At 42.1% G+C, this 57671-nt stretch carries 38 protein-coding genes, 5 tRNA genes, 4 pseudogenes and 1 other annotated feature (2 of these 48 cut by a window edge); of the genes and pseudogenes, 20 read left to right on the forward strand and 27 right to left on the reverse strand.

The annotated features are described in order from the left end of the window. From epmA to C3Y93_RS05080, 5 genes and pseudogenes are all read right to left on the reverse strand, one after another. Window positions 1-88 carry the 5' end (the start) of an EF-P lysine aminoacylase EpmA gene (epmA, locus tag C3Y93_RS05060; protein WP_104852283.1) on the reverse strand. It extends 893 nt beyond the left edge of the window, so only the first 88 of its 981 coding nucleotides appear in the window; the start codon lies at window positions 86-88; its stop codon lies off the left edge, out of view. Continuing rightward, complete coding sequence (locus C3Y93_RS05065; RefSeq protein WP_104852284.1) at window positions 85-1152, reverse strand: 4-phosphoerythronate dehydrogenase; 1068 nt, start codon at window positions 1150-1152, stop codon at window positions 85-87. Before C3Y93_RS05065 ends, epmA begins: the two co-directional genes overlap by 4 nt. Window positions 1153-1356: 204 nt before the next feature. Further along, a complete protein-coding gene (gene purL / locus C3Y93_RS05070) occupies window positions 1357-5193 on the reverse strand; it encodes a phosphoribosylformylglycinamidine synthase (RefSeq protein WP_104852285.1) in 3837 nt (1278 codons plus the stop codon). A 333-nt stretch (window positions 5194-5526) separates the two neighbouring features. After that, window positions 5527-6294, reverse strand: a complete 768-nt coding sequence (locus tag C3Y93_RS05075; RefSeq protein WP_104852286.1) for an OmpA family protein — start codon at window positions 6292-6294, stop codon at window positions 5527-5529. Between the two features lie 2 nt (window positions 6295-6296). Beyond that, window positions 6297-6848 (reverse strand): annotated as a pseudogene (locus C3Y93_RS05080) (type VI secretion system-associated protein TagF); the annotation flags it as partial. Between the two features lie 59 nt (window positions 6849-6907). On the opposite strand from C3Y93_RS05080, the gene C3Y93_RS05085 reads away from it, so the two are divergent. Both C3Y93_RS05085 and C3Y93_RS14430 read left to right on the forward strand, forming a co-directional pair. Then, the gene (locus C3Y93_RS05085; RefSeq protein ID WP_004812228.1) at window positions 6908-7840 is read left to right on the forward strand and encodes an IS5-like element ISAha3 family transposase; all 933 of its coding nucleotides are present in this window, start codon (window positions 6908-6910) and stop codon (window positions 7838-7840) included. Between the two features lie 115 nt (window positions 7841-7955). Further along, window positions 7956-8080, forward strand: a pseudogene (locus tag C3Y93_RS14430) (transcriptional regulator); the annotation flags it as partial. 108 nt (window positions 8081-8188) lie between these two features. Here the strand turns inward: C3Y93_RS14430 and C3Y93_RS05090 are convergent. From C3Y93_RS05090 to C3Y93_RS05120, 6 genes and pseudogenes are all read right to left on the reverse strand, one after another. Continuing rightward, a complete protein-coding gene (locus C3Y93_RS05090; protein WP_104852287.1) occupies window positions 8189-17164 on the reverse strand; it encodes a hemagglutinin repeat-containing protein in 8976 nt (2991 codons plus the stop codon). A gap of 12 nt (window positions 17165-17176) precedes the next feature. Beyond that, window positions 17177-18886, reverse strand: coding sequence for a ShlB/FhaC/HecB family hemolysin secretion/activation protein (locus tag C3Y93_RS05095; RefSeq protein WP_158660390.1), 1710 nt, complete (start codon window positions 18884-18886; stop codon window positions 17177-17179). Between the two features lie 158 nt (window positions 18887-19044). Next, a pseudogene (locus C3Y93_RS05100) lies at window positions 19045-19179 on the reverse strand (acetyl-CoA C-acyltransferase); the annotation flags it as partial. 41 nt (window positions 19180-19220) lie between these two features. Next, window positions 19221-20440: pseudogene (locus tag C3Y93_RS05105) on the reverse strand (IS3 family transposase). Further along, window positions 20049-20165 (reverse strand) — a sequence feature (AL1L pseudoknot). (Overlaps the previous pseudogene by 117 nt.) 685 nt (window positions 20441-21125) lie before the next feature. Further along, window positions 21126-21215 (reverse strand) — tRNA-Ser (locus C3Y93_RS05115). A 129-nt stretch (window positions 21216-21344) separates the two neighbouring features. Further along, window positions 21345-23378: an NADPH-dependent 2,4-dienoyl-CoA reductase gene (locus tag C3Y93_RS05120; RefSeq protein ID WP_104852289.1), complete on the reverse strand. Its 2034-nt coding sequence runs from the start codon at window positions 23376-23378 to the stop codon at window positions 21345-21347. Window positions 23379-23738: 360 nt separating this feature from the next. Here C3Y93_RS05120 and argG point away from each other — a divergent pair, with 360 nt between their 5' ends. After that, complete coding sequence (argG, locus tag C3Y93_RS05125) at window positions 23739-25082, forward strand: argininosuccinate synthase (protein WP_104852290.1); 1344 nt, start codon at window positions 23739-23741, stop codon at window positions 25080-25082. A gap of 165 nt (window positions 25083-25247) precedes the next feature. Here the strand turns inward: argG and C3Y93_RS05130 are convergent, their stop codons facing one another. Beyond that, entirely contained in the window at window positions 25248-26555 is a 1308-nt protein-coding gene (locus tag C3Y93_RS05130; protein WP_104852291.1) for an RNA-guided endonuclease InsQ/TnpB family protein, read from the reverse strand. Window positions 26556-26614: 59 nt separating this feature from the next. Here C3Y93_RS05130 and tnpA point away from each other — a divergent pair, with 59 nt between their 5' ends. Beyond that, complete coding sequence (gene tnpA / locus C3Y93_RS05135) at window positions 26615-27013, forward strand: IS200/IS605 family transposase (RefSeq protein WP_004970281.1); 399 nt, start codon at window positions 26615-26617, stop codon at window positions 27011-27013. A gap of 67 nt (window positions 27014-27080) precedes the next feature. On the opposite strand, the gene C3Y93_RS05140 is transcribed toward tnpA, so the two are convergent. Further along, on the reverse strand, window positions 27081-28340 hold the full coding sequence (locus C3Y93_RS05140; protein WP_096902183.1) for a GGDEF domain-containing protein: 1260 nt from the start codon (window positions 28338-28340) through the stop codon (window positions 27081-27083). A gap of 197 nt (window positions 28341-28537) precedes the next feature. Here C3Y93_RS05140 and pyrC point away from each other — a divergent pair, with 197 nt between their 5' ends. The 8 genes from pyrC to C3Y93_RS05175 all read left to right on the forward strand — a co-directional run bounded on the left by pyrC (window position 28538) and on the right by C3Y93_RS05175 (window position 32943). Further along, a complete protein-coding gene (gene pyrC / locus C3Y93_RS05145) occupies window positions 28538-29572 on the forward strand; it encodes a dihydroorotase (protein WP_004972678.1) in 1035 nt (344 codons plus the stop codon). Next, window positions 29557-30219 carry a ribonuclease T gene (gene rnt, locus C3Y93_RS05150; protein WP_096902181.1) on the forward strand — a complete coding sequence of 221 codons (663 nt, stop codon included), beginning with the start codon at window positions 29557-29559 and terminating at the stop codon, window positions 30217-30219. Before pyrC ends, rnt begins: the two co-directional genes overlap by 16 nt. A 215-nt stretch (window positions 30220-30434) precedes the next feature. Further along, entirely contained in the window at window positions 30435-30593 is a 159-nt protein-coding gene (locus C3Y93_RS14350) for a hypothetical protein (protein WP_004972674.1), read from the forward strand. 149 nt (window positions 30594-30742) lie between these two features. Then, window positions 30743-30818, forward strand: a tRNA-Glu gene (locus C3Y93_RS05155). A gap of 110 nt (window positions 30819-30928) precedes the next feature. Next, window positions 30929-32347, forward strand: coding sequence for an amino acid permease (locus C3Y93_RS05160; RefSeq protein WP_026438458.1), 1419 nt, complete (start codon window positions 30929-30931; stop codon window positions 32345-32347). Between the two features lie 288 nt (window positions 32348-32635). Next, window positions 32636-32711: transfer RNA gene (locus tag C3Y93_RS05165), tRNA-Glu, on the forward strand. Window positions 32712-32736: 25 nt separating this feature from the next. Beyond that, window positions 32737-32812: transfer RNA gene (locus C3Y93_RS05170), tRNA-Glu, on the forward strand. 55 nt (window positions 32813-32867) lie between these two features. Then, window positions 32868-32943, forward strand: a tRNA-Glu gene (locus C3Y93_RS05175). Between the two features lie 156 nt (window positions 32944-33099). Here the strand turns inward: C3Y93_RS05175 and C3Y93_RS05180 are convergent. From C3Y93_RS05180 to C3Y93_RS05205, 6 genes are all read right to left on the reverse strand, one after another. After that, window positions 33100-34344, reverse strand: coding sequence for an NADH:flavin oxidoreductase/NADH oxidase family protein (locus C3Y93_RS05180; protein WP_004972669.1), 1245 nt, complete (start codon window positions 34342-34344; stop codon window positions 33100-33102). 142 nt (window positions 34345-34486) lie between these two features. Next, the gene (locus tag C3Y93_RS05185; protein ID WP_104852292.1) at window positions 34487-36088 is read right to left on the reverse strand and encodes an ABC transporter ATP-binding protein; all 1602 of its coding nucleotides are present in this window, start codon (window positions 36086-36088) and stop codon (window positions 34487-34489) included. After that, a complete protein-coding gene (locus tag C3Y93_RS05190; protein ID WP_104852293.1) occupies window positions 36066-37076 on the reverse strand; it encodes an ABC transporter permease in 1011 nt (336 codons plus the stop codon). Before C3Y93_RS05190 ends, C3Y93_RS05185 begins: the two co-directional genes overlap by 23 nt. Further along, entirely contained in the window at window positions 37076-38146 is a 1071-nt protein-coding gene (locus C3Y93_RS05195) for a microcin C ABC transporter permease YejB (protein ID WP_104852294.1), read from the reverse strand. Before C3Y93_RS05195 ends, C3Y93_RS05190 begins: the two co-directional genes overlap by 1 nt. Window positions 38147-38210: 64 nt before the next feature. After that, on the reverse strand, window positions 38211-40058 hold the full coding sequence (locus tag C3Y93_RS05200; protein WP_004972660.1) for an extracellular solute-binding protein: 1848 nt from the start codon (window positions 40056-40058) through the stop codon (window positions 38211-38213). Between the two features lie 66 nt (window positions 40059-40124). Then, window positions 40125-43394 carry a lytic transglycosylase gene (locus C3Y93_RS05205; protein ID WP_004972658.1) on the reverse strand — a complete coding sequence of 1090 codons (3270 nt, stop codon included), beginning with the start codon at window positions 43392-43394 and terminating at the stop codon, window positions 40125-40127. A gap of 212 nt (window positions 43395-43606) precedes the next feature. Here C3Y93_RS05205 and dnaQ point away from each other — a divergent pair, with 212 nt between their 5' ends. The 3 genes from dnaQ (at window position 43607) to nudC (ending at window position 47657) form a co-directional block, all read left to right on the forward strand. After that, window positions 43607-45112: a DNA polymerase III subunit epsilon gene (dnaQ, locus tag C3Y93_RS05210; RefSeq protein WP_104852295.1), complete on the forward strand. Its 1506-nt coding sequence runs from the start codon at window positions 43607-43609 to the stop codon at window positions 45110-45112. 128 nt (window positions 45113-45240) lie between these two features. Then, complete coding sequence (locus tag C3Y93_RS05215) at window positions 45241-46884, forward strand: chemotaxis protein (protein WP_096902171.1); 1644 nt, start codon at window positions 45241-45243, stop codon at window positions 46882-46884. Then, window positions 46884-47657: an NAD(+) diphosphatase gene (gene nudC / locus C3Y93_RS05220; protein WP_004972652.1), complete on the forward strand. Its 774-nt coding sequence runs from the start codon at window positions 46884-46886 to the stop codon at window positions 47655-47657. Before C3Y93_RS05215 ends, nudC begins: the two co-directional genes overlap by 1 nt. A gap of 94 nt (window positions 47658-47751) precedes the next feature. Here nudC and C3Y93_RS05225 read toward each other — a convergent pair whose 3' ends face one another. The 3 genes from C3Y93_RS05225 to C3Y93_RS05235 form a co-directional block, all read right to left on the reverse strand. Further along, the gene (locus tag C3Y93_RS05225) at window positions 47752-48639 is read right to left on the reverse strand and encodes an alpha/beta hydrolase (protein ID WP_104852296.1); all 888 of its coding nucleotides are present in this window, start codon (window positions 48637-48639) and stop codon (window positions 47752-47754) included. After that, window positions 48629-49306 (reverse strand): BON domain-containing protein, encoded by a 678-nt coding sequence (locus tag C3Y93_RS05230; protein ID WP_004972649.1) that lies wholly within the window; start codon window positions 49304-49306, stop codon window positions 48629-48631. The genes C3Y93_RS05225 and C3Y93_RS05230 overlap by 11 nt, the downstream gene beginning before the upstream one ends. Window positions 49307-49416: 110 nt before the next feature. Beyond that, entirely contained in the window at window positions 49417-49845 is a 429-nt protein-coding gene (locus C3Y93_RS05235; RefSeq protein ID WP_104852297.1) for a YraN family protein, read from the reverse strand. 203 nt (window positions 49846-50048) lie between these two features. On the opposite strand from C3Y93_RS05235, the gene rsmI reads away from it, so the two are divergent. Then, window positions 50049-50891: a 16S rRNA (cytidine(1402)-2'-O)-methyltransferase gene (rsmI, locus tag C3Y93_RS05240; protein ID WP_104852298.1), complete on the forward strand. Its 843-nt coding sequence runs from the start codon at window positions 50049-50051 to the stop codon at window positions 50889-50891. Between the two features lie 191 nt (window positions 50892-51082). Here rsmI and C3Y93_RS05245 read toward each other — a convergent pair whose 3' ends face one another. The 3 genes from C3Y93_RS05245 to ubiH form a co-directional block, all read right to left on the reverse strand. Further along, a complete protein-coding gene (locus C3Y93_RS05245) occupies window positions 51083-51331 on the reverse strand; it encodes a hypothetical protein (protein WP_004972644.1) in 249 nt (82 codons plus the stop codon). A gap of 176 nt (window positions 51332-51507) precedes the next feature. Then, window positions 51508-52758 (reverse strand): FAD-dependent monooxygenase, encoded by a 1251-nt coding sequence (locus C3Y93_RS05250; protein WP_104852299.1) that lies wholly within the window; start codon window positions 52756-52758, stop codon window positions 51508-51510. Then, window positions 52755-53963 (reverse strand): 2-octaprenyl-6-methoxyphenyl hydroxylase, encoded by a 1209-nt coding sequence (gene ubiH, locus C3Y93_RS05255; protein WP_104852300.1) that lies wholly within the window; start codon window positions 53961-53963, stop codon window positions 52755-52757. The genes C3Y93_RS05250 and ubiH overlap by 4 nt, the downstream gene beginning before the upstream one ends. 372 nt (window positions 53964-54335) lie before the next feature. On the opposite strand from ubiH, the gene C3Y93_RS05260 reads away from it, so the two are divergent. Both C3Y93_RS05260 and C3Y93_RS05265 read left to right on the forward strand, forming a co-directional pair. Then, window positions 54336-54581, forward strand: a complete 246-nt coding sequence (locus C3Y93_RS05260) for a type II toxin-antitoxin system RelB/DinJ family antitoxin (RefSeq protein WP_104852301.1) — start codon at window positions 54336-54338, stop codon at window positions 54579-54581. Next, on the forward strand, window positions 54571-54864 hold the full coding sequence (locus tag C3Y93_RS05265) for a type II toxin-antitoxin system RelE family toxin (RefSeq protein WP_004970510.1): 294 nt from the start codon (window positions 54571-54573) through the stop codon (window positions 54862-54864). The genes C3Y93_RS05260 and C3Y93_RS05265 overlap by 11 nt, the downstream gene beginning before the upstream one ends. Before the next feature lie 79 nt (window positions 54865-54943). Here C3Y93_RS05265 and pepP read toward each other — a convergent pair whose 3' ends face one another. Together pepP and C3Y93_RS05275 are read right to left on the reverse strand one after the other, a co-directional pair. Beyond that, window positions 54944-56278 (reverse strand): Xaa-Pro aminopeptidase, encoded by a 1335-nt coding sequence (gene pepP / locus C3Y93_RS05270; protein WP_104852302.1) that lies wholly within the window; start codon window positions 56276-56278, stop codon window positions 54944-54946. 93 nt (window positions 56279-56371) lie between these two features. Then, window positions 56372-57010: a UPF0149 family protein gene (locus C3Y93_RS05275; RefSeq protein ID WP_004970514.1), complete on the reverse strand. Its 639-nt coding sequence runs from the start codon at window positions 57008-57010 to the stop codon at window positions 56372-56374. A 64-nt stretch (window positions 57011-57074) separates the two neighbouring features. Here C3Y93_RS05275 and C3Y93_RS05280 point away from each other — a divergent pair, with 64 nt between their 5' ends. Both C3Y93_RS05280 and C3Y93_RS05285 read left to right on the forward strand, forming a co-directional pair. Continuing rightward, window positions 57075-57626 (forward strand): hypothetical protein, encoded by a 552-nt coding sequence (locus C3Y93_RS05280; protein ID WP_104852303.1) that lies wholly within the window; start codon window positions 57075-57077, stop codon window positions 57624-57626. Window position 57627: 1 nt separating this feature from the next. After that, window positions 57628-57671 carry the 5' end (the start) of a cell division protein ZapA gene (locus C3Y93_RS05285; protein ID WP_004970518.1) on the forward strand. It continues 241 nt past the right edge of the window, so 44 of the gene's 285 nt are visible here — the first part of the coding sequence; it begins with the start codon at window positions 57628-57630; the stop codon falls past the right edge of the window.

The following is a 57671-nucleotide window of genomic DNA, read 5'->3' on the forward strand; positions in this document are numbered from 1 at the left end:
AAAACTGGCGTATTTGTGCATACAATTGTGCACGTGCGCGCATGCTGTTTAAGTCGCAAGTTGGTTGATATTGGAGATTTGAACTCATGCTTGCGGGCCTCCGTGTGCTGCCCATTCACGACGCAGAGGATAGGTTTTTCTTAAATGATCAAAAGCCTGCTGCTCAACTTTGCCCGCTTTGACACAGGCACGTAAATTGGCATCATCCTGTGCAATATCATAAATTTGACTTAAATGTGCATGCAGACTATTTTTCAAATCTTGGGTTTTGAAATATTGCGCGCAGCTTGGCAATTGAGTTTCAAATTGTTTTGTGGCATCTAAACCAAAATTTTCACAAAAAGCCTGATAAATCATTTGTGTGCCGCGTGCCTTGCCTTCTAGGCTATACCCTGCAATATGCGGGGTTGCCAAAGCAAGCAAATCTAATAATTCTGCAGAGATTTCAGGTTCATATTCAAAAACATCTAATACCACTAAACGCTGAGTATGTTGAATATCCTGCATTAAAGCCGCTTCTTCTACCACTGGCCCACGCGCTGAATTAATCAGAATGGCTTGAGGCTTCATACATGCCAAACGCGCTGCATTAATTAAATGATGAGTAGGATGTTCACCAGTTTCTGTTAATGGCACATGAATGGAAATTGCATCTGCCTGTTGTAATAGTTCATCTAAGTCACATTGCTGCACATTGGGCAACTGCACAAATGGATCGTATGCGATGACATCCCAACCTAATAATTGTGCCATTTTGACCAAGCGCGAGCCGACATTGCCCAGTCCAATAATGCCAAGTTTAAAGTTTTGATTGGCATGTAGTAATTCAGGCTCGAGATGAAGCAATGCGGTAATCACATACTCACTCACCGCCTGCGCATTACAACCTGCCGCATTTGACCATGCAATGCCCTCCTGCTCGATGGCTGGGATATCAAGGTGGTCTGTGCCAATGGTCGCGCTGCCAATAAATTGAAGCGCGGTCTGTTGAATCAATGCTGCATTCACTTGGGTGACGGAACGAACTAGCAGCGCATCAGCATCTTGCACATCTTGATGCGTTAGACGGCGTCCAGCCTTGTGCTCTATTTCTGCCAAATCTGCAAAGAAATAATCGGTATATGCCAGATTTTCATCTGCAATGATTTTCATAACGCCATCCCATGTGTGTTTGCTTGTTTATGATAGCTTGAGTTGTCTAGGATGACTATGCTAGTTGTTATGGATGCAGAATTGTTAGACAGCAATCCAACGTTTTTTGAGAGAAGTATACAGATTTATATAAGCTCGTAAGTTGGCATAAAAAAATCAGCCACCTTCCGGTGGCTGACTGCTAAAGATTAAGCGAGTGAAAGCTTAACCAATAAATCTACGCGCATTGCGGAACATACGTAACCATGCACCATCTTCAGTCCATTCTTCAGGTTTCCAAGAATGTTGAAGCGCACGGAAATTACGTTCAGGGTGCGGCATCATAATTGTTGCACGACCATCTTTTGAAGTTACGCCTGAAATACCTTCTGGCGAACCATTCGGGTTCATTGGATAATGTTGAGTCGCATTTCCGTGGCTATCGACATAACGTAAAATCACTTGGTTACCTGCATTTAAGGCTGCCAAATTAGCTTCAGGTGCAACGACACGACCTTCGCCATGCGCCACCGCGATTGGTAAAATCGAGCCTTCCATATCTTGCAATAATACAGAATTCGATTTTTCCACGCGTACATTAACGCTACGCGCTTCAAACACTTCTGAGGTATTACGATGGAAACGTGGCCACGCTTCTGCACCTGGAATGAGTGGTGCTAATTGTGACAACATTTGACAACCGTTACAGATACCCAGTGAGAATGTTTCTTGACGGTTAAAGAATTTCTCAAACTGGTCACGTAATTTCGGGTTAAACAAGACTGACTTTGCCCAGCCACCGCCCGCACCTAAGACGTCACCGTAAGAGAAACCACCACACGCCACTAAGCCTTCAAAGTCGTCTAAATCGACACGTCCTGCAAGCAAGTCGCTCATGTGTACGTCAACGGTGTTAAAGCCGACTTTGTCAAATGCTGCCGCCATTTCTACATGACCGTTTACACCCTGTTCACGTAAAATCACCATATTAGGACGACGTGTATTGATGTACGGCGCTTCAACTGGCTCATTTAAGTCGAATGTCGGTTGAGCAATCAAACCTTTGTGGTTCTTATCTGTAATCAAGGCAAATTCTTGATCAGCAGTTTCTGAGTTGTCACGTAAACGCTGGATTTGGTGAGATACTTCACTCCAAGCCGTTTGCAAGTCAGCACGTTCAAGCACCAAGCCATTTACAGCAAGTTGATCTGTGTTATTGACTGTACCGACTACCGAAATTGCATCTTTCAGAGTAGATGCAGCAACTTCAGTAGCTAACTCAGCCCAATCTGCTTTAGAAATTTGTAGTACTGCACCAATTTCTTCCGCAAACAATGCCGCAACCGATTGATCTTCTAACGCCACACCTAAACGTGAAGCGAACATCATTTCTGTTACAGTTGCCAATAAACCACCATCACCAATGTCGTGATAAGCTTGAATCAAGCCACGGTTATTCCAGTCTTGTACCAAAGCAAAGAATGCTTTGAATTCGTCAAAGTTATCGACATCTGGTGTTACTGAACCAATAGCTTTATACACTTGCGCTAAAATTGAACCGCCTAAACGGAACTGACCTTTAGACAAGTCAATACGTACCAATACTGAATCGGTATTTTTCAATTCAGGGGTTAGTGTTTTACGTACATCGGTCACTGGTGCAAATGCAGTAATTACACCTGACATTGGTGAAGTTACAGATTTATCAACACCTTCGTCATTCCAAGTGGTACGCATAGACAATGAGTCTTTACCTACTGGAATTGCAATTCCTAGCGCAGGACACATTTCCATACCAATGGCTTTTACACCTTCAAACAAAGCTTGGTCTTCGCCTTTTTGACCTGCTGCTGCCATCCAGTTTGCAGATAATTTAATGTCGCTGATCTGGTCAATTTTGGCTGACATGATATTGGAAATAGATTCTGCCACTGCCAAACGCGCAGATGCTGCAGGGTTTAATAAAGCTACAGGTGGACGTTCACCCATCGCCATTGCTTCACCTGTAAAGCCTTGCAAGCTGGTAGTGGTTACTGCTGCATCTGCAACAGGCACCTGCCATGGGCCAACCAACTGATCACGTGCAACCATACCTGTAATTGAACGGTCACCAATCGTGATTAGGAATGATTTAGAAGCAACAGTTGGATTCTTGATGACACGGTAAATCGCATCTTTCAGATCAGTAACTTGAGCTGCATCAAAATCATCACCTTGACGCTCAATGCTTTCATAAGAACGGCTCATGCGTGGCGTACCACCTAACAAGACCTGCATTGGCATATCTACAGCTTTGTTATTGAACAGTGGATCTTCAACCGTTAAATGACGCGCTTCTGTCGCTTCACCCAATACTGCAAACGGACAACGCTCACGCGCACAGATTGATTCAAATAATTCTAAAGAACTTGGACGGATGGCCAATACATAACGCTCTTGCGCTTCGTTTGACCAAATTTCCATTGGTGACATGCCTGGTTCTAAAGATGGAATCTTACGCAAATCAAGTACAGCACCTAGTTCGTGATCATTCACCAACTCAGGCATTGCGTTCGAAATACCACCTGCACCCACGTCATGCACTGATACGATTGGGTTAGCATCTTCCAAACGCCAGCATGTATCAATCACTTCTTGGCAACGGCGTTCCATTTCTGGGTTTTCACGTTGTACTGAAGCGAAGTCAAGATTTTCACCCATGGTTCCGCTATCTACAGAAGATGCAGCGCCACCGCCTAAACCGATCAACATCGCAGGGCCGCCTAAAACGATTAATAAATCGCCTGGCTGAATTGGGTCTTTTTCGACATGGTCTGGACGAATGTTGCCGTAACCACCTGCAATCATGATTGGTTTATGGAAGCCTTTTACTTCACCATTCACGTTTTGCTCGAAAGTACGGAAGTAACCATTTAACGCAGGACGACCAAATTCGTTGTTAAACGCTGCACCGCCCAATGGGCCTTCAATCATAATTTGTAATGGCGATGCCATACGTGAAGGCTTGCCATAGTTTTCTTCCCAAGGCTGTTCAAAACCAGGAATATTTAAATTCGATACTGTAAAGCCTGTTAAACCTGCTTTTGGTTTACCACCACGACCTGTCGCGCCTTCATCACGGATTTCACCACCCGAACCTGTCGCAGCACCTGCAAATGGTGCAATTGCAGTTGGGTGGTTGTGTGTTTCCACTTTCATAAGAATGTGGGCAGCTTGGCTCTTATATTTATAAACGTAGTGACCTGTTGCAGCATCTTTTTTCGGATAGAAACGCTGCGTATCAAAACCAACAATCACCGAAGCGTTGTCTTTGTAAGCCGACAATACGTCTGTTGGTGATTCTTTATAAGTATTTTTGATCATTTGGAACAATGATAATGGCTGTACTTCGCCATCAATTGTCCATTCAGAACCAAAGATTTTGTGACGGCAGTGCTCAGAGTTGGCTTGTGCAAACATCATCAATTCGATGTCATGCGGATTACGGCCTAACTTGATAAATGCTTCAGTTAAATAGTCAATTTCTTCATCAGATAAGGCAAAACCAAACTCACTGTTGGCTTTTACCAATGCCGCTTTGCCTTCACCCAAAATATCAATGCTATTTAAAGGCTTTGGTTCAGTTTCAACAAATAACGCTGCTGCATCATCAATGTGGTTAAACACACTTTCGGTCATACGGTCATGCAATACTTGTTTTACTTCGTTTGAAACGTCTGCAATACCTTTTAAGGTAAACAAAACACCGCGTTCTAGGCGGTGTACAGGCGTATTACAGTTGGCAAAAATATCGGTTGCTTTTGATGACCAAGGAGAAATTGTGCCCACACGTGGTGTCACTAAAATTTGAACTTCATCACTTGCAGCTTGGCGTAATTCAAAAGATGCACCATCGTTTAAAAGCTGTAAAGCAGATTGCTGTTGTTGCTCGTCGAGCGCTCGGTCAAATAAATAAACCCATTGGCTATCGAAAGATTGAACAGAACTCATTGACGCTAAACGGTTTAAGAGTTGAGTTTTCTTAAAAGATGAATGTGCAGGTGCACCGGCAACGATAAACATGCTGATTTTGGCTCCACGGGCTGATCTTTTGGACCATGCCACAATGTGACTTGAAGAGAGCGCATATTCTACTGTGAAATGCCATAATCAGCTAGATGGAAAATGGTTTTCTTGGCGCGTTTCGGCAGTAAAACTTCCGAATGTTGCTTTAAAGACTCTATTTCAGATCAATGTATTCTAGATTCGCGCTTTAAATTGCACAAAGCACTCTCACTGTGCAAATTACTGAATGATTGATGCTGTTTTTATTTTCTATGCCATATCTATTTAAACGCAGATGCTCTCAAAATCAGGACATGACGCTCAACTTCCGCCTTGCTCAATATCAACTAATCAAAGCACCTCAAATTCAATACGTCGATTTTTCTTACGTCCTTGTGGCGTTGTATTGTCTGCGACAGGCTGATTAGAACCTTGACCTTCGGTGCTTAAATGCGTTGCCGTAATACCTTTATCGACCAAGTAATTTTTTACCACTTCTGCACGTGATTGGCTTAACACTATATTTTTATGCGCGTCGCCCGAACTGTCTGTATGTCCAACAATTTTCACTTTTTTGGTGCCAACTTGCTTCAATGCCACAACCATTTCATCCAGAATTTTTTGACCTGCATCAGTTAAAATCGCACTACCCGATTCAAACTCAATAATCCTGTTTTTGAGCGTAGCATCCAGCATCTTTTGTTCATACTGATTCCCTGAAAGCTGCGTGTTTAAACGATAAGGCTGCTGTACCAAAGCCTGAAAGTTTGCTGTCGTAGCTTGAATTTGATGAGCAGCACTCACCTTTCCTATCAAATCAATTTGAGTCCCTTTCACACGTAACTGCCCTTGAGAAATCTTTTTTAACTCTGCTGTAATCATACGAGTGACTGAATCATCCCAACCATTCGGTGCAGCAACTGCACGGACTTGAATTTTATCTAACACCTGCGATTCACCATACACAGCTTGCATTTTCGCCAAAATGGCTTGTTTACTTGCTTCGTTTGGCACCACACCTTCTATAACAATGGGCGCTGCATAGATCAAATGACTTTGGATTAAAAAACACAAGCCAATAAGTAGACTTACGCGAATACGTTTTTGATTATTTTTCATATTTATTTATCTAAAAAAGTTTGCCTAAACAGCTTCAAGGCTTGGTTAAGATTTAACTGCCGCTGACAAAGTAATTGTTCCAATGTTGCAAGACCTGCATTTTGTTCTAAATAAGCATCAATCCAAGTGGCTTGAATTAAAGAAACCCAATGTTCACCCTGCATATTTTGAATAAATAGATCGCGCAGCGTCATGACATCAGCCCCCTGAAAATCAATGATCAAAATGGGTGCCTCAAAATGTAGTATCCCCAGCAAAATTTCAGTATGATGCGCGCCTAAAAACCGCCCGATCATGCCCATCCAAAATGCTGCGATTTCAAAGCAATATCGCGGATGATTCAGCGGTAAAATCATCACTTTGTTTAAACGACGAGTGCCATTTTTGAGGACGGGTTGCAGTAAAAGTCCCAACCCAATCATACTCTGAGCCAAGTCATTGACACTGATTTTCATTAATTGTGCCAATGAATGCGTGCTGTGTTTTTCATAAAAGTCTTGGTATTCTTCTGCACTCAAAAGTTGAACCCTATTCGGCAATTGATTCAACAGTTCAAATGGGCTTTGTTGCACAAAGCTATTCTTGAAGGCTTCTTCAGTAATATAATTTCCAGATGAAGAAGCCTACACCTAAAATCTATCGTACAACCAATTGGTCCTCGTATAACCAAGCTTTAATCAAGCGAGGAAATATTTCAATCTGGTTTGATCCTAAGACGCAATGGTATGCACAACCACAAGGCAAGCAAGGACGAAATCAAACTTATTCCGATACAGCGATTCAATGCTGTTTAATGATCAAATCTCTATTCCGTCTTTCTTTACGTATGGTTACTGGCTTTGTTCAAAGCCTGATTAAACTCTGTGGCTTGAATTGGACAGCACCAGATTACTCCACCCTTTGTAGACGACAAAAGCATATTGATATTGCGATAAGCTATCAGAAAAGTCATGATGGGTTACACCTACTTGTCGACTCTACGGGTTTAAAGTTTTTAGGTGAAGGCGAATGGAAGCGTAAAAAACATCAGCCTGAATACCGTCGGCAATGGCGTAAACTGCATATTGGTATAGATGCTGAAACACTGCAAATACGTGCCGTTCAGCTTACTACAAATAATGTCAGTGATTCACAAGTACTAGGTGATTTACTGGATCAAATTCCACTAGATGAGCGAATAGATTCTGTCTATACCGATGGCGCGTACGACACGAAGTGCTGCAGAAAAGTGATTTCAGATCGTCAAGCACATGCAGTAATTCCACCCAGAAAGAATGCCAAGCCCTGGAAAGATTCTAAAATAAGTTCAATAGAACGAAATGAGTTACTTCAAACGGTTAAACATTTAGGTAGAACCCTATGGAAAAAATGGTCGGGTTATCACCGTCGTAGTTTGGTGGAAACCAAGATGCATTGCATCAAATTATTAGGTGATAGGCTGACGGCAAGACATTTTCAAAGTCAGGTCAATGAAATTCATGCGCGTGTGGCAGTTCTGAATAGATTTACGGAATTAGGTAGACCTCGCACCCAAGTTGTGTCTTAAATTTGAATGGATTGGGGAGAACTCAGCTTTTGAATGTTTATGCAACAAAGCCTTAATAATATAATAAGTTTCAGCATTTAAGGTCTGTTTCATAATACATACCAACTGCCCCAATACTGAGATGGAGAATGGCCGTTTTACAGGTTCATTTGACATATTTGAACGTGTGCTTGATGGCGTAGGTTTAAAATTCGAAGTGAATAAAAAAAGTTTAACTTGCCCCAATGGAATGAAATTTAAGAAATATTTACAGAATATGATGAATAAAATCGGTGACATTCATAATATCTATTCTTATAACCGATATAAAAAATGGTGCAGAAAATCTGCACCATTTAATACAAAGCTTTAAGGTGTAGTCGTAGGTCTTAACAAATCTCTGAGCTGCCCAGCTTTATTCATTACCGCATCTGCAACATTTCTATGTGTAGAGTTTTGATTGAGCTTTTCTGTGCCATGCGTGTCATTCTGCGTTAAAGTTTCAGTCGCTTGACGAACAGTCCCTCGCGTTCTTGTCCCTGAATATGCATTCCTGTTGTCTTTAATCTGACGCAGGTCACTCGAGTCGGCACTACCTTCTCCGCCTAATTCAAAGCCAGATTTGCTGTCTTTCTTGGTCGTCGATGTCACCTGAACCGCAGAAGTGTTCGTTTTATTAATCGAATTATCTTCAACCGCTTTACCATCACTGCCCACAGACTTAAATTTGACATTTTCCATGCTTAATGTCGGCTTAGATGAAGCTGCATCCCCAGAAGCCGCTGGCTGGACCGTGACAGGGGCACCTAGAAGCGCATTGTCATTCGAAGATTCTATAGCCGGTATATTCACTTCAGTTTGCTTGGCAATAATCACTGGTGCGCCATTATGGATAATGGCTTTACCATCTGCATTTCTGGCCAGTTCCGGTGCAGAAACTAACTGTGAAGCAGACGCCAGACTCACTGGGCTTGCTCCTGCCTCATTTAATGTCAGCGGTGCAGTCGCAGGCCCTGGTGCACTGACCTCAAAACGATTAGCCGTAATTTCAGAGCCGGTATAGGTTGTAGAATTTGATTTAGCAATGTCAAAATTGGCAGAAACACCGCCTGATTTATGGGTGGTATCAGTTACTGTATTGCCATCAGCTTTCGTCACTTCCCGTTTTACATTTTCCCTAGCTTTCGTACTCTTTTGCGCATTTTCAAAACCTACCCCAACACCAAAACCGGTTGAATTGCTGGTGCTGGTGCTCTCGGCAGAGGTAAATGTCGTGCTGTTCGCCTGAACAGAGACATTGTTACCCGTTAATGCCGTGCCTTCAAAATTTGCTTCGTTTGCTCTGACCGTAATATTTCCAGCTGCATTTAGGCCACCGACAACTGCCGTAGATGACTTGGCATTGCTTTTGTTTTGACCATATTCAGCGCCCAGCTCTATATCTGGCACACCTTTTAAATCCATACCCACTTTCACATTGACATCGACATTACGGCTCGTAGAACTGGATTCATGCGTGTCATGCACAGCGTTATAAGTCAGTTTAGATGCCTCTAAATTGATGTCGCCGCCAGTAGAATTAAACTGCGTGCCGTTTAGCTGTGTTTCACCGCTGGAAATTGAGGTGATATTTCCACTTGATGTAAATGACGAACTTCTTGCCTGCGTATCTTTGCTATCAACTTTCGACGACTCCATACTGTATTGCGCAGAAACACCTGCTGCCACTTTAGTACTTTTGGTACCAGATGAGGCGCTTGACTCTCTTGCACCGCTGGATTGATTACCCGTGCTAGTAGACGCTGTAGCACCTAAGCTCGCTTGCGCTGAAACATTCGCACTCGCCCCGGCCTCAGCATACAAGCCTAGTCGAGCCTCATGCGACTGGCTGCTACTGTGGAATGTCTGGCTGTCATGTACAGCTTCATCTTTAATGGTTGCTGCACTTTGATATATGCTGCCAGCATTGACTTGAGTCGCCTGGTCCAGAATTTCATTTTCAGCAATACGAACAAAACTGCCGCTCGCTTTAAAGTTATTCCCTTTATTCGTCACGGTATCATAGGACTGCTCATTGTTTTCAATGGCCGTTCTTAAACCTGCACCTGCTTCTGCAGATACGCCTGCCGATGCAGATGCGCCTGCGCTGAGCGGATTGATGTTGGTTGCATCTGCCGAAGCACCAGCCTGTGCGCCGGCTTGAGCCGAGACACTGCCGCTGAGATAAATCCCGGCCAATTTGCTTGAACTGCTACTGGTTTCGCTATAGGTATCCTGTACAGCCAGGTTTTTAATGTTTTTGGCCTCAATTCTTAAAGCTGCAGGAGCACCCGCAGGATTACCATCTTTATCCCATTGTCCAGCCTGCACATCAGCACCCTGAAAAGTTGCTGTATCTGTCACCTTGATGAGCATATCTGAACCAGATTTCAGGCTTGAATTGGTATGTGTCAAGCTGTTCATGGTTTCATTCTGATGTTCCGTCTTCGCGCCAAAGGTAACAGTCGAGTTGGCTTGCGCGCTGGCGCCTGCATTGACACCCAAGGATGCACCATTGACACCCACCTTGCCACCGGCTTGTGCTCCTGCTTGAGCACTAGCATCTCCTTCTGCAAAAATACCTACAGAAGTACGTTTCACATCACGCGAAGCATAGCTGGTATTTTTGCCAGCTTCGACCAGCAAATCTTTAGCAGAAATTGCCAGTTTACCATCCACATCAACATTTGAGCCTATGACATTCACGGTGTTGTCAGACATGATGGCTAAATTGCCTGCCGATACAATATTAGATGCAACACTGGTGCTAGAACCGCTTTTTTCTACAGTTTTCGTAGTTTCTGAAATTTTCAGTGCAGCTTCGCCTTTAGCCGATGCTGAAACACCTGCTTGCGCATTTACAGAAAGTTTGGTTTTTTTCGCGCTTGCACTGGCCTCAGCTTGGGCATTTGGTTCATCTTGCGTAGATTCACCATACATATTCTGCGTTGTATTGCCGTCGAAATTGCCTTTTTTATCTTTTTGAATATTATCCGCAGCAGCCCCATAAATTGGTTCATTATTGCTTGAACTACCTTTAGTAGACTTCAAATATGTCTGGGTCGTCGTGGTTTTCTCATGGCGTTCTTCATCTTTACCATCCAGAATATCCACACCGGCTTTTCCTCGAATTAGGCTGGTGCTGGCTTTGTCACGTATGCCAATATTTGAACCTTCAATAATCGCCTTGCCTTCCGAGTCGACAATGAGACTGCCCACGCTCAGATTACTGGCTTTATTGGTGCCTTTGAAATCTGTTGTTTCAACAGTTTCTTTACCCCAAATACCACCGCCGACACCTAAGCCTGAACGCGATGTTGAAGTTTTGGTTTCAGTTGTATCCTGATCTGCCAGCAATTTAAAGTCACCGCCAGTTTTCACATACATTAAACCACCAGCCGTAACATCACTGCCTTTAATGGTCGTATCTTTACCGCTTTCCATAACCATATTGCCGCCCGCTTCTAACACCGAGCCCATGTTAGTGACTGAACTGGTCGAACTGCGGCCATTTTTAATACTTTTTGAAGAAGCTTCGGCATCCTGAATAGACAGGATATTAATATTTTCGCCAGCCTTCAGCGCCAGTGTTTCACCAGCCTTCAGCTTGGCACCAATATTATTGATATCTTTTGCTGCGTCCATAACCAGTGCACCATCACTGACAATACCGGATACTGCACCAATTGACGTTTTACGGTCTGAATCACTACCAGAAGTTTGCACTTCGGTAATATTGTTGATTGAACCTTCTTTAGAAGTTAGGAATACATTGCCACCTTTAATCTGCGCACCAATATTGTTGATATCCTTTTTGGCATCCACAACCACAGTGCCGCCGCGAATGGCCGCATTTTTATTGTCTAAAGATTCAACATCTAAATAGGTCAGAGTTTTACCTTCAATCACTGCACCTGAAGTACTGATACTGTCCACAGTCGCCTTGCTGAGATAAACCTGCGGTACCAATACTTTTTGACCAGCGACTTCAGTTGCTACCATCCAAACGATGTCTTGTTTCAAGTTGCCGATTTGCTCTGGCGTTAAAGCTGTACCATATTTCAAACCTAAAGTAGATTTCTGGTCAGATGCCTGATCAAATAGTTTTTGCATTTGGTCGGCCATAGAGCTGTTGGCATAAAGTACGGCTGTACCTAATGATGAAATCAGCTGCTGCTGCACCAGATTCATTTCATAGCCATTATCGCCCAGGCGTTTCATCAGCTGGTCTGGATTAATGCCCAATTTTTCCTGAAGATAATCTGAACCGATGACATTTGAATTTTCCCCATATAACGGGTTCGATTCGACTAAATATTTTGAATTTGGATTTTTGGTGATGATGTACTGACCATAGTCGGAAACTGGCAATGATAAATTGACAGCAGGTGATTGAGAAATAGGATTCACAGCCTGTATACGTACATCTTCTGTATACTTTGTAGTGTCCACTTGTTTTTTAGGCGTTTCAACATCCGTTCCGTCTTGCGGCGCATCAGCATTTTCTTTTTTATCTTCCGCCGGCTTGTCTATTTGACATGTCAAACCGAGATTTTCACATAATTTCTTATCATTATTTAAAGCCAAATGATTAAGATTGCTTTCAGATTCATTGGTCAGGTTTTTTGCTTTTATAAGAACCGTGTTACCCGTAACTGTTGCCTTAGACTGCGCTGTATTACTTTGCACATTTTGAGGAACCAATGCTTTATAGCCATCAGATTTGACCTTATTCCGAATCGCATCAATTACATTTTTGACATTATAAGTAACCGTATACTTATCCCCTGATCTATCCGTCACAGTCGTGTACTTATCCATATTGGTATCACGATAAGAATAATAAATCCCTGATAGATTCTTTATTGCATCAATATAATTATTTGAGCGATTGAAATCACCATCATCATCAATATTGCTTAATTGAATTGTGCCTGGATTTTTTGAATCTAATGAAACAACTGCTCCAGCCCTGTTGCTATGATCAGTTAACAATAAATATTTTAACTCAAACAATTTGTCACGGTATAAATCAATGGATTGATTGGTAAAATTATTAGGTCCATCTATATTAACCATTCCAGCGCCATTACCCGCGGCATAAATTTTACCGCCTATGTTTTTCGAATCATCTACATAGTTAATAGTAATATTACCGTTATTTGCACCGATTTTGGCTTGGCCTATATCTCCATTTAGGTAGTTTTTGATTGTGTCATAGTTAGTTTCAGTACCGGCCTTCACATCTGTGCTCTTTTTCCAGGTCTCCGTCACTACACTGGCTTGCACACCATCATCACCGCCGCCTTTAATTGCAACTTGAGTGGTATAAATAACTGTATTGCTCGCACTATCATTAAAAGATTCATGGCCCCAGTCATTATCACTGGTTAGGTACATCTTCGGTGTGTTCCACGTTTCAGTAATATTAATTTTATCGCCATAATAGGTCCGTTCATTCAAGAACTTTCCGCTCAGCGCTAAATTAATATCGCCATTATTGACTAAAACATTATAATTATTTTCAAAATCATGTCCGTAAACTTCTATCCCATTTCCAGCCTGCAAATTGCCACCAGAAACCTGAGACTGATTACTGTTCATTTTATTATAAACATTGGTTTTCTTGCTGTTTTCATTACCCAGCACCAGATATGCAGCAGCATAAACATCACCAAAGTTGGTGATGGTATTTACATCACTGCGTTGAGTATTGATCAACAAATTATTTAAAGAAATAATGCCTGACTTTGCAGCATTGGTTAAAGCTGCCGTATCAATAAACAAGGAACCGGCAGAATGAATCAGCTTGTTATTTACCAGCTTGGTTTCGGCTGCAATTTTAGACACACCCGAGGTTTTGATCTGATTGTTATTGGTTAAGCTATTTGCATTCAGATCAGAATCATACAGGTTCACGTCTCCAGTACTGCTGTTGGTAAACTCTGCTTTGGCATTGACAGCTGCACTGTTCATCGCATTCAGCTTACCGGTATGCTGATAATTATTCGAAAAATTCAGTGTCGCAGCATCAACATTGAGCGTACCACCACTATTATCTAATTTTGTAAAGTTGATTGAGGTTTTTAGTGGTACCGAGCCATTTCCTTGAACATAAATTTCACCGGCATTTTTTGAAACTAAACCTGTCTGGTTAAAACTTGCGTTATTGCCCAAATATAAATATGCACCTGAATTGTTTATCAGGTCTGCTACCGAAATTTCAGACAGACTGTCTGAAGCGTTTAAATTCACATAAACATCACCTGAGTTATTCAAACTACTCAAGTTTTTTGCATTTAACGAGTTATAAAGATATATACCGGTATTAGATAATGCTTTCCCGGTATTGGTCAATGTTGTTTGCAAAGAAGTCTTGCCTTCAATCACTGCCGAATCTGCAGAAATTTGTCCAGCATTGACAATTTCATCTGTCTTTAACAGCAGATTATTGGTACTGATAATTCCTTTATTGCCATTTAACAGCTGCTGTGCGGTTAAATTCACGGCGCCAGCATTTTGATTATTTACCGTGTAAATATAGCCCGTGTTGTCAATCTTATCTGATACGGTTAAATCTGCTTGATTCGCTGCATAGATTTCTCCGCTATTGATGATATTACTGTCTGCTTTTTTAGCTGCATTAATTTGTAAAGTACTGCCAATAATGCTTGCACTGTTATTCACCTCAGATGCGCTGATGTTAACAGCAGAAGCATTTAATTTGCCGGCATTGCCTAGTGACTGTGTATCAATCGTCAGCTGGTTTCCAGCCGAAAGCGAACCATTATTCACTGTATTTATTTGCGCAGCGTCTAATAACAGACTGCCCATCGCAGTAACAGTACCCTGGTTATTAAAATCTGTACCGTTTATATGCAGGTTCAGGTTTTTGTTGCCGGCAAGAATTGAATTCTGAGCGTTGGTCAAGGCTGCTGTGTTTAGCTCTAAATCCTGATTGGAAATGAGTTTGCCGCTATTGTTTACGCTATCCAGCGTACTCAGTTCAAATTTGTCTGAAATCAGACTGCCTTGGTTATTTAATTTTTTCAGCTGGGCTTTGGTGAGCTGCTGTGTATTTACTGCACCTGTATTGTTTAAAGTATCTGCGGTAATGCTTAAATCGCCTACCGTGGTGACCAAAGCACCAGCCGCGATATTGAGGTTTTTCTGGGCTGAAATCGTCTGAGTTTGCGCATAAGTTTTGCCCTGCAAATCAATATCTGCATTTTTAGACTGTAATGCAATCGAACCGTTGCTTTCCAGCTGCGCCGTAGTACCTGCTTTCAGATTATTCACTGAAATTGCAGAGATTGAATTTTCTGCACCTGCATAGCCATCAAGCTGTATTGCATCTGCTGAAAGCTCAATGCTGTCCGAGCTAAACAGCTTTGCCTGGCTATCTACAGTCAGCTGCTGCACTGCATTTGCATTCAGTTTAGCTCCAGCCTGTACTGCGCCAGTTAAATTTATAGCATTTGCATTCAGCAGCAAATTATTTTGTGCATAGACAGCACCAGCCTGCTGCAGGGAATTTAAAGCGGTTAGGGTTAAATTGCCCGCTTCCCATAAACCTTTTAAGTTTAGGTCTTTGGCATTTACCGTATTTAAATTCTGAACAGAAACAAGGGTATTATTACCGCTGTTCAAGGTCCCGCTAATATTTAAATTGGCTGCTGAACTATATAGCTGGCCCAAAAGGTCAGCATTAGATGCTGTAATAGCTGTATTGTTTTGACTGACGATCAGACCATTTTCATCTAGAGTGAACTGCTGAACCTGAATATCGGTATTTGCAGCCGAGGTTTGTGCACTAAAGGACAACTGATTAGCTTTCAGATCTAAAGCATTACCGGCTTTCAGTTTGCCACCAGCCAGTTCCATATTGCTATTGGCAGTATTTAAAACGATATTATTTTGGACTTCTGCATCTGTATTTTTAAATTTTAAGTCTTGCGCGGTTTGAATATTTAAATTTTGAGCCGACTTCAGCTGTGAATCCTGCGCGGTGAATGCATTGGATTTCATTTGCAAGTCAGCTGCATCAATAGCTGTATTTTGCAACGCAATATCTGCATTGGCATTTAATTTCAACGCATCTTTGGCCTGAATTTTGGCACTATTAGCGTTAAATGCCTGACTTTGAAGATCAAGCGTGCTGCCAGCATATAGCGTACCACCTGCAACATCCACATTGAACTTTTGCGCATTCACATCACCAATTGCAATGCTGTTTGCTGTTAATCCGCCTTGAATATTTAATTTTTGCTGCTGTGCAGAGCTGTTCTGTATATCAATTGCCTGTTTGGCATTAATTTTATTATTCAGCTGAATATCACCGGCGGCACTCAAGGTGAAGTCTGCAGCGCTGGCAGCCGCATCACCCGCCATACGCACGCCAACACCCTGTTCAGTAGAAATCAGGCTAATGCGATTTGCATAAAGACCTCCCAACAGGGTTGAATCAATAGCATATTGCCCAGCAGCATCTGTACCTGCAATCGCTGTGGCTTTACCGGTAGCATAGTCATAAGCATTTGCCCCGGTCACCGCTTCCAGTTGTTGTGCATTGACTTGTCCATCAATATTTAGGTTTCTGGACAGCAAACGAAGTAGGCCAGTGCTGTTGGCATTCAAACCATTATCTGCAATAGAAATATTGCCTTGTGTAATGTTAAAACCGGTAATTTTTCCGTCAGGGCTAAACTTTGGGGTGCCTGTAGTTAATGTCGCTCTGTCTGTATTAATAAAACCGCAGCCAGAACAGGTTATCCCGTATGGGTTCGCCAAGATCACATCCGCTTTGGCGCCAGCAACTTCTATATAACCATTTAATGCAGAACGGTTTGCGCCTGTGACTTCGTTCAAAATCACTTTGGCGCTGGTATTTAAATTGGCATTGGTCATGATTTTGCCAGCCAGTTCAGTCATGACTGACAGCTGGGTTGCTGATTGCGCAGCGTTATTTAAGACCTGACCAGTTTTATCTACGTTATAGTTTAGGTAGCGGTTATGCGAAATTCCGGCCGCATTGGCTGTCGCGATATCAATAATTTGCACACCGTTATTGGCATTGCGAACTTGCGTATTGGTATCACCTACAATCACTTCTGCCAAGCTTGACTGTACAAACAGCATGGCAGCCAGCGGTGTTAGTACCGCAAGAAAATGTGTTGTTCGTTCAGTCCCATTTTCAGCACCCGATTTGCTGCCTGCCGTTTTTTTGCCTTTTGAACTTACATTTTCAGCTACAACATCAAACGCATTTTTTGTTTTATTCCAAATTGTTTTATAAATATGGTTCATTTCCACATCTCCTTAAAATGTGAATGTGGTTGAAAAGAAGAAGTCCGTATCTGGTTTTTTCATAAAGTTTGGCTTCAAGACTGGCTGCGTAACAATCAGCTCAAGCGCAACATTTTTGAAATTAAACGCAGTACCTGCACTTACACCCGCCAGTTCCCCAACTTGGCTGGAATTTTCTTTGTTTTCCACTTTTCCGTAATCGAAACCGACATAATGGCGCGCAATCAGCGGACCATTGCTTAAGCTATAGACCTTGTTCAAATTCAGATCGTTTTTAAATGAGTAGCCGCTGTCACCGCTGAGTGAGCTTTGGTTAAAGCCGCGGACACTGTACAGGCTGCCAATGGAATATTGCTCTGAGCCATATAGCGTATCCAATGCATATTGGCCGGAAAAATTAGAAGAAAAACTGAAATTTTGCCCTAAAGCCTGAAATGGCTTGAAATAACTTAAACCGTAAGTCAATTTTTCAAATTGCGCTTTTGGCATTTCAGCAGGCAAATCTGCTGCATCTTCTAGTGCATTAAACAGTTTTAAACCGCGGCTGTAGCCGGCATTGGCATTGACTACACCAGTCAAAAGCATGTCGCTGTAACTTAAACCGATATCCAGTACCGACAGTTTTCGGCTACTGACATCCAACTTAATGTCTTCTAAAAATGCAGCCGTATCTTTATGGGTCAGACCAATATTTGCTCGCAGCTGGTTGTTGAATCCCCTATAAAGCAAACTATCTAAACGTACTGTATAGGTATTGGTCTCACCGCTTGAATGCAGCTGGTTAAACTGAGTCTGTAATGTTGAGTCATATTCCGAACGCGAAGCATTCAGACTTAAGGTTTGATAACCTAATGGCACGGCATAAAAAACACTGCTGGAAAATGAATCCTGACGATTGTTATTAAATGGCAAAGAACGGTTATAAGAAAGATTCAGTAAATCATTCAAGCCAAAAATATTGTCTATGCCTACGCCCAAAGCCGCCTGATTGCGTCCGGTTGAATCCTGCCCTTTGTTGTCATAACTAAAATAGCCGTTCCAGCGTTTTGAAGGTTCATTGTCAAATACCACAATACTTTCACCGGTTTTCTCACCTGGATAAATATTCATGGTGGCATTGTTGGATTGAAGCTTGTTAATTTGATCCAGTGCCTGTTCTAAATCTCTTAAATTTAGCGGCTTGCCTTCAGCCCCAATAATGGCTGTTTTTAATGACATGGTACCTTTAGCGCGTTCAGTCAGCTGTAACTGGCTTAATTTTCCTTCCTCAACACGCAGCTTAAGTGTCCCTGCTTTCAGGTCCTGTTCAGGCAGATAAAAACGTGCAGCTGCATAACCTTTGCTTAAATATAGCGCGGTCAATTTCCCCATAATTTCTTCAATGCGTTGTGCATCTATGCAGCTATTTTCATAGGGCTGTGTGACTTTGCGGATTTCACGCTGCGCAATTACGGCAGCTCCCTCTACATGAATTGCGGTAATATTTAAACATGGCCCTTTTTCTATGTTTTTAGACTCGGGCGGTGCAATTTCAATACGTGAAGGCGGTTTGGCAGATTGAAGCAGCTGTTCCTGCTCATAACGCAAGCGGTCTTGCTGATTCTGTTGGATCCGTTCATTTTCTTTATTAGCAAGCTCTATTTCAGGTGTGGCTGCGTAAGCCCCTTGCATAATCCCAAGAATAAGGGCACTAAGAAGTAATGGTTGTGAATAAAAATTCATTGCTGTCCCCAATTTGAACAATGATGGCTTCATTCATGATCTGAATTTTTCCATCAAATTATTGAGAGGACATTAACTGTAAATGCTTTATCTTTATATCACTGCAAATGGGTATATTTCAGGAAAACCCGATTAGCTGACAAAAGGGTAGGCATATTCTCTAATTGATTCAAAGCCGTAGTCACCAATCGAGCACCTGATGCGCCAAGCGGATGCCCCAAAGCAATCGCCCCACCATTAGGATTCACCCTTGGATCGAGATCTTTTAGCCCCAAATCCCGAGTACAAGCCAGAGTGAACCGTACCGGGTTTGTCGGAGACTTTTTTATTTAAGTTAGGCCACCTGACCTAACGGGTTAATCTTAAAATAGTACATTGCTTCAAACTCAAAAGGCGATACATAACCCAGTGCACTGTGTACACGCTTTTTATTGAACCAATCTACCCAGTTTAGTGTCGCAAGCTGTACATCTGCTAAACCTTGCCAATCTGCTTTTAAATATTCAATCATCTCTGTTTTGTATAAACCATTTACCGTTTCAGCCAAAGCATTATCATACGAATCACCAGTCGTGCCGACTGACGCTCGTAAATTTGCTGCTTCTAGACGATTGGTGTAGCAAATAGAGAGGTATTGCACACCTCTGTCTGGATGATGAATTACATTCTTTGGCATACCTCGATCATGCAATGCTTGCTCCAGTGCATCAAGTACCATATCTGTATTCATCCGTGTTGATACTTTCCATCCAACAATTGCTCACGAGAACACATCAATAATAAAGGCGGTGTAGACCCAGCCATAATTGGTTTGAATATAAGTAAAGTCACTGACCCATAATTGGTCAGATCGATCAGCACTAAAATTCCGTTTCACTAAATCATCTGCTCGTTTTTGATCATCTCGGCTGCGGGTAGTTTGTTCGTTCTTACCACGCCAAACACCTTGTATACCTAGCTTTTTCATTAATCGAGCAACAGTACAACGTGCGATAACATAACCTTCACGTTTCAATTGTTGCCAGACCTTACGCACACCATATCCACCTGAACTTTCTTTCCAAATTCGTTTAATTTGTTCAGCATGATGCTCATCATGTAGATCTCGTTTCGCTCGATGTTCTGGATTGTCAGCGAGATCTAAAGTTCGGTAATAGGTTGAAGCTGCGATCGGTAAAATCCTACAAATCGCATCAACACCATATAAGTCTTTATTGTTATGGATGAAATCCAACATTATTTGTGTGGGCGGTCGAGCTCCGCCTAGGCGAAAAAAGCGGCTGCTTTACGTAGAATTTCATTGGCACGCTTTAATTCTTTAATTTCACGTTCCATTTGCTTCATTTTTTCTTGATCAGATATCTGTTGTACTTTAATAGGATTTTGCTGATCTAAATGCTTTTTATGCCAAGCACGAAGTGTTTCAGGAGTACAACCAATCTTAGGCGCAATTGCTGTGATTGCAGCCCAAGTAGAAGGATAATCTTTTTCGGATTCAATCAATAATTGAACCGCTCTTTCTCTAATTTCGAGGGTATATTTTAATTTTGTCATCGGGACACTACGCTTCGCTACGTCTTGCGAAGCAATGCTTCTCATCTCAGAATATTGACTCTCCGACAAACACGGTATGGTTCAGTGATCGACACAGCAATGCACACAATACACAGCATCAGGTCACATTACCCCTGTGGTGTAGATCGGGCACAAACATAAAAAAAGAGAAATATAAAAGACGGTTTTGATGTAAGCGCATGGCGTACTCCTTGTGTGAAAGAGTTTTACCAGAATCACTGTCAATTGATGGTGGCAGAACGAGAAAGGGTTGACAGACTGACACTCAAGAATCAGCACGTCAGAAGACGCCCCCCTCCCGTTCCGCCGCAGAGGGGGTACGTAGGGATACCCACCAAAAAGTTAGACTTTTTAGTGTACTTAGGTAAATGGGTCTGCTAAAACCCGCTGACGATGTAAGTCAGCAGGTTAAGGATAATCTGCGCAATTTAGAGCGTCAAGCAAGCTAAGTAAATAGGGAGTGAAAATATTTATAATTAAAAAATGTTTGAATAAGAATATAGTTGGATTTAAATACAGCTTATTAAATTATATTCCTTAATCTTCCAAATACTACCAAAAGAAATCAATCCAATCCAAAATTTGATGAGGGGTGGGGTAAGTTGAAGGGTAAAACTACAGACAAAAATAAGCCCTTGTAAAAACAAGGGCTTATCTTAAAATTTGGCGGAAGCGGTGAGATTCGAACTCACGGAGGACTCACACCCTCGTCGGTTTTCAAGACCGGTGCATTAAACCGCTCTGCCACGCTTCCATGTGCGCAATCATACGAAGCTTTTGATTTGATGACAAGTAAAAAATAACACCCAGCCATTCAAATGAATATTGTTTCACCAAATTATCTGTATGTTTCATCAAAACAACAGCATAGCACCTAAACTTTTTAAAGTTGTGCAGCCAACGCTGCCCCTTCACGAATAGCACGTTTTGCATCCAACTCTGCAGCAAGTTTAGCACCGCCAATAATGTGATAGTTTGCCAAGGTGTTTTCATCTGCCGCAGGCATTAAGTCTTTTACAGATTCTTGCCCTGCACAGACGACAATGCTATCTACACGCAACAGTTGCGATTGCCCAGCCATTTCAATCCACAAACCTTCGTTACTAATGGCTTTATACTGCACCCCACGCAACATACGCACTGCATGTTTTTTCAATTGCGCACGATGCACCCAACCTGATGTTTTGCCCAACCCCACACCTAATGCTGTAGTTTTACGCTGCAATAAGTAAATTTCACGAATAGGTGGATGTACTTCTGCAGCCAACATCCCGCCTTCGGTCACATAGTTAGGATTTGGATCTACTCCCCACTCACGCTGCCAATCTGCTAATGGTTGCGGTTGTGGCTGATTTTCAGGTTTTAATAAAAACTCGGATACATCAAAACCAATACCGCCCGCACCAATGACAGCAACTTTTTGACCAACCGGTGCGCCACGCAATACTTCAGCATAAGACAATACTTGTGGTGCATCGCTCCCTTCAATTTTTAAGGCGCGTGGTACCACACCTGTTGCAATTACAACTTCATCAAAACCTTCACGTTCTAGTTGTTCACGATTCACTTTGGTATTTAAACGTAAATCAACCCCAGTTTTTTCAATTTGTACTTTAAAGTAGCGAATGGTTTCGTGAAATTCTTCTTTCCCTGGCACAACTTTCGCCAAGTTGAATTGTCCGCCCACTTCATTGCTTGCTTCAAACAAAGTCACTTGATGCCCACGGCTAGCAGCAACTGTAGCTGCAGACATTCCCGCAACACCACCACCGACTACTGCAATACGTTTTGGCTGTTTGGTTTTTTCATAGACCAATTCAGTTTCATAAGCTGCACGTGGATTGACGAGACAGGTCGCACGTTGATTTTTAAAAGTATGATCCAAACACGCTTGGTTACAAGCAATACAGGTATTAATTTCATTGACACGATTGGTTGCAGTTTTATTGACCCAAAACGCATCTGCCAATAATGGGCGTGCCATTTGAATCATATCCGCCTTACCTGCTGCCAAAATTTCTTCTGCTGTATCAGGCATATTAATACGGTTAGAGGCAATCACAGGAATTTCAACATGCTTTTTCACCTCGGCTGTGTAATCCACAAAAGCAGCACGCGGTACAGATGTCACAATAGTTGGAATACGTGCTTCATGCCAGCCAATACCGGTATTGAGCAAGTTCACCCCTGCCTGCTCTAACGCTTGGGCAACTGTAATCACTTCCTGCATGGTGTTACCATCATGTACTAAATCAAGCATCGACAAACGGAAGCAGATAATAAACTTCTCACCAACTTCGGCACGAATGGCTTTTACCACTTCTAAAGCAAAACGCATACGGTTTTCAATCGAACCGCCCCACTGATCTTCACGCTGATTGACATGACGGCTTAAAAACTGATTCAGCAAATAGCCTTCAGAGCCCATAATTTCTACACCATCATAGCCCGCCATTTTGGCTAAATTGGCAGTTTTGGCGTAGTCCTGAATGGTATTTAAAATTTGTCTTTCACTCATTTTACGGGGTTTAAATGGTGAAATTGGTGACTTGATTGGACTTGCAGAAACCACAAAGGGTTGGTAGCCGTAGCGCCCTGCATGCAGAATTTGCATTAAAATTTTGGCACCGTGCTTATGTACCGCGTGTGTCACTAGTCGATGCGGTGCAACATCACCCAGGGTATTCATGGTGCCACCTGCAGGCAATAACCAGCCTTGACGGTTAGGTGAAATACCCCCTGTGATAATCAAGCCCACACCACCTTTGGCACGTTCACCAAAATAAGCTGCAAGCTTTGGATAATTATAAAAGCGATCTTCCAAGCCCGTGTGCATCGAACCCATCACGACACGGTTTTTGATGGTGGTAAATCCTAAATGTAATGGTTTTAGAATATTTGCATAGCGAGTTGTCATGATGAATCCTTATATAATTAGCTTTGCAACTTGTTGCATGAATACTTTAACTGATTTTTATAAACTGTTTATGACTCTAAAGTTCGACTGTGTGGCGCAAACGTCAATCTACCGCTTTCCTTGATCTCAAACTGTTAAAAATAGAGCATTTTAATGATGCCCAAAAAATATCTGTTTTGATTATCATCTTCTATCCTCAGTTTGCCATTTCTAAATGAAAATTTAAGCGAGAACCTGATTTTTTTATCAAATGCGCTTTTTAAACGAAAACAAGCATTTTAAAGAGTGCTATAATTTGCAGTTTAGAATTCTCCTTGGCCACCAAATGTGGTGCCTATTTTAAAAAAGTTAGGACTAGCAATGACTGATAATGCAACTATCTTGCAGAATGTACCAGTAGGCAAAAAAGTCGGTATCGCCTTTTCTGGTGGTCTAGATACTTCAGCTGCTTTATTGTGGATGAAGCAAAAAGGCGCTGAACCGTATGCGTATACCGCAAACTTGGGTCAGCCAGATGAAGATGACTATGATGCCATTCCAAAGAAAGCAGAAGAATACGGTGCAGTAAAAGCACGCTTGGTTGACTGTCGTTTACAGTTAGCTTTAGAAGGTATTGCTGCAATTCAATGTGGTGCATTCCATATCAGCACAGGCGGCATGCCTTACTTTAACACTACACCGCTTGGTCGTGCAGTTACGGGCACCATGTTGGTTACCGCTATGAAAGAAGATGACGTCAACATTTGGGGTGACGGCTCAACTTATAAAGGTAACGATATTGAGCGTTTCTACCGTTATGGTTTATTGACCAATCCAGCGCTTAAAATTTATAAGCCTTGGTTAGACCAAACCTTTATTGATGAGTTAGGTGGTCGTGCGGAAATGTCACAATTTCTTATCGACAATGGCTTTGACTATAAAATGTCAAAAGAAAAAGCCTATTCAACTGACTCAAACATGCTAGGTGCAACACACGAAGCCAAAGACCTTGAATATCTTGATGCTGGCATCAAAATTGTTGATCCAATCATGGGCGTAGCGTTCTGGAAAGATGACGTTGAAGTTAAAGCAGAAGAAGTGTCTGTGACCTTTGAAGAAGGTATGCCTGTAGCATTAAACGGTCAGCACATTGAAAACCCAGTTGAGTTAATTCTTGAAGCCAACCGTATTGGTGGTCGTCATGGTCTGGGTATGTCTGACCAAATCGAAAACCGTATTATCGAAGCGAAATCTCGTGGTATTTATGAAGCACCGGGCATGGCATTATTGCACATTGCTTATGAGCGTTTAGTGACTGGTATTCATAACGAAGATACGATTGAACAATACCGCATTAACGGTTTACGTTTAGGTCGTTTATTGTACCAAGGTCGCTGGTTCGACTCTCAAGCACTGATGCTACGTGAAACTGCACAACGCTGGGTAGCAAAAGCGATTACAGGTACTGTGACTTTAGAATTACGTCGTGGTAATGACTACACCATCATGAACACTGAATCTCCAAACCTCACTTATGAAGCTGAGCGTTTAACGATGGAAAAAGGTGATTCAATGTTTACGCCAATGGATCGTATTGGTCAGTTAACTATGCGTAACCTAGACATTACCGATACACGCGCTAAATTGGGTCTTTATACCAATTCTGGCTTATTGTCGATTGGTTCAGGTTCTGCAGTGCCACAATTGAAAGACAAAAACAAATAATCACTTGGTGATGATTTTGTGAAATCGAAAGCCGCTCAAATTGAGCGGCTTTTTTATGTTTGTTTAAACATGAGGACTAAACAATTCATACTAAATGAAAGCTGCATTGACATACTCCCACCACTTTCGTTTTCACTCAAGTGGGGGATTCTAAAAGCAAAGCTCTTAGGCGACTTCCTCACGGATTTCGCTTGCTTTCTGCTTCTTAGGGCGACCTTTACCGCATCCACCCTCCACAGACAAAACGGCATGTCCTGCCGACAATATATTACGAGATGCGTTTAAATCCGCATTCGCAACATAACCGCATCCGACACACTCAAATTTAGCTTGAGTTTGTCGGTTTTCTTTTGCTACATGACCACATTCACAGCAGGTTTGACTTGTGTACTTCGGATCAACTTTTACAAGTAATCCACCTTGCCATTGTTGCTTATATTCCAACATACTAACGAGCATGCCCCAACCTTGATCTAGGATTGATTTGTTTAAGCCTGACTTAGCTTTTACATTCTTTCCTTGATTTTCGATTGTGCCACTTGCTGACTTCGACATATTTGCTACTTTTAAATCCTCAACAGCAATCATTGCGTGGTTTTTGCTGAGCGTTGTAGTGATTTTTTGCAAGTAGTCATGACGAATATTGGCAATGTGATGATGTAGTTTATTGATTTTAAAATTCAGTTTTTTCCAATTTTGACTAAATTTAACTTTCTTTCTCTGCTTCCGTTGAAGTCTAGCTAATTTAATCTGATTGGTTTTAAAGCTATTGATCGGGTCAAAGACCTGACCATTTGAGGTAGTGATTAATTTCTTAACACCAAGATCAACACCAATCGCTGATTTTGATGGGTGGATCGGCATTTCAGTAAGTTCTGTTTCAGTACAGAATGAAACGTACCAACGTCCTGACACCTTACTGATCGTCACATTTTTTATTGTGCCTAGAATCTCTTGCGACTTCCTGAATTTAATAACACCTACGCCATTAGGGAGTTTGAGTTTATTTCCTTTAACCCAACAGTATTTATCGAATTGTACAAGGCGAATGGAATCATAACCGTCTGATTTTTTCTTAAATCTAGGCATAAGTGGGCGCAACTGAACCTCAGTACCATCAGCCAATTTAAAAAATTTAGGTTTCTTAGGTTTGCGCTTTTTTTCTTTTAGTCGAGCATGTTCTTTAGGGTTGAAAAACTTCCCCCATGCTGATGCAAGATCACGAACTTTTTGTTGAAGTGACACAGCATTTGAATTTCCATCTAAAAAGCTAAACTGAGGATTCTTTTTCAGTGCTGTTATCTTTTTTACTAGATTCACCGCATTAATGTGTTTATTTTGAGCAAACATTTCAAATGAAATTGCTAATATTTGATTCCAAACAAAGCGTGCAGAGCCAACGAGATTATTTAAAATAACCTCTTGCTCGACATTAGGCTCAAGCCTAAATTTATGCGCTTTGTTGATTTTCATTAGTGAGTGTGTATCTGTTAATATGGTGCTGATTCTAACATTTTAGGTATATTTTTTCAATGAGTGAGATATATAAAAACCGACATTCAGCCTTTAATCTTCATGTTCATTTAGTTTTTATAACGAAATATCGAAAAAAAATACTAGGTGAGTTGCATCATAAATATTTCAATGAGTGTGCAACTGAAATATGTAAAGATTTTGATGCTGAATTAAAGGAATGTAATGGTGAATCCGACCATGTTCACATGCTTATTCAGTATCCACCAACGGTACAGTTAAGCAAATTGGTTAATAATTTAAAGTCTGTAACAAGTAGAAGAATGCGAAATGAGTTTTTAGACTTGAGAGGGAATTATACAAAACCTGTTTTATGGTCAAGATCATATTTTGCAGGGTCTTGTGGTGGTGCGCCTTTGGAAATAATCAAACAATATATTCAGAATCAACAAGGTTGAAATTTGTGAAATTCACCTCCACCCTGACTGACGGGTGGAGTCCTCTTTCACTTGGAGATAGAAAAATTTACAGCACTTCTTCCACCTGCAAAGTGTGGTAATAAATTTGATTACGTCCCAACTGTTTCGCACGGTACAAGGCTTGGTCTGCACGTTGTAAGAAATCGCTTTTAAAAATGTCCGCCTCACCTTTATAGACGGTAAAGCCCAAACTGATGGTGACATTACTGTCAACCAAAGATTGACTATGTGGAATCGCTAAACGCTCAACCGCTTTAAAAATATTGGAGGCCACAGCATACGCACCATGCGCATCGGTTTCTGGCAATAACACCACAAATTCTTCACCACCATAACGCGCAACAAAATCCATGTGACGAATTGAGTCTTTAATGGATTTGGCAATCGCTGAAATGACTTCATCTCCCTTTTGATGCCCATAATGATCGTTATATTTTTTAAAAAAATCGACATCGATGAAGAGTAAAGACAATGGCACTTCATCATGCCGTGCCTGTTCGAAATAGCTGTCCAGCATTTCATCAAAAGTACGTCTGTTGGATACTTTAGTCAGCGCGTCATGCTGACTTAAATGCAACAATTCTTCAGCATGAATACGGTTAATTTTTTCACTAAGTCGGGCTTGGTGCATGACCAAAAAAATCATCCGCTCACGGGTACACAGCATTTTACTGATTAAAAAACCCACTACCGTACTGCCAACCAACACCCGCCCCATCACCATCACATCAATTGGAATATACAAGGTTAATAGCATAATCATGGCAACCACAGCCGCCATTAACCCAGTCAGCAGCATGTGAAACGGCTTCACCCCCGTCAGTACAAAACCCATAATATAAATCATGCTGATGATCATCATGGCTTGGTGTCTAAACACTTCGGTATGCACCGTCATGGTCAGCCAGGTCATCGACACAATGGCCCAAAAAATCATAGCCATGGCGGCATAGGCATAATACGGGCGCAAAATTTTATAATGGGCAAAAAAGAACAGGGTCAGTAAGCAAAACGCGCCATTGACCAAGCCTAGTAAAGAGTGGATAAAATCGTGTTTAAAAAAATTACGATCAATAATCCAATAATCCCCAGTAATCATCAGCACGGTGATAATAAAGTAGATGAGTACGCCCGACCAAAAATATTGGTTAATGTTGTGCCGAGCTTGTTCAAGATGCTGTTGCCAAAACTCAACTTCCAGTTGTTTCGGAAAAACCTGCCCCGCACGTTTACGTTGACGTTTAATCAACTCTTCATTTTTTTCTTTGTCGTACTGTAGCTTGGCTAACTTATATTTGTATTCCATGGATGCTTTAAATTCCATTTAATCACGATTGTTGCACAGCAAAACTGTAACAACCTGAATATAATTTTTTTAGTGGTTTAAAAATAACACAATGTCGAAACAATTAATTCAGGCATTTCTATTTTTTATGGCTTTCGACGTTACCATTTTAACATTTATAGATTATCATCTGTTTTATTTTTCAGACTGGCAGCGCCTTGAATACGATTACTCTTATCCAGCCAGATGACTGGCATGCTCATTTACGTGATGGTTTAGCACTACAACGTACTGTTCCCGATCTTGCCAAGCAATTTTCACGCGCAATTTGTATGCCTAACCTTGTTCCACCAGTAAAAACGGTAGAAGAAGCGGAAGCGTATCGTGAACGCATCATGGCACACGTCCCTGAAGGTGTAAATTTTGATCCGCGTATGGTGTTGTATTTTACCGATCAAACCTCTCCCGAAGAAGTCAAGAAAATTAAAGCCTCTGCGCATGTGAATGCCATTAAACTTTACCCTGCTGGCGCGACCACCAATTCAGACAATGGGGTGAGCGACATTCGTAAAGTATATGCGGTGATTGAGCAACTTGAAGAACAACAAGTGCCATTATTACTGCACGGCGAAGTCACGCACAATCATGTCGATATTTTTGACCGTGAAAAACGTTTCTTAGATGAAGTGCTTTCACCATTATTACAACAATTTCCAAACTTAAAATTGGTGCTTGAACACATTACGACCTCTGAAGCAGCGCAATTTGTTTTAGAACAAGGCCGTAATGTCGCAGCAACCATTACCCCACAACATTTATTATTTAACCGTAATGATATGTTAGTAGGTGGCGTAAAACCGCATTTCTATTGTTTGCCTATTTTAAAGCGTCAAACCCATCAACAAACCTTATTAGAAGTCGCAACTAGCGGAAATCCTAAATTTTTCTTAGGGACAGATAGCGCACCGCACTCAAAAAATGCCAAAGAAAATGCATGTGGCTGTGCAGGCTGCTATAGTGCGCCTACGGCAATTGAGCTTTATGCACAAGCTTTTGATCAAGTTGGACGTATTGACCGCTTAGAAGGCTTTGCAAGCTTCTTTGGTGCAGATTTTTATGGTTTGCCGCGTAATACCAACACCATTACTTTGGTGAAAGAAGAGCAAATCATTCCAACCAGTTTAGACTACTTGGATGGTGAACAAATTATTCCGTTATATGCGGGTAAAACCATTCAATGGAGAAAAGTGTGACAGATACAACTTTGCCCGTGATGGGGCAACGTTTTCGTGGTTTTTTGCCTGTGGTGGTCGATGTGGAAACCGCAGGCTTTAATGCCCAAACCGATGCTTTGTTGGAAATTGCTGCCATTCCAATTATTTATGATGCGGATGGCAAATTTGTACCAGGTGAAGCGTATCATGCGCATATCAACCCGTTTGAAGGGGCAAATTTAGACCGTCGTTCGTTGGACTTTATTGGGATTGATCCTTTCAATCCTATGCGTATGGCTATGGCTGAAGATGAAAAAACCGCATTAAAACGGATTTTCAAATCAGTCAATGAAGTGCGTCGCCAACAGAATTGTACCCATGCCATTTTGGTCGGTCACAATGCGCATTTCGATTTAGGCTTTGTACAAGCAGCCATTGCCCGCACAGGCACGAAAAACCAAAACCCATTCCACAGCTTTTCAGTGTTTGATACAGTGACTTTAAGTGCGGTGATGTTTGGTCAAACGGTGCTGGCAAAATCATGCATTCAGGCAGGTATTGAGTTTGATGGCAAAGAAGCTCATTCAGCTTTATACGATACGCAAAAAACTGCAGAGCTGTTTTGTTTTATTCTAAATAAACTTGCGCCGCACATGGTAGAGAACTTACTCAACACAGATCAATAATACGATTTGTACTCGAACATTGAGATGTTTACAGGATGACAGACTGCGTTTGTCGTCCTGTTTTCTTTTTAGTGTTGTGGTTTTGATTCGTGCTTTTCAACCACAAGACTGAGCATCAAAATGATTTTTACTGCGAATCAGCTTTTATGCATGCAGTCTTTTGAGCTGGCTTTGGTTATAATGGCAATATTCCAATTTGTGTTATTGATTCTGCCATGTTGAAAAAAATTGTCTTGGTTTTGGTCATTCTCGCGCCTTCTGCGTTGTATCTTTATATTGTGAATCGTGAGCCTGCTCAACCTAAACCAAGCACTCAACCCGCAGCCACACAAACAACAACCACTGAAAAGCAATATCAAACCCCTGATCATTAAAATGATGCACCGTATTCAAATTTACATGCACTGATTTATTTTTAAAGATGTATTATTTTTTAAGCAAATAACAAATAGTGCGGCAGTTTTTTTAGATTCAGGTTTGACACTGTCGCTAAAAATTCATAATATACGCATCACCTCGCAACGTCCCTATCGTCTAGAGGCCTAGGACATCGCCCTTTCACGGCGGTAACCGGGGTTCGAATCCCCGTAGGGACGCCATTTATCGTGCTATACGATCATTTCTAATCCAAATTTATTATTTCAAGATTGCAGATTTGTAGTTTTTCTCTACAATACTTCGCTTCATTTCATTTTTTCTCCTATCACTTATGCCGTCATCGAATCATCAAAATGATGCTGTGCATCAAGGCAATACTATGCCTTTAAAACGTGCGATGAGCACTCGACATTTGGTTATGATTTCACTGGGCGGTGCTATTGGCACAGGTCTATTTTTAGGCTCAGGTGAAGTCATTGCACAAACAGGCCCCGTTGGCGCCATCATCGCTTATATTTTTGGTGGTTTAATTGCCTATATGGTGATGCTGTGTTTGGGCGAGCTTGCCGTACACATGCCTGTTTCAGGTTCATTTGGGGCATACGCCAAACAATATATTGGACCTGGCACGGGCTATACCATCACTTGGTTATATTGGCTCACGTGGTCGGTCACTTTAGGCACAGAATTTACCGCCGCTGCGTTGCTAATGCAGGAATGGTTCCCGCATATTTCCATGTGGATTTGGACACTGATTTTTGGTGGCGTTGTATTTGGTTTGAATATGATTTCCACGCGCTTGTTTGCAGAATCTGAGTTTTGGCTATCTTTGGTCAAAGTCGTGACTGTCATTGCCTTTATCGTTTTGGGTTTAATGGCAATTTTAGGTGCTGTGTCTTATCAAGGTTATACCTCTGCACCTTTATTTAGCAATTTAACCGCACAAGGTTGGTTTCCTGAAGGGCTATTCCCTATTTTTGCCACCATGTTAATTGTTAATTTCGCCTTTTCAGGTACAGAGTTGATTGGTGTTGCCGCAGGTGAAACCAAAGACCCTGCCAAAAACGTGCCTAAAGCAATCAATACCGCAATTTTCCGTCTGTTGATTTTCTTTGTAGGTACCATTGTGGTGATTAGTGCCTTGCTACCACATCAGGCTGCAGGTTTGGCTGCAGAAGGTGTAAGCAGCAGTCCTTTTGTAACGGTGTTTAATCAGATTGGTATTCCTTATGCGGAAGATATTATTCGTTTTGTGATTATCACAGCGTTACTCTCTGCAGCGAACTCAGGTTTATTTGCAGCTTCACGAATGATGTGGTCGCTCTCACACCAAAAGCAATTACCACAGATTTTTTCTAAGGTGAATGCGCGTGGTATTCCTTATATTGCAGTCATGGTCACCATGCTCGGTGCAATGCCAGGTTTATTGTCTGAACAATTTGCGCCTGAAACCATCTTTAAAAACCTCTTGGGTGTGGCTGCATTTACCATGGTCGTGGTCTGGATGAGCATTTGTTTAAGCCAGTTTAACTTCCGTCGCCAATGGTATAAACAAGGTAAAACCGTGCAGGACTTAGGTTTTGCTGCACCGCTATTTCCAATAGTGCCTATTTTAGGTTTTGTGTTCTGTTTTATTACTTGCTTAAGTATGGTGTTTGACCCTGAAATGCTGGCAGGTTTTATTGGCTGTATGATTTTTATTGTGTTGTGCTATCTCAGTTATTACATGATTTATCACAAAAAATCATAATGCTTTTTTAGCGATGATGTAAAACAATAGGGGCGATCTTCGGATTGCCTTGTTTTTTGAGTTGTGTTGATTAGCAATGAATACTGCAAAATACAAAGAAAATCATGCTGCTCTAATAAATGTGTCCATTTAAAAATAACTTGAAAAGCATGATTTTTACCGCTTCAAACGTATCACGACAGCAGAATAGTTTTAATTTTATTCAGTTGAACATTTTTTTCAGAATTATTGCAGAAAAGCGTTTGACACCCCCCCTTATACGCCCTATTATACGCCCACCTCTGAAACGTCCCTATCGTCTAGAGGCCTAGGACATCGCCCTTTCACGGCGGTAACCGGGGTTCGAATCCCCGTAGGGACGCCAATTTCAGAAGTAGATATTTTTTTAAGTCCCTATCGTCTAGAGGCCTAGGACATCGCCCTTTCACGGCGGTAACCGGGGTTCGAATCCCCGTAGGGACGCCATATTCTCAACAACTGCATTGGTTGTTACATGGTTTAAAAATATAAACTTCTATTTGTCCCTATCGTCTAGAGGCCTAGGACATCGCCCTTTCACGGCGGTAACCGGGGTTCGAATCCCCGTAGGGACGCCATATTCGAGATGTTTACATCTCAACAAAAAGCCCAATCAATATGACTTGGGCTTTTTGCTATCTAACGCATTAGTTTTATATTTCAATCTGTGCGGACTGATTCAAAAACCATAGTTTAAGCTTTGAATCCGTCCACTGAGGTTTGAAAAATACGAATCAAGCTGATTTACGTGAGTTGACCTGTCCTTTAATCACCGCAGTTAAATTGCCTTTTAAATATTTGAAAAAGACTTTTAAAGGCGAGAGTTTCGGGTTTGGACGCTTGCCTTGTGCAATTGCTTTGAACTGCGCGGCATACCAAATAATTTCCATAATTGCCATTTTATCAATCATCGGGATACCAGTTTTAATTTTATCGACCCCGTAACGTACATCTTGACCCGCCAACAAACGGTTGGCTAAATCGGTTTCTACCGCAAATGGTCGGGCGATCCCAATAAAGTCACATGCACCACTGTCCAAAGCAGCATTCATGGCAACTACCGTTCTAAAACCACCTGTCACCATTAAGTGGCATTTCACCTGACTGCGAATCAATTCCGCAAAAGATAAAAAATAGGCTTCACGGGCAATGGTACTTGGTTTACGTTTATCAGCTTTAGAGCCTGCCATCGCGGGTGCTTCATAAGTACCACCTGAAATTTCAATCATATCTATACCTGCTTCATCCATGGCTTTAAACACGCTAATCACTTCTTCTTCAGTGATGCCGCCACGTTGAAAATCTGCAGAGTTTAGTTTGACTGATACAATAAAATTGTCTGAGGTCGCTGCACGTACCGCTTGATAAATTTGCATCAAAAAGCGCATACGGTTTTCAATATTGCCGCCCCATTGGTCTTGGCGTTTATTGGTCAGTGGCGATAAAAACTGGCTGATCAAATAGCCATGCGCACCATGCAGTTGAATCCCTTCAAAGCCCGCTTGCTCACAAATCTGTGCAGCTTTGGCAAAACGCTGAATAATATCGAGGATTTCATCTTCATGTAGTTCACGTGGTGTACCAAAACTCAAAGCTAAACTTGGACTAAAAGGCACTGCCGAAGGTGCAACCGTTTCTTTATTCAAACCTTTCGGACATTGCCGCCCAGGATGTGACAACTGTACCAATTGCACCATGCCATAACGTTTACCAACTTCTGCCCACTGTTTGAGCTTTTCTATATCTCGGTCTGATTCAATTCCCACAACACCCGGTTCATTTTTGGCACGTAAATCGACCATTACGTTGCCAGTGATGGCACAGCCCAAACCACCTTTTGCCCATGCTTCATATAGACCTAAATGCAGGCTATTCGGCTGCCCTGCCGTGTTGGCAAGCGCCTCACTCATCGCGCCTTTAATGATGCGATTTTTAAACATGGTATTACGAATCTGAATTGTTTCGGCAAGATGGCTCATACACTGTTCCGTATTGTGTTTTATTGGTCTTTTTTACTCTAAAGATTTTTCGGAACAGGTCAATGCCATTTTGACAAATCTTATTGTCAAAATGGTAAAACAAGTCAGCCAGCCGAAATAGCTGTTTAAAAATATTGAAGGTTTAATACTCACTGGCAGCAATCAATTGACGGGTATATTCTGTTTGCGGATGGCTAAATAACTGTACAGTATCTTGAAATTCCATAACTTTCGCTTGATGCAGCACCAACACTTTTTGACACAGTGCTTTCACCACTTGCAAATCGTGGCTAATAAACAAATAGCTCATCTGTTCTTGCTGCTGCAAACGGCGTAACAGCTGCACGACAGCACGTTGCGTGGTACGGTCTAAGGCAGAAGTCGGCTCATCCATAATTAACAGTTTAGGACGCAGCACCAACGCGCGTGCTAATGCAATCCGTTGACGTTGCCCACCCGACAATTCATGCGGATAGCGTTGTTTAAAACTCACAGGCAATTCCACTTTGCTTAGAGCTTCATCAATGCGCTGGATGATTTCAGGCTTGGACAATTGTTGCAATGCCAAACCCTCACCAATGGTTTGCTCCACATTTAAACGTGGATTTAAGCTGCTAAACGGGTCTTGAAATACAATTTGAAACTGCTGACGTAAGGGACGCAATTGGCGTTCATTCAGTTGATTCAGATCTTGCCCAAGTAGTTCAATTTTTCCCTCACTTTCAATCAATCGTGCAATTGCAAGTGCCAATGAACTTTTACCCGAACCACTTTCACCGACAATACCAATCGATTGACCTTGCGGAAGTTCGAAGCTTAACGGTTCAACCGCAACCACATAATCTTTAACCCGATTCAGCAAGCCTTGTTTAATCGGGAATTTCACAGCAACCTGATCTAACGCCAAAACAGTCGGCAACTCATCAATTTGCAAAGCTTCGCCAAAATCATGGTTTAACAAATTTTGAGTATAGGCTTGCTGCGGTCTATTAAAAATATCTGCCACACTGCCCTGTTCTTCGACCCGTCCATGATTCATGACAATGACCTGATCTGCATATTGTTTGACCAAGTTCAAATCGTGGCTGATCAAAATCATGGCCATATTATGACGCACTTGCAGGCTTTTTAATAAATCCAAAATCTGCGCCTGCAAAGTGACATCTAAAGCAGTGGTTGGTTCATCGGCAATTAAAATATCGGGATCAAGTGCCAACGCCATTGCGATCATCACTCGCTGACGTTGCCCCCCAGATAATTCATGTGGGTAACGCTTTAGTTTTTCTTCAGGCTGAGGAATGCCAACATCCTCAAGTAATTGCAATACCCGAGCACGCGTTTTTTCCTTGCTCCAACCTTGGAGCAACAAACTTTCACCAATAATTTTTTCCACGCGATGCAACGGATTTAAAGCCGTCATCGGTTCCTGAAAAATCATGGCAATTTTTTGACCACGAACTTGCCGCAATTGTTGCGGTTTAAGGCGAAGTAAATCCTGTTCTGCAAAGATTGCCTGACCTTGCACCTGTAAATGTTCGGGCAATAAACCTAGCAACGCCAAACTGCTAATAGATTTTCCAGAACCACTTTCACCGACTAACGCAATAGTTTCGCCTGCATGCAGCTCAAAGTTTAAATCGTGCAGCAAAACCTGTTCCTGCTGCCGAATATGCAGATGACTGACTGTTAGCAATACTGCAGGCTGTGACGCATTTGAAGGTTTAACGTCTTGGATCGAATGCATCACGGGTCGCTTCTCCAATATAAATCAACAAGGACAGCACAATCGCTAAGGTAAAAAAGCCTGACAACGCTAACCACGGTGCATTTAAATTATTTTTGCCTTGTAACAGCAACTCACCTAAAGATGCTGCATCGGGCGGTAAGCCATAACCTAAAAAATCCAGTGCAGTTAAAGCTGTAATATTGGCGGTTAGCATAAATGGCAACTGCGACAAACTCGAACTCATGGCATTGGGTAAAATATGCCGAAACATAATGGTACGATCGGTTACGCCTAAACTTCGCGCTGCACGGACATAGTCAAAATTTCGGGCGCGTAAAAATTCTGCTCGAACCAAGCCGACCAGTGTCGTCCAGCCAAATAACAGCATAATCACAAATAGCCAATACACACTTGGGGTAAACATGCTGACCAAAATCATCACCATGAACAGCATCGGTAAACCGCCCCACACCTCTAAAACGCGCTGACCAATTAAATCGACCCAGCCGCCATAGTAGCCCTGAATTGCCCCGACCAAAATACCCAAAGCTGCCGATGCAAAAGTCAATGCAAAGCCAAATAACAGCGATACACGCAAGCCATATAAAATTCGCGCCAACACATCGCGCCCTTGGTCATCTGTACCTAGCCAATTTTGTGCAGTTGGTGCAGAAGGTACAGGAACGGCCAAATCTAAATTCGGGGTCTGGTAAGAAAACTCAATGAGCGGCCAAACTGCCCATCCTCGGTCTGCAATCAGTTGTTGCACCACTGGGTCTTTATAATCTGCTTCGGTTTCAAATACACCGCCAAAGGTCGTTTCAGGATAAGCCTTTAACACTGGCAGATATAAAGATTGCTCATATTTGACCAATAACGGTTTGTCATTGGCAATCAATTCTGCAGCCAAGGACAATACAAAAATAATGATAAAGACAATGAAACAACCAAAACCCAATTTATTCTGTTTAAAACGCTGCACACGTGCCTGCATGATCGGTGACATTATTTTGCCCCTCGCGATTCAAAACTAATACGTGGGTCAATCACCTGATATAACACATCGCTGATTAAGCGTAGAATTAAGCCCAATAAGGTAAAAATAAACAAAGTGCCAAAAATTACAGGATAATCACGCTGTACAATCGCCTCAAAACCAAGCAGGCCTAATCCATCTAAATTAAAAATAATTTCGATGAATAAATTCCCAACAAAGAAAATACTCACCAACGCTTCGGGTAAACCTGCAATCACAATCAGCATGGCATTACGAAACACATGCCAATATAACACACGCGATTCAGTAAGACCTTTAGAACGTGCCGCCAACACATATTGTTTGTTTAATTCTTCCATAAATGAATATTTGGTCAGATAGGTCAGCCCTGCAAAACCACCAATCACCATCGCCAATAAAGGCAAAGTCATGTGCCAAAAATAATCGGTGATTTTTCCCCACAGACTCAATTGAGCAAAGTTTTCAGACACCAAACCCTGTAAAGGAAACCACTGAAAATATGAACCGCCTGCAAAAAATACAATCAGTAAAATAGCAAAGGCAAACGCAGGAATGGCATAGCCAATCGCCAACAAAATAGAAGTGGCTTTATCAAACAACAAGCCATGCTGACGGGCTTTTTTAATGCCTAAAGGAATAGAAATTAAATAAATCAGCAAGGTGCTCCATAAACCTAAAGATAGCGATACAGGTAATTTTTCCCATAACAATTGGGTCACAGGTTTATCTTTAAAAAAGCTGGTGCCAAAATCGAACTGCACATAGCTGGTGAGCATTTGCCAAAAGCGTTCATGTGCAGGTTTATCGAATCCATATTGCGCTTCGATTTTTGCGACCATTTCATCACTTAAACCTTTAGCACCTTGATAATTGCTGCTATTGGAGGTTGCAGCAGTTTCACCGCCTGTCGCCCCCATGCCCTGAAAGGCTTCGGCTTGCTGAATCGCCTGTTCGACTGGACCGCCCGGTGCAATTTGAATCACCACAAAGTTAATCAATAAAATGAAAAACAAGGTTGGAATAATCAGGAGCAATCTTTTGAGTATGTATGTGCCCATGTACTTACCTTTTGGCAATGTTCTGGTTTATCGCAAACACTGTCATGCTTGAGTTTTAAAATCGTTATTGTTGACGTAAATAATGTGCAACTTTCTTGGCTTGGGCAGCATCACTCCACCAATAATCAATTCCTGCCGATAGTTTAGGTTTGATGGCGGGCTGACGATACATATTCCAATAGGCATACCAGTTTTCACCTTTGCCATAGGTTGGAATTTGATAATACCCCGCACGCAATAAACGATCCAAAACTTTGGTACGCACAATCAATTGTTCACGATTAGGCGCACGAATCAACTGTTGTACCACTTCATCAATTACTGGGTTTTTAATGCCTGCGTAATTATAGTTTCCTGGTTGATCTGCGGCAGCACTACTCCAAAGCTGTGCTTGCTCATTGCCTGGACTTAAAGATTGCGGCATGACACTGGTGGTCATATCAAAATCGGCACGGCGCATGCGTTCAATATATTGCGGCACATCGACATGCCGAATATTTACCGTAACGCCCAGACGTTTCATATTGCGCACAAAAGGCACTAATGTGCGTTGCAAACCATCCTGATGAATTAAAAATTCAATTTGAATGGCTTTGCCTTTGGCATCGACCAATTTACCTTGCTGAAAACGATAACCCGCTTTCAAAAGCAATTCACGGGCTTTAAGCAAGCCGTTACGGTTAAAGCCACTGGCATCAGTCACAGGATACTGCCAATTTTGCAATACGCCTTGGCGTTGAATAGGATGCAGCTTGGCCAAATAGGGTTTTAAAACAGACAATTCTGCGGCTGAAGGTGTGCCTTTGGCTTCTAATTCACTGTTAGAAAAATAACTTTGCAAACGGCGATATTGCCCATAAAACAAGGCTTTGTTTTGCCATTCAAAATCATAAGCGTAGGTTAAAGCCTGCCTAAAACGAATATCCTGAAACGCATGTCTGCGGGTATTAAAAACAAAACTTTGGGTCGGAATTGGGTTTTGGTGCTGAAATTTATGCTTGACCACCATGCCCGCATTCACAGCAGGAAAACGATATTCAGTGACCCATTTTCGTGCGGTATATTCTTCATGCAACGTGTATTGCCCCGACTTAAACCCTTCGAAGGCAATATCCAGATTGCGATAATAAACATACTTCAGGCGGTCAAAATTATAGCGCCCTTTATTTACGGGTAAATCTTTGCCCCAATAATTTGGATTACGCTTATAAGTAATGCTGCGCCCTGCATCAATCCGCTCAATAAGATACGGCCCTGAACCTAAAATCGGTTCTAGTGTGATGCGGGTAAAGTCACGCTTTTGCCAGTCTTTTTTAGAATAGATTGGCATTTGCGACAAAATCAGCGGCATTTCTGCATTGTTAGTGGATTTAAAACTGACTTTAACCTGATGCTTAGACAAGACCGTGGTTTTATCTAAATCGGATAAATACATTTGCAAACCTGGATTAGACTTGGTCTGAAAAGCATCAAAACTGAATTTCACATCATCTGCTGTAACTGGGCTGCCATCACTAAATTTAGCTTTAGGATTTAAATGAAAAATGACAAATGCAGTTTGCTTGGGGTCATAGCTGACTTTTTCTGCCAATAAGGGATACATCACCCCCGGCTCATCTAAAGAACTGCTCATGAGTGAATCGAATATAAAACTCACCCCATCGGTTGAGCTGCCCTTGCCATTCATGTCATTTAAATTATCAAAAGTGCCATTACTGGCACGAATTAAATCGCCACCTTTGGGCGCTTGCGGGTTGGCATAAGGCATAGCCGAGCGCCCCACATACTGAGGCTGGCTATGTACGGCAATATAGGGCGTGGTTTGTAACGCAGCCCATCCAAACTGCGGCAAGACCACACAACCTAAAATACAGCCCAGATATTGATGTGTCTTTTTTATGGCAAATGACATGCACACAGCTCCTTGTGCAGTATTCCTGAGGATGCCGTCAAAACATGACATCCTCAGGATTAAACTTTACAGATTCGGGACTTTAATCACATCGCCAATACGCAATTGAGTATTTGGCTGCATATCATTTAAATCTGCCAATGCTTTGGTGTCGATGCCATAACGACTGGATAAGCCAATCAGCGTATCCCCACGTTTCACTTTATATTCAGTTACGGTTTTGGGAACTTGAATATTTTGTCCAATGCGTAAACCTGAACGTGGCGTTAAGTTATTTAAACTCGCCAATTCTGCAACCGACACACCCACACGGCTGGCAATCGAATTTAAAGACTCACCACTTTTAACGGTATAAGTTTCGGTGGCTTTACTACTGCTGCTTTTCGCAGCACTTACGACCTCTGTTTTTACTTCATTTTTTGCAGCGCTGGCATCGACTTTTAAGCGTTGTCCAATGCGGACATTGGCAGTACGTGAAAGGTCATTCAGCTCTGCCAAATAATTCAATTGCAATTTATATTGGCGCGCAATACTGCTTAAAGTTTCCCCTGCTTTGACCACGTGAATATCATTGGTGGTTTCAGCCACCGCTTCAACTTGGGCTTTTTTCTCAGGAACATCACCCGTGAGTTTAAGAATTTGTCCTGCTCTTAAACCACTGTTACGGCTTAGATTGTTTAAGTCTGCAATATAGTCTTGGCTGAGATTATATTTTGTCGAAATCGCCGATAAGGTATCGCCACGTTGTACCGTATAACGCTCAGGCACATTGACACCTGCAGGCACTTTGAGGGTTTGACCAATGCGCACACCGCTTTGCGTGCTTATATTATTTAAACTGGCGAGCTCTGCCAAAGAAATTTTGGCTTGGTTGGCAATGCTCGATAAAGTATCACCACGCTGTACTTGGTAGTTTTCAGTCGGATAGTTTGGCTCTGCTGCTTTTGTTTCTGACTTACTGGCTTCAGCTTTGCTCGCTTCCGTTTTTTGTGCAGTCACTTCATTTACAGGCACATTAATGCGTTGCCCAACCAATAAGCTACTGTTCGCGTTTAAACCTGGAGTTAAATCAGCCAATTCCTGATTTGACAAGGCATAACGGTCTGCAATCAGTTTTAAGTATTCGCCACGCTTCACTACGTAAGTTTTGGTTGCGATTTTTGCAGCCTGTTCTGCGGCTTTTTTGTCGGCTTCTGCTTTGGCTTTAGATGCAGCCGTTTCTTTTAAACTTAGACGCTGCCCTACAAATAAGCCACTGGTGGTACTTAAGTTATTAAAATCTGCCAATTGTTTTACAGTTAAACCAAACTGACTGGCGACACCTGTTAAGGTATCATTGGCTTGCACCACGTATTGCTCAGGCATGGTTTTTGGCTTAGCAGGCTCTGCCTGTACTTGTGGCTTGGCGTCGTATAAATAAATACTGGTGCCCACATACAAAGTTGCATCTGGAGCAATTTGGTTCCACTTGGCAATATCACGCCAGTTCAAGCCATTTTTCATGGCAATACTGGCCAAGGTGTCCCCCGCTAACACGGTGTACGTGGTACGTTTGCCTTTTGGTGGTACGACCACCACTTCAGACTCCGTACGCACATAATTCTTACCTTGGTTACGCTTTGCTTCTTCTGAATCTAAGCGCGTATTTTCTGCCACACTTTTCGGGTAAGCAAAACCTTTGGTTAATTCTTTACCTTGCTGCTCTGCAACAGATAGACTGGTCTGAATAGCGGTCAGCTTAATTTTTCCATCGTATGGATCAACAATTTCAGTGCCTTGAGGCGCAATTTGTTTTAACTCAGCCACAAGTTGTTCTTGTTCTGCTTTAGAAGCCACAGGCTGCAACACTTCTTCTACAGTTTTATTGCTACCTTCTGCCTGCACTGCTGCAAGAATTTGCTCACGCTCAGTATTGGAAATTGGTGGTTCAATCCGCACAGGCTGAATATTGGCAGCAGGTGTAACAGCAACAGGAATACGCGGCGCACTTGGAATATCGCTACCCGCAGCAAATGCTGCCAAAGCGTCCGAACCTTGTGGCGTACGTGACAAACGTGTAGGCGTAGTCGTTGCTGGTTTTGAAACACTGGCTGTAGTCGATGCTGTGCTTGGTGTAGTGGTAGTTGTGACTGCCGTAGAGGCAGCAGGCTTGCCTGTAGTCGTTCTGGTTGTTGTACTGGTCGTTAACGCAGGTGGCTCAGATTTAGATGGTGTAATGGTCACACCAGAAGATGAAAACGATGGTGTGTTGCTGCTATTGCTTGCCCATAAACCGCCACCACCTTGTAGTTTTTTCAATCGTGCATCGACTGTTGGGCTTAAATCTGCAGGAATCAAAATACGCATTGGACTTTGGGTGTCAATCCGATCCCCACGATGTCCAGGGTTAAGCGAATACAGTTCGGCACGGCTGAGACCGGTAATATTGGCCACATCATTTAAATTCACCGCGCCCACATTAATTTCACGGAAGTGTGGACGGTTGGCAATTGGGGGTAAAGACACGCCATAAGCATGCGGGCTTTTAATAATTTGTGCTACCGCCAAGAAACGCGGCACATAGTTCATGGTTTCTTGCGGCAGTTTTAAAGACCAATAATCGGTTGGTAAACCTGCAGCTTTATTGCGGTTAATGGCTTGTTGAATACGACCCGGGCCTGCGTTATAAGCCGCCAATGCCAATTCCCAAGAACCAAACTGATTATACAAACTGCCCAAAAACTCATAGGCAGCACGAGTCGACTCCACGACATCTCGGCGACCATCGTACATCGAAGTTTGTTTTAAGCCGTAAATACGCCCTGTACTTGGAATGAACTGCCATAAACCTGCGGCAGCTGCGCTACTGGTTGCTGCAGGGTCATAGGAACTTTCAATCACAGGTAACAACGCCAATTCAGTTGGCATACCACGACGTTCAGCTTCTTTAACCGTGTGATACAAATAACGTGACGCACGCGCACTTAAACGATCCAAATACGGTTGACGTGAAATAAACCAGCCTCGCTGCGCTTCAATACGTGGGTTCCAATGGTTTAAATCCATTTTGAAACCAACGGTCATACGCTTCCAGACATCACCGTGTTTTAAAATTAATAAACGGTCACCTTCTACCGCGCGCATATCGGTTGCAGAGAGTAAATCTTCCAGACCATCTAAAGTACTGGCATCTAAATAACCCGAACCGACCTGACTTGAAGTGAGTGGCTTGCTCGCACCCTGCGTCGAGCTACAGCCCGTCATCAAGCCAAGGGCAGCCAATGCTGAACCTAAAACTGTAATTTTTAAAAATGAAGGTAAAGTCGGCTGCCACATGCGCGTGGTTGGTTTATACATAAAAAAATCCAAACAACTCGTATATAAATTATTTTTTAGACTTGCCATTGTAGTAGAGCTAGACAACGACACAAGGCATTAATTTAGCGCGTTTCGTCTATAAATGTTACAAGAAATTAAAAAATAGACAGGATTTACACGTCTAAACCGAATTTGCGATATACAATAGCTTTTCATTTTGATTTATTTTGCACAACCTGCGGATCTGATTTATGTCTCAAACAATCACTTTATATGTTGATGGTGCTTGTCGTGGTAATCCTGGCTTGGGTGGCTGGGGTGCGTATATTGTTACTGAACAAGAAGAACATAAATTATATGGTGGCGAAGCTCAAACCACCAATAACCGTATGGAATTGACTGCAGCGATTGAAGGCATTTTATTTTGCCCAATGGATGCCAAGCTGATTATTTGGACTGACTCCAATTACGTCAAACAAGGCATTACCGAGTGGATTCACGGCTGGAAAAAGAAAAACTGGAAAGATGTCAAAAACCCTGACCTTTGGCAAAAATTAGATGCCACCTGTCAAGGTCGTGAAATTGAATGGCACTGGATTAAAGGTCACGCAGGACATGCAGGTAATGAAATGGCAGATCAACTCGCCAATGTGGGTGCAGATCAAGTCAGCAAAATGTTAAAAACCGCAGACTCAAACCCAACCCTCAATGCAACCTTAATCACATCGGCAGTAGACATAGCAGAACATGATAAAAAAAAAGCGGAATCTGACTGGTTGCTCGATGACCCGTTTGGTTTTGATTTAATGGGCGATGATGCCGAGGTTGAAACAGAAGATATGCAAAATACGCTTCAGGAAGCTCATCAGGCAACCGACACGGAACTCGAAATCAGCGCATCTGTTCATGTCATTGAAGCAGAAACCAACGTGCCTGCAACTGAATCAACCATTACAGATGAAACTGAAACAGAAAAAACCAATCCATCAGCTCGCGTTGACGCAGTGAACACAACTCAATTGCATCCGCATATTGTGGTCACCCCTGCCACAATGGAGCTACACGGCCCGCGCCAACTGATTCTGGATACCGAAACCACAGGTTTTTACTATCAAGATGGTGACCGAATTATTGAAGTGGGTGCGCTGGAAATGATTAACCGTAAACTCACGGGCAGTTCCATCCACATTTATATTCAGCCTGAAAAACTGGTCGGTGAATCAGAAAACATTCACGGTATTTCAGATGAGTTCTTAAAAGACAAACCCAAGTTTGCCGAAATTGCCGATGTGCTGTATCAATATCTTAAAGGTGCAGAAATTATTGCGCATAACGCCACCTTCGATATGAACTTCTTAGATATGGAGTTCAGTCGTGCGGGGTTGGGCAATTTGTCCGAAGTATGCGAAGTGACCGACTCACTGCTCATGGCAAAAAGTAAGCATCCTGGGCAAAAAAACTCACTCGATGCGCTCGTCAGACGCTATGAAATTCCTGCGCGTGACCGTACGTTCCACGGCGCATTACTAGATGCTGAAATTCTAGCCGATGTTTACTTGGCAATGACTGGCGGACAAGTCGCCTTTGATATGGATGCTCTGTCTGCAAGCGAAGAACAGCAACGTCAAAGTGATCGTTTAAGCATTGATATTGATCTTGCTGTGATTCTGCCATCAGAAGAAGAATTGGCTGCACATGAGAATTGGGTCAAACAATTTGAAGAAAAACACGGTAAACCTTGCTTTTTTGCCAAATAAAATCTACGAGTTTTGTAATTTTATGTATTTAAAGATTTGCCAGTTCAGTTATAGTTAAAGCAAATAGGACTTTGTGTATTTTGCAAAGAACCAACAAACAGATAAAACACTAGGAAAGGTGCAGATCCATGTCTTACCAAACCTCTATACATTTTGATCCAACTGCCTTACTGATAATAAAAAATGAGGTTGATAATTCTATCAAACTGGTTGAATCCGCAGTAAGCACCTTAGCAGAAGATCAAACTTTGCCTTTTGGGATTGATGATGCACTGAATCAGTTTGAACAGTGTGCTCAGGTTTTAGCCTTAATTGATATGGAAAGCTTGGCAAAAATTGCGCAATACTCAGCAGAGCTGATGCGTAAAATTATGGGGAATCCAAGCAATATCAACACGCTGGAAGTCATTGCACTTAGCGAAGGCACCACCATGCTCAAGCGTTATATTGAGTTTATTTGCCTACGTGAAGTTAAAATTCCACAATTCCTACTCGACACTTTAAACCGTTTAGAATTGGCATTGGGTAAACCATTGACTCAGGAAGGTCAGCATATTGAAACTTTATTGGACTGCATCACTCCAAGTTTCCAATTGCCGCAAGTGCCTTCTTTAGAAAAGTCGGCTTATGTACATCGCTTATATAAACTGTCATTACATAAGCTGCTCAAGCAAGAAGAATCTGCCATGGATCTTCAAGCGATTAAACTGGTAGGAACGTATTTGGCAGGTTTGGCAGAACAACATCCGAGTCAGCAATATTGGGGCTTAGTACACGTTGCCTTTAACCATATTGATAACTTGTTGTTGAATGAGCCACGTTTGCGTACTTTTATTAGTATTGAGCACAATATGCGTCAATACTTTGCTACGCCAGAAAGCTTTACCGCCAGCTTGTCTGATCTTGCGAATGTGTTGAGCCTGTGTATTAGTCAAGAAGATGAAATTTCTCAACATATTCGCAGTCAAATGAATATTGGTGAAGACTTACTCACCGACATGCAGCTCCAAGTATTCAGCCGTCATTTATATGGTCCAGATTTTGACACCATGCATACCATTAGCGATTTGGTCACCACAGAAATGACACAAATTCGCAATGATATTGAATACAACTATCAAAACATGAGTCCTGAAAAAACGCTGGAATTACAAGGCAAATTAACAGAGTTAGCAAACTTGTTTAAAGTCTTGAACTTAAATGAAGCGCATTTGGACTTACAACGCCAAGCTGAATCATTAAGCCGTCCTGAATTACTCAAAGATGAAAACTTTGCCCAGCAATTAATGAACGTGATTTTATCGGCCATGAACTCAATCGGTGTGCTTGAACGTCACCACACCTCTAGCCGTTTGCAGTTACGTGTGAATAACATGAACATTTCGCTAGATCGTTTAGATGAAGCACACGAAGCCTTGCTGACTGAAACCAAGTTACTGATTGACTTAATCACGCAAACACTGACACAGCACCTACAAACTCAAAGTGTTGCAGATTTAGAGCATACTTCAGCGCAAATTCGTGAAGTTGCAGGGGCAATGTTGTTCTTGAATGCTGAAAGTGGTCAAAAAGCACTGAAAGTATCTGCAGATTTTGTGCATGCACAAGTTGAAGCAGGGCAAAACTTAACAGCTGAACAGGTCAACAATATCTTAGATACGCTTGCCAGTGCAGATATGCTGATTGACAATTTAAAGAACAAACAACCTGTTCTGCAAAGCATGTTTAAGGTAGCATTGGACAGTAGTGAAAAATTGAAAACTGTAGCCTAATGACTGAACTCTCACTTGCATATATTTTTCAGCAACAACAACTTTTGGTCGATGAAAACTTCCAATTACCACGTGTGGAAAAGTTGGCAAGTGATTTAAGTTTTAGCTCGGGTGATCAAGTGATTGCCCGAGATCTACTTGAAGATGAATCTATCCCTGAAGGCTTTCAACTGGTTCCAATCCGACAACTTTTACAAGTCTGGAACACCCAACAGTTTGAACAAGCTAGCCGTGCCATTCAGTTACTCGAATGGCGTCGCAATCATAAATTCTGCAGCCATTGCGGTCATAAAACCGAAGTCCATGCGACTCAATATGCCATGGTCTGCCCTGCTTGTGGCTATCACCAATATCCGCGCGTAAATCCATGTGTCATTACCGTGATTACTCGTGGTGAAGATGAAGTCTTATTGGCGCGTAATGCACGCAATAAACTGCCCATTTACGGTTTAATCGCAGGCTTTGTTGAAGTGGGTGAAACACTCGAAGAAGCAGTACGTCGTGAAACTTTTGAAGAAGTGGGTGTGCAGCTTAAAAATATTCAGTATCTTGCCAGCCAGCCGTGGCCTTTTCCAAGTAACTTAATGATCGCCTTTAAAGCTGAATATGCAGACGGTGAAATTCAGTTACAGGAAGAAGAAATTCGTGATGCACAGTTCTTTAAGTTTGATCAACTGCCTGATATTCCATTTAAAGGCAGTATCGCCCATGCCATGATTATGCATGTGACCCAAGGCACGCCTGTGGCAGATGACACCAAAGCTTGGCTATAAGTCTAATTCGCAATCTTGCATTTAAAAAACCGTTGCACCCCATAAGCTGCAACGGTTTTTTTAATTACCATTTTCCACAGAAGATCAATCAACATCACGCATCTTTAAGTGCCTGATCTAAAGCACGCATAATTTGGCGTTTGGTCGCAAAGAAACGACTAAACAAACTCGACACCGATGCCATAACACTGACATGCCCTGTTTTTGGAATGACAATAATTTCACTATGATTGCCATATTTCTTTAATACGTGGTCGAAGTCTGTGGCATTACTTGCCCCCACAATTTGATCTTTTTCTGCCACCAATAAATAGTGTTTGACTGAATTCGGCTCCACAAAATAATACGGCATCACATCCTGATACGGCACCTCTTGATCAAAGGCATCGGCACATAGCGGATCATCCTTATAATCAAAATGATAAGGCCCTGCTAAGCCAATAATGGCACGGATGTGATCTTTACAGCTTAAAGCATAGGGCTGAGGATGGTACAACAAGGACATCACATTAAACGCCCCTGCTGAATGCCCCATCAACACCACCTGTGCCGTAGAAATACCCAGTTTGTGTTGCTGCTGAGTCAAGTAATTCAGTGCAAGGGTTAAATCATCAATATAGGTGGGAAAAATATGCTGTGGCGCGAGCTGATAGTTCATCACTGCGACATCAAAGCCTTCTTTGGCAAATGCTTCGCCCACAAAACGATAATCCTGCTTATCGCCACGTGACCATGCCCCACCATGCACAAACACCATGAGTGGACACTGCGGGCGTGGTGTTGTAGTGCGGTACAAATCCAGACGATGTCGCGCACGTAAACCATAAGCAATATTGCTTTGAACGGTATAACCCTGACGTGGGGTTAAACGGTTCAGCGCATAGCTGCCCAAACTATACAGGCGAAATTCTTCATAAATACGTTTCGCCTGTTCTAAAGTTTTATTCAGTTGTTTAAACCAGTGTTCCACATTATTGAACATGTGTCGGTTCAACCTGATCTGGGTCAATCGCGACTGGCGTTTGTGTTTCTGGAGCAACCATTGGGCTGACAAAGTTCGCATTGTTGCTCGGTTGTAGCTCAATATTATCAATCAGGGTAATAATTTTAGTGACATTGCCCACTTGTTGTAGCACTTGGTTTAAATCCTGCAATTCTGCATTGTTTAAACGTCCCATCACATACAACACACCATCTTCGGTATGAATACGCACTTTGCTGTCTGACACCACAGGTGCTTTCATAATCAAACCACGGGTATTTGCAGTAACCGTGGTGTCCTGCATAATGGTGCTATAGCTGATTTGATTACCCACTGTAATATAATTGTGGATGGTTTTTACATCACTCATGGCACGCACATTGTCTTCTGCCAACTGTTTTAAATGCGCGTCAGGCACTTGCCCTGTCAACAACACATTGCCATGAAAACTTTCTATATTGACACGTGATTGTTTAAAACGTGAATCCAGTTTATATAAATTAATTTTTGCAGTACGTTCAATAGAGTTATCTATAAACACTTGCCCAAGTGAGCGTGCACCACTTTCTGTACCCACTGGCGCAGTGCCTGTGCCACTTGAAATAAAACTTGCACAACCCGATAAACTTGCTACACACAGCAAGGTCACTGCAATACGCTTGAACACTCAGCAAGACTCCTATTATTTTCTTTCAATTCTGGCTTGTGCTGTGCATTTCATCCTTAGATTTGCACGATCAACAATACACCGACTGATGCTTTTGCTTTAAATTTCACTCAAAGATTAATCAAGTCTGCATCAAAAGTAAAAGCATTTTCAATCCATTGCAAATCATACGGGAATTTGGAAAAGTCTTGCTGTACTGTTTTTGCAAATTGCTGAGAAAAATCAAAGCAAATCACATCAAAACGACAATAATATTCTGAATAGTGTGGATATTCTGTTAAAAACTGCATGGCGGTTTTCATAATTTTACGCTGCTTAGATGCAGACACCACTTCGTAGGCTTTGCCATAGCCAGTTTGCGAACGCGCTTTAACTTCTACAAAAATCAGTTGTTCTGCTTGAATAAAAATACCATCTATTTCACCAAAAACACTGTCATAATTCTGCTCCAGCATACGCCAACCGTGTTGATGTAAATATTGCCAAGCCGTCTGCTCTGCCCATGTGCCAATGCTTTGCTGCAGTGTTTTTTGATTCATGCTATATCCAATTTTTTATTTTGTTATGGTGCGAAATCGTAGTATTCGCTGAAGTGCGATGACGCGAGTTTCACACGCCAGACTGCAATTCAGGTAGAATAAGCGCTTGGTCTGTAACTTGTATCAGACGCAAGCCAATACTGCTGTTGTTTCGTGTTCCATCATTTTTATTTTAGTTTGCTATTTCCCACGGAGAAAACTCAATGAGTGCCCAGTTATTTGTTGTTGCTACCCCAATTGGTCACTTAGATGATATGAGCTACCGTGCAATTGATGTGCTCAAATCAGTCAGCCTAATTGCTGCTGAAGATACCCGCACCTCTGCACAATTAATGAAACATTTTAATATTTCAACTCCGCTTACAGCCTGCCATGAACACAACGAAAGCAACAAGATTGATATTTTAGTCCAAAAATTACTCAATGGCGAAGATATTGCGCTCATTAGCGATGCAGGTACACCACTGATTAGCGACCCAGGTTTTAAACTGGTTCGTGCAGCACAAGCCAATGGTATTCGTGTGATTCCAGTACCCGGTGCATGTGCAGCCATTACAGCGCTAAGTGCGGTTGGTTTACCCAGTGATCGCTTTAGTTTTCAGGGATTTCTCGCGTCCAAACAGTCACAGCGATTACAGCAACTTGAAAAGCTGAAAGATGAAACCCAAACCCTGATTTTTTATGAAGCACCGCATCGAATTTTAGATTCGGTCAAAGATATGGCTGCCGTGTTTGGTGCAGACCGTCCTGTTGGCTTTGCCCGTGAAATTACCAAAACCTTTGAAACCATTAAAAAAATGACTTTGGGCGAATTGCTTGAATTTATCGCAGCAGATCATCATCAACAAAAAGGTGAAATTGTATTGGTGGTCGGTGGAGCGAGCGAAGAAAAAGACCTGGAACAAGAAAAATTAGATCAGCTATTGCAGCGTTTATTGCAAGATTTATCGGTAAAAGCAGCATCACAATTGGCGGCTGATCTAACAGGGATTAAAAAGAAAATTGCCTATCAACGTGCATTGGAATTAAGCCAAGCAGCCGAATAAGCCGATTGAACAATAACAGTGATGACGGTCATCGCGCATGAAAAAAGCATCACCCTTTATACAAGATGATGCTTTTTTATGTTGAAGGTATAAGCATTAGAGCAGTCTGCCTAGCAAGTGCTCCGCCCCAACTCACTCAACAGTTCAACGAATAAATTCAATCAACAAGTTCGGCAAGCAAATGCAACAGATTAGTCTCGTGCAGATTCATCTGGCGGTACTTCGGTAATTTTTCCGCCACGTGCCAAAAATGCAGCCACTTCATCTTCCAATGCCTGACGCTGTTTTAGTTTGGCAGTTACAGTGAGAGTTTCTGCTTCTGCAAGATCACCATCTACAGCACCTTCTTCTGATTCTGCTGCACCTTTTTCAGCCGCTTTCGCTTCATCTTCGTCTACAGTTGAATCTTCTACATCATCGTAATCGTTCATGTCCGTCATCTTAATCTCCCCACAAATGACTTCAATTTAGTCCAAGTGAAAACTGGTTATGAATTACGATGAAATTTAGCAATCTCTTGGCCTTTCGCATAGAGTCTAGATTAAAAAAAACGTATCTTTTTTAACCAAATTCGTAATCAGGTATGTATGACCGTACAAAAAACGACTGTTTTGCTTTAAACCGCGTAGCGTGTGTCTTTAAGCAGGCTTAATCCCCTGGCTTGTGACATAAAGGCATCTTTTAACGCAGGCAGCTGCTCCACCTGTTTTAAACCAAAGTTACGTGCCCACACCACAGGGAATAAAGTGGTGGTTTCCATCCAGCCAATCGCAGACATACTATGCATCATGGCATCATTTTGTCCTTTACGACGATGCTCGTAACGCTTTAAAGTTTGCTCATGCGCCCAAACACCACGTTTGAAATCATGCAACAACACATCGCACAGTACGGCTGCATCCAGACAACCAATATTCACGCCCTGCCCTGCAAGCGGATGAATTACATGCGCGGCATCACCAATAAGTGCCAAACCATCTTGCACATAACGCTGCGCTGCACGTGCTTTCAGTGGGAAAATAGCACGTGGGGTTGCCTCTAAGACTTCCCCAAGCATGTGATGACTTTCACGAGTCAAAAGTTGGGTAAAGTCGTCATCATTCAGTTTGGCATATTCTTCGGCATAGTCATCAGGCAAAGTCCAAACAATCGACTGCCAATGCCCTTCCTGCTCGGCGTGTAAACTTGCCATCGGTAAATAGGCCAAAGGACCAGTTTCTAAGAAAATTTGACGTGCAACATGCTGATGCGGCTGCGCAGTACGAATTGCACAGGTTAGACCTGCCTGACGATAATCCAACACATCAAAATCAATAAAGGCTTGTTCGCGCACAAAGGAGTTAGCACCATCTGCGCCAATGACTAGCTTAGTCTGTAATTGTGTACCATCGGCCAAATAAATGTGCCAAACGCCAACACCACGCTCTAAACGGGTCACTTTGACTTGCGTTCGATAATCTTGCACTTGTTGCAACATTTGCTGCTGAATCGCTAGATTTAAAATGCTTGGCTCGACCATTGAACCCAGAGCCTGCTCAATAGCGGGTGTACGTTCCTTACTTGCCCCAAAGTTAATTTCGCCATAGCCATTTTTATTCCAAACCTGCATGCCGCTATACGGCATATGTCGCGCCAGTTTAGACCAGACATTGACTGTTTTTAACAGGTGGATGGTGGCCTGACTTAAAGCCAATACACGCGGATTGGCAACTGCAAGGGTTTTCTCTGCATCTAAAATAGGTGCGGCATCTAAAACTGTAGCCTGCACACCCCCTTCTGCCAATAAAAGTGCAGTTAAGCCTCCCACCAAGCCGCCACCAATAATGACGACATCTAACACTTGCGTTTGTTGATTTGCTGTGATCATGCTTTTAACCCCATGGCATAATTGGCGACCAAAGGTTTAATGCCTGGAATGGTATCAAACGCGACTAAGCCTGTATTACGCATAAATTTCAGGATTGGGTTTTGATTGCTAAATCCACGTACCACGCTGTCACAGAATTTAATGACTCGCTGTTGATCTTTCAAACGCGATTGTTCATAGTCACGCAGCATTGCAGCATCGCCTAAATCTGCTGACTGTGCCGCCTGTTCGGTGAGATAACGCAATAATACGTAAGCATCTCGCATACACAAGTTAAAGCCCTGCCCTGCGACTGGGTGAATGGTATGCGCTGCATTACCCATCAGTACAACGCGACCAACCGCCTGTTTTTCTGCCAGAACTTGTGACAATGGAAAACTAAAACGACGTCCTGTTTTTTCAAACTTCCCTGCACGATCACCATAGGCTTGTTGCAAGGCATTTAAAAAGTGTTGATCATTTTCATCGCCAATCCATTCATGTTCTGTACCTTTTGGCACAGGCCACACCACAGAACGGCGATATTCACCTGGCAGGGGCAGCAACGCCAAAGGCCCTAAGTGACTAAAACGCTCAAAACCCACATGCGCATGCGGCTTGGAGGTTTGCACTGTGGTCACAATCGCTACTTGGTCATAATCATGTTCCGATGCACCAATGCCCAAGGCTTTACGGCAGAAAGAATCACGACCATCGGCAGCAATCAGTAGTTTGGCAGCAAGCTGTAATTGTTCCTGACCACGTACCGCTTCAATATAGGCAAAATCTGCATCTTGTTTAAGACTGGTGACCTGCACACCATCAATCAATTCAATCAAAGGTTGTTTACGCACTTCGGTCAGTAACACCCGACCTAACCATGCATTTTCAATCACCTGACCAAAGCTTTCGACTTTTTCTTGTTCGGCCAATAAACGTGCCTTGCCAAAACTACCTTGTTCGGTAATTTGAACTTCTAAAATAGGCGTAGCATGTTCTTGCAAGGCATCCCATAAACCTAGCTCTTGGTAAATTTGTACGCTGCGACGCGACAAGGCACTGTTACGTGCATCAAAACTGGAATGATACGGCGCAAGGTTAGCATCGTCATAATTGGGGTATTGAATCGCTTCTAGCAACTTTACTGCAATGTTTGACTTAGCCAACATCAAGGCTAAGCTTAGCCCGACCATACCACCGCCTACAATGATCACTTCTTGTTGCATGCCTTGATCCTTTTTATGAGGTATTCGACTTCAAAAGATTCAATCGAAATACGTATAATCTGTAATGGATTTTATCTTACCGCAAAGTCATTTATTTTTATAATGAATTAGTGTTGAAGCTATGGAAGATGATTAGACTTCTTGCAAATGTCCAATTCAAACTATAATTATTAGTCCCTCATCTTCTTGCTCCGAGCCATGTATGACACAAGAGAAGATAAATTCAATACTTAGTATTATTGATGGCTGATGATTGATTTTAGAATAAGCTCAACGATAAAAATGATCTCACATAATGGTTATTATACAAACTATCTTTGTAATGCATATTGCATTACAATATTTCCATACATTCAATAACTGAGAGAAGTGATGGCTACTGTTAATTTCAGGGTCGATGAAGCCCTTAAAGAAAAATCTTATTCAATCCTTAAAGAACAAGGTATCTCACCTACCGATTTCTTTACCAATATTCTTGAATATGTGGCAACGACTGGAAAGCTTCCAGTACACAAAGCGTTGCTTTCAGAAGAAGATGCTGAACTATTGGCACTTGTCCGTAAACGCATGAATGATCCTAAAGAGATGTTCGAGGAAGTCACATTAGATGACTTATAATCTTTTACGTCACAAGGACTTCACTGCAGAATGGGAAAAGCTTCCGAGTGCTATCCGCGACCAATTCAAGAAAAAATTAGCCAAAGTCATTGAGCAGCCACATATTCCAAAGAACATGCTTAAAGGTGATCTTGCTGGCTGCTATAAAATCAAATTATTAAAAGCGGGTGTCCGACTTATTTATCAGGTCAAAGATGATCAGGTCGTTATTTTGCTCATTACCGTTGGAAAGCGTGCTGATAACATTGTTTATGATGAAGCAAAAAAGCGGATCAAAGACTAAAAATTATTTACATACTCAAAATTTACACGCGCTTTCTAATAAAAAAGCTGATCACTTGACCAGCTTTGATTAGACCCAATTAAGCAGATTTAGCTTTTGCCATCAATGCTTCAATCTCTTCTACGGTTTTCACCACTTTTGAAGTCAGATTCAATGGCCCGTTCGCAGTCGCAACAATATCATCTTCAATACGGATACCTATACCACGCCATTTAGCATCTACCGTTTCATCATCGGGTGCAATGTATAGACCCGGTTCAACGGTCACCACCATACCTTCTTCATAAACACGCCAGTCTTCACCGTGTTTATAGCTGCCGACATCATGCACATCCATGCCCAACCAATGCCCTGTACCGTGCATATAAAACTGGCGATAACTTTCCGAAGCAATAATTTCTTCTAAATCGCCCTGCATAATGCCTAGATCAAGCAAACCTTGCACCAAAATACGCACCGCAACATGGTGTGGCTCTTTGTAGGAGTTACCAATTTGCACGGCTTCAATTGCTGCAATTTGCGCATCCAATACAATGTTATACAGCGCTTTTTGTTCTGGGCTGAATTGACCATTCACGGGAAAAGTACGGGTAATATCTGAAGCATAGCACTGATATTCACAGGCAGCATCAATCAGGACTAAATCGCCATCTTTAAGCACTTTGTCATTTTCGACATAATGCAAAATGCAGGCATTTTCACCACCACCGACAATACTGTTATAGGCAGGTACGCAGCCATTTTTACCAAAAATATAATTCAGTTCAGCTTCTAGCTCATATTCCATCATGCCTGCTTTTACTGTTTGCATGGCACGAGTATGTGCTTCTGCACTAATATTTGAAGCAATTTGCATCAGTTCCAATTCAGACTCAGTTTTATGCAAACGCATTTCATCCAGCAAACGATCTAACTGAACAATTTTGGCAGGTGCAGTATTGCCTTGACGATGTTGTGCATCAGCTTGTTGGTTCCATGCCGCAACACGTACATCAAATTCAGTCTGATGCCCCAAGCGATAGTACAACGTGTCTTTATTGACAATTTTGGCGATGATTTCTGCATCTAATTGCGCAATTGCAAAAGACTCATCTGCCTCAAACAGCTCAATTGCACCTTCTAAACCTGCGCGATAACCATTCCAGATTTCCATTTCACGGTTACGTTCACGGCAGAACAACGTGTAGGTATAACCTTCATCAATTGATTCATAGGTTTCAATCACCGCAACTGCTTCAGGTTCAGCAAAACCTGTTAAATAGAAAAAACTGCTGTCGGCACGATATTTATAATCTGCATCACGATTACGCATTGCCACAGGACTGGTTGCAATAATTGCGACACTATTGGGCCCCATCAGTTCTGCAAGTTGATCACGACGTTCTTTAAATTCGACTTGAGTCAGTTTTTTCATAAATACGGTCTACATATATAAAATGATGAAAATATGATTGTTGTAATGACTTAAAGCACCTTACACCGACATACTTAGGCACACAACGCCCGATTAACTCGGACGGTGTGGCGTAAACATTTCAACAACAGCACTTGCGTTTTGTGTGGTTTGTGCAGTTTGTTGACGCGACTTAGCATGTAAGTTTTGCAATAAAGAGCTTTCTTCTACTGGTACTTTTTTACGTCCTACAGATAAACTCACAGGAATTAAACGTACAAATTCATATAATTCCTGATAGCTTTCTTCGCCTTCTTCGTCATTGTCTGAATCTTCAAATTCAACCGCAGCGACATCTTGTAAATGCTCAATCAGTTCGATTTCATCTGAACGAATATGCCCAGAAGCCAAACCAAAACCAAGCACAACGCCTGCACACCAATCTGCCAAAGCTTGCACACGTTCTTGTAAAAGATGTTCATCATCTGGCAATAACGGCAGATAATCTAACTCATCTTCAGACAAAGCATGTGCGACATCTTCCGATTCATCGGTTAAAAGTGACAGTGCGGCTGGCTCTAATTCTGGCACATTGAGGGTTTCTAAAATCTGCTGCCACTCGGTTTCAGTTGGTGCATTTGTCACACAAACTATACCTGTCAGCAAGCCATGTAACTCACTTGGGCTTGAAATTTCTTCAATGTTAGAAAAATTGCGGAACCATTCCGACCAACCTGAAATATCGTCTTGCATTCGTTTATCCAATCTCTATACTTCGTATATATTACCTTTGTTTGCAATACTGTGCGACCACGATATGTTAGAAGAATTACAGCGTCTACAAGCGCATATTGGTGTTTTAAAAACACGAATTGATCATTATGAAAGTGAAAATACCGCCCTCAGCACAGCCAAGCAAACTGCTGAGGAACAGCATCATGCTCAAATTGTTCAAAGAAACGGCATCATTACTGCCAAGCAAGATGAAATTGAGAATCTGACTGAGCAATTAAGCAGCACTCAGGCGCAATTTCAGCAGTTAAACCAAGATGCGACAGCACTGGCAGACCGTTACAGTCGTTTGGAAAAAAGCTGTACTGATTTGAAAAACCGCTTTCAGGAAATTTTGGCTGAGCGCAATGAATTACGCATTCTGAAAGAAAAAATGCTGAATGATCAGCGTATGAATCAGCATGAAATTCAGACACTCAAACAAGAACGTGAAAGATTGTTACAAAAAAATGAGCATGCCAAAGCCAAAGTGGAAGCTATTATTCAGCGTCTTGCAATTTTAGGTACAGCTCAAGATCATCATGCGCAAGAAATTCAACAACTTGCCCACCCTGCCGAAGTGAGCGAGGAAGGTTAATATGTCAGTTCAAATTCCAATTGATTTACGTGTTTTAGGACATAG

The organism is Acinetobacter sp. SWBY1 (assembly GCF_002946595.1).
Lineage (GTDB): Bacteria > Pseudomonadota > Gammaproteobacteria > Pseudomonadales > Moraxellaceae > Acinetobacter > Acinetobacter towneri.

Coding starts and splice junctions, on each gene's coding strand:
- C3Y93_RS05065 (WP_104852284.1), bottom strand. CDS start 1,152: ATGAAAATCATTGCAGATGAAAATCTGGCATATACCGATTATTTCTTT.
- purL (WP_104852285.1), bottom strand. CDS start 5,193: ATGTTTATCGTTGCCGGTGCACCTGCACATTCATCTTTTAAGAAAACT.
- C3Y93_RS05075 (WP_104852286.1), bottom strand. CDS start 6,294: ATGAAAAATAATCAAAAACGTATTCGCGTAAGTCTACTTATTGGCTTG.
- C3Y93_RS05085 (WP_004812228.1), top strand. CDS start 6,908: ATGAAGAAGCCTACACCTAAAATCTATCGTACAACCAATTGGTCCTCG.
- C3Y93_RS05090 (WP_104852287.1), bottom strand. CDS start 17,164: ATGAACCATATTTATAAAACAATTTGGAATAAAACAAAAAATGCGTTT.
- C3Y93_RS05095 (WP_158660390.1), bottom strand. CDS start 18,886: ATGAATTTTTATTCACAACCATTACTTCTTAGTGCCCTTATTCTTGGG.
- C3Y93_RS05120 (WP_104852289.1), bottom strand. CDS start 23,378: ATGACAACTCGCTATGCAAATATTCTAAAACCATTACATTTAGGATTT.
- argG (WP_104852290.1), top strand. CDS start 23,739: ATGACTGATAATGCAACTATCTTGCAGAATGTACCAGTAGGCAAAAAA.
- C3Y93_RS05130 (WP_104852291.1), bottom strand. CDS start 26,555: ATGAAAATCAACAAAGCGCATAAATTTAGGCTTGAGCCTAATGTCGAG.
- tnpA (WP_004970281.1), top strand. CDS start 26,615: ATGAGTGAGATATATAAAAACCGACATTCAGCCTTTAATCTTCATGTT.
- C3Y93_RS05140 (WP_096902183.1), bottom strand. CDS start 28,340: ATGGAATACAAATATAAGTTAGCCAAGCTACAGTACGACAAAGAAAAA.
- rnt (WP_096902181.1), top strand. CDS start 29,557: ATGGAGAAAAGTGTGACAGATACAACTTTGCCCGTGATGGGGCAACGT.
- C3Y93_RS14350 (WP_004972674.1), top strand. CDS start 30,435: ATGTTGAAAAAAATTGTCTTGGTTTTGGTCATTCTCGCGCCTTCTGCG.
- C3Y93_RS05160 (WP_026438458.1), top strand. CDS start 30,929: ATGCCGTCATCGAATCATCAAAATGATGCTGTGCATCAAGGCAATACT.
- C3Y93_RS05180 (WP_004972669.1), bottom strand. CDS start 34,344: ATGAGCCATCTTGCCGAAACAATTCAGATTCGTAATACCATGTTTAAA.
- C3Y93_RS05185 (WP_104852292.1), bottom strand. CDS start 36,088: ATGCATTCGATCCAAGACGTTAAACCTTCAAATGCGTCACAGCCTGCA.
- C3Y93_RS05190 (WP_104852293.1), bottom strand. CDS start 37,076: ATGTCACCGATCATGCAGGCACGTGTGCAGCGTTTTAAACAGAATAAA.
- C3Y93_RS05195 (WP_104852294.1), bottom strand. CDS start 38,146: ATGGGCACATACATACTCAAAAGATTGCTCCTGATTATTCCAACCTTG.
- C3Y93_RS05200 (WP_004972660.1), bottom strand. CDS start 40,058: ATGTCATTTGCCATAAAAAAGACACATCAATATCTGGGCTGTATTTTA.
- C3Y93_RS05205 (WP_004972658.1), bottom strand. CDS start 43,394: ATGTATAAACCAACCACGCGCATGTGGCAGCCGACTTTACCTTCATTT.
- dnaQ (WP_104852295.1), top strand. CDS start 43,607: ATGTCTCAAACAATCACTTTATATGTTGATGGTGCTTGTCGTGGTAAT.
- C3Y93_RS05215 (WP_096902171.1), top strand. CDS start 45,241: ATGTCTTACCAAACCTCTATACATTTTGATCCAACTGCCTTACTGATA.
- nudC (WP_004972652.1), top strand. CDS start 46,884: ATGACTGAACTCTCACTTGCATATATTTTTCAGCAACAACAACTTTTG.
- C3Y93_RS05225 (WP_104852296.1), bottom strand. CDS start 48,639: ATGTTCAATAATGTGGAACACTGGTTTAAACAACTGAATAAAACTTTA.
- C3Y93_RS05235 (WP_104852297.1), bottom strand. CDS start 49,845: ATGAATCAAAAAACACTGCAGCAAAGCATTGGCACATGGGCAGAGCAG.
- rsmI (WP_104852298.1), top strand. CDS start 50,049: ATGAGTGCCCAGTTATTTGTTGTTGCTACCCCAATTGGTCACTTAGAT.
- C3Y93_RS05245 (WP_004972644.1), bottom strand. CDS start 51,331: ATGACGGACATGAACGATTACGATGATGTAGAAGATTCAACTGTAGAC.
- C3Y93_RS05250 (WP_104852299.1), bottom strand. CDS start 52,758: ATGATCACAGCAAATCAACAAACGCAAGTGTTAGATGTCGTCATTATT.
- ubiH (WP_104852300.1), bottom strand. CDS start 53,963: ATGCAACAAGAAGTGATCATTGTAGGCGGTGGTATGGTCGGGCTAAGC.
- C3Y93_RS05260 (WP_104852301.1), top strand. CDS start 54,336: ATGGCTACTGTTAATTTCAGGGTCGATGAAGCCCTTAAAGAAAAATCT.
- C3Y93_RS05265 (WP_004970510.1), top strand. CDS start 54,571: ATGACTTATAATCTTTTACGTCACAAGGACTTCACTGCAGAATGGGAA.
- pepP (WP_104852302.1), bottom strand. CDS start 56,278: ATGAAAAAACTGACTCAAGTCGAATTTAAAGAACGTCGTGATCAACTT.
- C3Y93_RS05275 (WP_004970514.1), bottom strand. CDS start 57,010: ATGCAAGACGATATTTCAGGTTGGTCGGAATGGTTCCGCAATTTTTCT.
- C3Y93_RS05280 (WP_104852303.1), top strand. CDS start 57,075: ATGTTAGAAGAATTACAGCGTCTACAAGCGCATATTGGTGTTTTAAAA.